The organism is Limnobacter sp. (genome assembly GCF_043511195.1).
Taxonomy (GTDB): domain Bacteria; phylum Pseudomonadota; class Gammaproteobacteria; order Burkholderiales; family Burkholderiaceae_B; genus Limnobacter.
The window spans coordinates 1,376,516-1,432,864 of record NZ_CP121330.1; the positions used below are offsets into that span (position 1 = coordinate 1,376,516).

Genomic DNA, 56,349 nt, shown 5'->3' on the forward strand with positions numbered 1-56,349 from the left:
TGTACAAAAAACCGCATTGACCAGCGACCAACCCCACACTGGCAGTGGTTGTTCAATGATGATGCTCAGCGGTTGCTGAACATTGATTTGTATCAGTATGGCCGCAGCCGACACCAAAGTGGCCATGGCTGTAACCCGAATGGTGCCCAGGCGTTTTAGCAGCCTTTCACCCACAATCAAATAACTGGCGTAACAAATGGCCGAAACAAACACCAGCACCACGCCAAGCGCCGTGTTGTCGCCCACCAGCACCGTTTCGTGACCGTACACCACGGCCAACCCCACATAGCTGAGCGCCATGCACATGAGTTGCCAGGGCTGCGGCCATTGCTGTTTCACAATGCAGGCGATCAGCAACACGATGGATGGGTAGGTGAACAAAATAAGCCGCTCGAGCCCGGCGGTAATGTATTGCAAGCCCATGAAATCGAACAGGCTGGCCAGGTAGTATCCCAACAAGCCTGCAAGGGTAATCAAACCATAGTCTTTGCCTGTCATTTTCACTGCGTTTTTTTCGCGCAGTATCGTGAAAACGAGTGCGCCCAAAAACAGGGGTAGTGACAACAGCATGCGCATGGCCAGCAGTGTGGATGCGTCAACCGGGTAGGCATAAGCCAGTTTGACGACGATTGCCTTGCCAGAAAAAAAGATGGCGCCCAAAAGCGCCAAACCCACGCCCCAAGCCGTGGGTGATCGTTCCAATAAAGCGCGCGTTCGGCTCAAAGCTAACGCGTGCGTTTACAAACGTTTAATCAGGCTGGAGGTGTCCCAACGCTGACCGCCCATGCCCTGGACTTCAGCATAGAACTGGTCCACCAAGGCTGTCACTGGAAGTTGCGAGCCATTGCGTCGCGCTTCCTCCAACACCAGGCTTAAGTCTTTGCGCATCCAGTCCACTGCGAAACCAAAATCAAATTTGCCCTCCACCATGGTTTTTCCACGGTTGTCCATTTGCCAGCTTTGTGCTGCGCCTTTTCCGATTACTTCCAGTGCTTTATTTACATCGAGCCCGGCGTTCATGCCGAATTTCAAGGCCTCGGACAAACCTTGCAGCAAACCGGCGATACACACTTGGTTCACCATTTTGGTGAGCTGCCCACTGCCTGATTCGCCCATTAAAGTGACTGCTTTGGCAAATGCAGCAATTACGTCTTTGGACTGTTCGAAGTCGCCGTGAGTTCCGCCACACATGACAGTAAGTTGACCATTTTCAGCGCCAGCCTGGCCACCAGACACCGGGGCATCGATAAATCCAAAGCCGGCATCTTTGGCTTGGTCGAATAATTCACGGGCAATTTTAGCGCTGGCGGTGGTGTGGTCGATGAACACGGAACCTGGCTTCATGCCGTGGAAGGCACCGTTGATGCCGGTGCAAATTTGGCGCAAGTCATCGTCGTTGCCCACGCAGGCGAATACGAAATCCTGGTTGGCTGCGGCTTTTTCGGGTGTGGTCGCCATTTTTCCGCCGTGCTGTGCCACCCATTTCTCGGCTTTGGCCGAGCTTCGGTTGTACACAGTGACTTCATGACCTGCCTTGGCCAAATGACCTGCCATGGGGTATCCCATTACACCCAAACCCAGAAAAGCTACTTTGAAACCCATATTACCCACCTGAAAAGTTTTAATTCTTGATTGAACTGTATCGGAATAGAACCGGTATTGCGCTTCGGATCATCCCTAGGTTTTGCGATTTGATACGATCGGGACTTATTGCATTTTTGCGTGGTTAAACAATGAAAATCTGGGTCGACGCCGATGCTTGCCCTGTTGCGGTGAAGGAAATTATTTTTCGTGCAGCAGATCGAGCTGGGATTGAAACCACCTTGGTGGCCAATCAGTACATTCGCACGCCACCCTCGAAATTCATCAAAATGCTGCAAGTGCCACGAGGGTTCGATGAGGCCGATGACGAGATTGTGCGCCGCGTAGAGGCTGGCAATTTGGTGATCACCAGTGACATACCGCTGGCGGCCCAACTGGTGGACAAAGGTGCGCAGGTGTTAAGCCCGCGTGGTGAAATGTTTACTGCCGAGAACATCAAGGCTTTGCACACCATGCGCGATTTCATGGACACCATGCGCGCAAGCGGGGTGGACACCGGCGGCCCGCCAGCCTACAGCCAAGCAGACCGGAAAACATTCGCGAGTCAGTTTGACCGAATCATCGCGAAGTTTCCCAAAAACATTTAGCCTTTTTCAACGGTCACTTCACTGATCACAATCACCGGGCTTGCATTGGTGTAGTTGGGAATGTCGCCCATGATTTCCTTCGAATGTGGGCCGAATGCGGCCTGGAATGCTTCCACCGAATCAACCAACAAATGGCCCATGGCCACAAAGGCAGGTGCGTCGCCCGCGCCGCCTGCCAACCCTTTGTCCACGGTGTAGTGGTGCAGGGCCTTGCCCATTTTGCTTTTTACCAAGGGCATGTGTGTGGTTTTGTAATACTCGTGGTCAAAGCTGACGCCTTGCGCATTGGGGTACATCACACTGACTTTAATCATTTTAATTTGTCTCCTCGACTGCCTCTATTTGATCCAGACCTGCTTGGCGTTAACAAACTCGCGGATGCCGTGTGGCCCAAGCTCGCGTCCATAGCCCGATTGCTTAATGCCACCACTGGGCAAACGGGGGTCGGTTTTTACAATGCCATTCACTGCAACTTGCCCGGCCTGTAATTCATTGACTGCGCGCATGGCTTTGCTGGTGCTGGCAGTCCATATACTAGATCCCAAACCATAGTTTGTGTTGTTGGCAATCGCCAAGGCTTCGTCTAAATTTTCAACTGCCATTACTGCCATCACCGGGCCGAAGGTTTCTTCTTCAAACGCACACATGCCCGGTTTCACCCCGGCCAGCAAGGTGGGCGGGTAGTGGTAGCCGGGCGCATCGGGCATTTCTCCGCCCAACAAGCACTTCGCGCCTTCCCCGATCGTTTGCTGAACTTGCCGGTGCAGGTTGTCGCGCAGGTCTTTTCGGGCAATCGGTCCAATGTCGGTTGTTGCATCCAGCGGGTTACCCATTTTCAGTTTTGCAAGGCGCACTTTCAGCAAAGTGGTAAATTCTTCATACACCTTGGCTTCAATCAAAATACGTTTGGCCGCAATACAACTTGGCCCCGCATTGATAATGCGCGACAACACCACAATATCGGCTGCACGCTCAAGGTCGGCATCGGCCAGCACAATACACGGGTCCGACCCACCCAATTCAAGCACCGCTGGTTTGAGTTCCGATGCCGCAGTGGCTGCCACTTTTCTGCCCGCTGCGCTGGAACCGGTAAAGCTGACAGCCATAATTCGGGAATCCCGAATGGCCTGCTCCACATGCTCGGTTCTAACCGGCAAATTCACAACCACACCAGCTGGTGCGCCCGCCTCTTTGAAAATGTCGGCAAGCGCCTGGGCTGTGGCAGGTACATTGGGGTCGTGTTTCATCACGCAGGTGTTGCCCGCCATCAAGGCTGGGGCCAGGTAGCGAAAGGCCAGCCAGGCAGGTGCATTCCACGGCAATATGCCCAACAAGGTGCCCAAGGGCTGGTATTTCACATAGCTTTCAGATGCATCGGATGCGATCCATTCATCGGCCAAATGCTTGCCGGCGTGTTCGGCGTAGTATTCGCAACAGGTGGCGGCCTTCTCTACTTCTGGCCCACCCTCTTTAATCGGCTTGCCCATTTCCAGCGCCATTAATTCGGCCAGCTTGCTTTTGTGTTTGCGCAGTTGCGCGGCCACTGCGTGGAGTACCTTTCCACGCTCAGCATGCGACTTCGCCGACCATGCCGGGAAAGCGGCTGCGGCCAGGCTGATTTGCGCTGTGATTTGTTCGCTTTGCAAGGCGGCGTGTTCGGCGATTTTTTCGCCTGTGAACGGGTTGGTTGAAGTAAGCATGGCAGTGGTCATACAGCTTGGTCCTCCTGCGTGTTGGTGTCAGTGGCGGCTTTTTTCTTGGTGGGTGTTGAGTTCACTGCACTCAGTGTGTGCAGGTTTTTCTCAGGCTTTACGGTGAAATCCCGATCCAGCGAGAAGAAGGATTCACAGCCGTTTTGGGTGATGATGATGCTGTCGGAAATGCCGCAGGTTTTGTCCCCATCGACACCCCACATCCACGGAATGATGTGGAAGGTCATGCCTTCTTCCAGAATGGATGATTCGCCTTGTTTCAGGCTCATGATGTAGCCTTCATCCCAACTGGGCGGGAAAGCAATGCCGATTGAATAACCTGAGCGGGTAATCAGCCGTGCCCCCACATCGTTGTGGGTGATGATGTTGCGAATCATGTTGTCGGCATCAGAAACTGTCATGCCAGGTTGCACAAATTCATGCACCGCATTCAACGCTTCTTTCATGGTTTCTTGGGCCTTGAACATCGAATCGCTGAGCTCGCCCAGCACCACAGTGCGCATCATGGCGGTGTGGTAGCGTCGATAGCAGCCACCTACCTCAAGAAACACATGCTCGCCGGGTTTCACCACGCGGCCTTCCCAGGTGGCGTGGCCTATCATGGTGCGTGGCCCGCTGGTGACATAGGGCATCACAGAGGGGGGTTCGCCCCCGGCTTTGAACATGGCTGAAGAAATGGCTGCACCAATGTCGTTTTCGGTCACACCCGCAGCGCACGCTTCAAGTCCAGCCTTCATGCCAGCTTCAGTGGCATGTGCGGCTTTGCGCATCAGCTCAATTTCAACGGGTGACTTGCGCAGGCGGCCTTGCTCCACAATTCCGAAACAGTCCAGCAGCTTGCCCTTGTTCAAACGGGTGTGTACGAAATCTTGTTGATACGCCGGGAAAAAGTAGCTGTTGCGCTCGTAGCCAATTCGTTTGTCAATCAGTTTGAATTCGCGCAGTGCATCCAGCAGCATTTGAATCGCATCACCGGTGTCCGGGTAGGGTCGTGATTGTTCCACCCAGGTGCGCGCAAACACATTCGATTCTTCCAGCGCACGCGTGATCATGAAGGGTTCATCTTCAAGCGGCACCACCAGTGCCTGAAAAAACGAGTACCCGGTGGTTTGGTAATCCGTCAGGTACATGATGTTTTCCGGGTCGCTGATGACCACCGCATCCAGCCTGCGCTGCGCAATTCGTGTGCGCAATTCCGAGATGCGGCGCTCGTATTCCTCGAAAGGAAAGGTCATGTCATCGCGTTTTCTCATGCAGCCTCCATGGCGCGGTTCACCGCTTTGATCAGGGTGTTCAGGCCTTCTTCAAGATCTGCATCCGGAATGGTCAAGGGCGGAATCAGTTTGATCACCCGCCCGCCGGTGCCGCAGCTGGCAATCATGAGCCCATCTTCAAAACACTGGTTCACAATGGCTTTGGACACTTCTGTACTGCCCACATTCAAGCCCAGAATCATGCCTTTGCCTGTCAACTCAAGCGCAGGGTGGCGGTCTACCAGGCCTTTCATGGCAGCGTGCATCACCTTGGCTTTGCGTTTTACCTCGTTCATCAACGCATTGTTCTCGAAGTAAGTCAGCGCTTCCCGCCCGGCGACGAATGACAGGTTTTGCCCCCGGAATGTGCCTGTGTGTTCGCCCGGTGCCCAGTGTTTGTCAATTTCTGGTTTCACCAGGTTCAGCGCCATGGGTGTGCCCCAGCCGCCAACGCCTTTGGCCAGGCACACAATGTCGGGATCAAGACCCAATTCATCAAAGCTGAAGTAATTGCCGGTGCGGCCACAGCCCACCTGAATGTCGTCAAGTATCAGCAATGCACCCACTTCTTTGGCAAGGGCCTGCAATTGCTGCAACCACTTGGCGCTGGCCACTTTCACACCGCCTTCTGCCTGAATGGTTTCAATCAAGAATGCAGCAGGTGGCGCCACACCGCTGGAGGTGTCGGCATACAGCGCGCGCATGCGCTCAATGCTTTCGTCGCCACAGCCCAAGGTGCAGCCTTTGCACAAAGTTTCACAACCAAAGGCCTGGTGGGTAACGTGTTGAAGTGGCACACCAGCAGCGCCGCGAAAGTAGGCGTTGGCGGTGCAGGCCAGCGAACCCAGTGTCATGCCGTGAAAGCCATGCGAAAACGACACAATTTGTTGGCGGCCAGTAACACGGCGTGCAATTTTCAAAGCCGCCTCAACAGAGTTGGTGCCGGTGGGGCCCATGAACTGCATTTTGTGCGGCATGTTGCGCGGTTTGAGCACCACGTCTTCAAACTTCTCTATGAATGCGCGTTTGGCCACCGTGGCCATGTCCAGGCTGTGGGTTACGCCATTGGATTGAATGTACTCAACCACGGCCTTTTGCATGCGCTCATTGTTGTGACCAAAATTCAGCACACCGGCACCTGCAAAAAAGTCGATGTATTCCTTGCCGCTTTCATCGGTCTGGCGGGCATTCAATGCCTTGTCAAACACCACGGGGTAGGTGCGGCTGTAGCCGCGTACATCGCTTTCTCGTCTCTCGAAAGTTTGCATGGTCATTTACATCACTCCTTCTTGTTGTGTTGATTGGGGTGCGCCTACCAACCGCGCATACAGACGGGTGACTGGCTCAATCAGATCATCATTAAAATCGTAGAACGGGCTGTGGCAGGGGTGGGCACGTTGCTCAGGCACGCCAGCCCCGATCAATGCAAACGCGCCCGGTATTTCTTGCAGGTAGTAGCTGAAATCCTCAGAGGCCATGATCGGTATGGGAATCTGCGTGTCGAGCGAATCGTCGCCATTTTGTTTGCACCACGTTTCCCGCAAATAGCTGGCCTGTTTGGCATGGTTCACAGTCGCGTTGTATCTCGGTTGTATCGCTACTTCGGCGCTTACGCCATGGGCACGCGCAGTGTGCTCGACCACCTCGACAATCAAGGCATTGATCGCGTCACGCGTGGCATTGTCGGGCACGCGAATGCTGCCACCCAGCACAGCCTGCTGCGGAATCACCGTGAATCCACTGGGTGCGTCGAATGAAGTGACGCTGAGCACGGCTGCCTGCTGGGGTGCAAGCCTGCGTGCAACCACCTGTTGCAGTGCCTGCACCATGGCGCTGCCTGCAAGCACAGGGTCTCGGCACAATTCCGGTTGGCTGGCGTGTCCGCCCTGGCCGGTGACAGTTATTTCGAATGTGCCATTTCCACACATCACGATGCCGTCTGGGCACACCATTTTTCCGTACGGGATGGCTGGCCAGTTGTGCCAGCCGTAAATTTCGTCAATGCCTTCCAGTGCGCCATCTTCAATCATGCGCAAGGCACCGTGACCACCTTCCTCGGCGGGTTGAAATATCAGGGTGACAGGCCCTGGCAGCGCGTATTCAACGCTTTTCAGATACCGGGCGGCGGCTACTAGCACCGCGGTGTGCCCGTCATGCCCACAGGCATGCATGCAGCCCATTTGTCGGAAAGCCCAGGTTTTACCGGTTTGCTCATGGATGGGTAGCGCGTCAATGTCGCCGCGCAAGGCAATGTGTGGGCGGCTCGAAGAACTGGCGCCAATATTAAGGCGCGCCAGTGTCCCGGTACCCGCGCAGGGCGTCCATTCAATGTTCATGTCGCTTAGCGCTGTGCGAATTTTCTGCGCAGTGCGTGTTTCCTGCCAGCTCAACTCAGGCTCGCTGTGTAGCTCTCGCCTGAAATCGATGGCCTGGCGAATCGTGTTTTGCCAGAACGCGGACATTGCCCTCCCTGTGCTATTGGGTAGCTCTTTACCGTAACATAAGTAGGGACTTTGCTTAAACCGTTGAAGTTCCGGGATTACCCTTTATAAAGTGAATTAAATTGCTTTGACCAAGCTGAGTCTAGGTCAAGGCCTTGATACCTTTGGATATCTATAAAATGGAATTGTGGGCACACCGCGGTAGCGGAAAAGGTGAACTTGAAAACACCTTGAAAGGTTTTGATATTGCACGAAATGCAGGATTCAAAGCTGTTGAATTTGACGTGATGTTGACCGCCGACGGGGCCCCCATGATTCACCACGACTGGGTAATGGGTCGATGCGCGCGGTCTGTTGACCCGGCCATGGCCGCCACCGATTCACTGACCCGTTTCAACAGCCTTCGGGCCCGCGACCTTCGGCATTACGCCGTGCAAGGCGAACCCATACCCAGCCTTGCGCAAACCATCGAGTTTTGTTTAACCCACGGCATGCGCGCCAATGTGGAATTGAAAGCCACCCACCCCGCCAATGCAATTGCCTTGGGCAAGGCAGTGCGGGCGGCCATTGAGGCCTTGCCGCTTGAGCAACAACAGCACGTTGCCCGGCACTGGGTGTTCTCCAGTTTTTACCACGCCAGCCTGCTGCCTTTGCAGGGGTTCGACATTGCCTTGCTGTACGAACAGCTGCCCGACAATTGGGCGCTGCATGCCGATGCGCTGGGTGCAACTGCCATTCACCTGCACTGGAGCGGGGCTGACCCAACGGCCTTGCGCCGCATACACACCACCGGGCGGGTGGTTCGGGTTTACACCGTGAACGATCCGGAACAGGCGAAAACGCTGCAAGCCTTGGGTATCAAAGGGCTTTTTACCGATCGAATGACCTTATAATCGAGGGTTAAACCAAAAACCGCACGCCGCTTTATTCAGGAAGGTAGCTCCAACATGAAAGTCGCTGATATCCGCGAAAAGTTTCTTGATTTCTTTGCCAGCAAAGGTCACGCCAAAGTGCCTTCCAGCAGCCTGGTGCCGGGCAACGACCCCACCCTGTTGTTTACCAACAGCGGCATGGTGCAGTTCAAAGACGTATTCACTGGCAAAGACAAGCGCCCCTACACCCGTGCCACGTCCAGCCAGCGCTGTGTGCGCGCAGGCGGTAAGCACAATGACCTGGAGAACGTGGGGTATACCGCGCGTCATCACACTTTCTTTGAAATGCTGGGTAACTTTAGTTTTGGCGATTACTTCAAGGAAGACGCCATTCAGTACGCCTGGGAATTGCTGACCACGGTGTACAAGCTGCCTGCCGAGCGTTTGTACGTGACCGTGTACCAAGAAGACGACGAGGCCTACAACATTTGGAACAAGCAAGTGGGTGTGCCCGCCGAGCGAATTATCCGCATTGGTGACAACAAGGGCGCGCGCTATGCATCGGATAACTTCTGGCAAATGGCTGACACCGGCCCTTGCGGCCCCTGTACTGAAATTTTTTATGACCACGGCCCCGAAGTGTGGGGTGGCCCACCCGGAAGCCCTGAAGAAGACGGTGACCGCTACATCGAAGTGTGGAACCTGGTGTTCATGCAGTTCGATCGCAGCGCCGACGGCGTGCTGCACCCGCTACCCAAGCCCTGTGTAGACACAGGCATGGGCCTGGAACGCATTGCGGCCGTGTTGCAGCATGTGCACAGCAACTATGAAATTGACCTGTTCCAAACCCTGATCAAAGCGGCTGCGCGAGAAGTGACAGCACAAGGCCATGCAGTGGAGTTGACCAACAATTCCCTGCGTGTAATCGCTGACCACATTCGTGCCTGTTCATTCCTGGTGGTCGACGGTGTGATTCCCGGCAACGAAGGCCGTGGCTATGTGTTGCGCCGAATCATTCGCCGCGCCATTCGCCACGGTTACAAGCTGGGTTGCCGCAAGCCATTCTTCAATGCAATGGTGCCCGATCTGGTTTCTGAAATGGGCGAAGCCTATCCCGAACTGGCCAAGGCTGCTGCGCAGGTTCAAAGCATTTTGAAGGCCGAAGAAGAGCGCTTCTTCGAGACCATTGAAAACGGCATGGCGATTTTGGATTCTGCGTTGGGCGCCTTGCAAAAGGGCGGCATGCTAGACGGTGAAACTGCATTCAAACTGCACGACACCTACGGCTTTCCGCTGGACCTTACCGCCGATGTGTGTCGCGAGCGTGAAATGAGCGTGGACGAAGCTGCGTTTGATACGGCAATGAACAAGCAAAAACAGCAGGCCCGTGCCGCTGGCAAGTTCAAGATGGACGCCGATTTGGCCTACAGCGGTGTGTCCACCGAATTCAAAGGTTATGAGCAGCTTGAAGTGGCCAATGCCCGTATCACCGCAATTTATGTGAATGGCACTTCGGTGAGCAGCATTGCCGCTGGTCAGCAAGGCATCATCGTGCTGGACCAAACACCTTTCTATGCAGAAAGCGGTGGCCAGGTGGGCGATCAGGGCGAAATTTCCAGTGGTTCAGCCTGCCTGAATTTGTTCCGCGTTGCGGACACCCAAAAAATTCAAGCCAGCGTGTTTGGCCACCACGGTGAATTGGTGACCGGCGAACTGAAAGTGGGCGACGCCGTGGGCGCGCAGGTTGATCACTACCAGCGCAACCGCACCATTCGCAACCACAGCGCCACACACCTTATGCACAAAGCCTTGCGCGAGGTATTGGGTGAACACGTTAGCCAGAAAGGCTCGCTGGTGGACGCCGACAAAACCCGCTTTGACTTTGCGCACCACAGCGCCATGACCCCCGAGCAAATTGCGCAGGTAGAGCGCATTGTGAACGAAGAAATTCTGGCCAATGCCCAAACGCAGGCCCGCGTCATGGACATTGAAAGCGCAAAAAGCGCGGGTGCCATGATGTTGTTTGGCGAGAAGTACGGCGACACCGTGCGTGTGCTCGACATTGGTTCCTCGCGCGAATTGTGCGGCGGAACCCACGTGCAGCGCACGGGTGACATTGGCCTGTTTAAAATTACCAGCGAAAGCGGCGTGGCAGCGGGCATTCGCCGCGTGGAAGCCACCACCGGTTTGGGTGCCATGGAATTTGCCCAGAAAGCACAGGCTCAGGTGGATGCCATTGCGCAAAGCCTGCGCGTGCCTGCAACTGAAGCCACCGCAAAAATTGGCCAGATCATGGACCAGGTGAAAAACCTGGAAAAAGAACTGGACCGTTTGAAAAGCAAGCTGGCAGCCAGCCAGGGCGACGACCTGGCCGGGCAGGCCGTGGATGTAGACGGCGTGAAAGTGCTGGCTGCCAAGCTGGAAGGCGCAGATGTCAAACAGCTGCGTGAAGCGGCCGACAAACTGCGCGACAAACTGGGCAATGCTGCATTGGTGCTGGCCACTGTGCTGGACGGTAAGGTCAGCTTGATCGCCTCGGTCAGCAAAGACGCCACCGCGAAAGTGAAGGCGGGTGACTTGGTCAACTTTGTGGCCCAGCAGGTGGGCGGCAAAGGCGGTGGGCGCCCCGACATGGCACAAGCAGGTGGAACACAGCCTGAGCACCTCGATTCCGCGCTGGCCAGCGTTGTTGAATGGGTGAAGGGCAAATAAGAGGCAAATAAGAAGCGAATCAATGAGCAAAGCCATTTATCAGTACTGCCCCATGTGCGCCACCAAGCTGCACGAATTGCAGCATTCCGGCCAATCGAGAATGGCCTGTGGTGCGTGTGGTTTTGTGCAGTGGGGCAACCCGGTGCCTGTGGTGGCCGCTTTGGTGGAATACGAAGACAAAGTGCTGTTGGCCCGCAATGTGGCCTGGCCCACGCATTTTTACGCGCTGATTACCGGCTTTTTGGAACGCGATGAAACACCAGAGCAAGGTGCCATTCGTGAATTGAAGGAGGAAACCAATCTGGACGCCGTGGAAAGCAGCTTGATTGGCGTTTACCCTTTTCCCATGAAAAATGAAGTGATCATTTGTTATCACATCAAGGCGGTGGGGCAAATCAATTTGTCGGAAGAACTGGCCGATTACAAACTGGTCGAGCCTGCCGAGCTGCGCCCTTGGCGCATGGGCACAGGGCTGGCCATGGCAGATTGGTTAAGTGCACGTCAGCTGCCTGTCAACTGGATTGAATTAAAATAAGCGTAGTAAACCAAGGAGTGAAGAGACATGAATTTTGACCGTGAAGTGGATGCAAGCGGCTTGAACTGCCCCCTGCCCATCTTGAGAACCAAAAAAGCCCTGGCAGAAATGCAAAGCGGGCAAGTGCTCAAAGTGACTTCCACCGACCCAGGTTCTGTGCGCGATTTCGCGATGTTCGCCAAGCAAACCGGCAATGAGCTGGTGGAGCAGGCCGACCAGTCAGGCTCATTCATCTTTTACATGAAACGTCGTTAAATTGGTTGGTACCTCGTGAGCGTCCTTCTCGGCAAGCCCGAGGTGCCCAAGCATTGGCTACTGGATGCCAATGTTATTTTCTCCGAATGGACGCGCTGGCTTTTGGTGGCCCTGGCTGAACATCACAACGCGACGCTGTATTGGACCCCCCACATCGAAAGTGAGTGTTACCGAAACCTGGTGCGCCTGGGTCGCTTACACCCGCAAGATGCTGCCATTGAGCGGGCAGAATTGCCGGCTCGCTTGAACGCGACATTGTTGCCGCAGGCGCATGAACCGTACTTGGCAGATGTTCGGCAGGTGGACGAAAAAGACCGGCATGTGGCCGCTTCAGCCCTGGCCCTGCGCCACAAAGTTCAGCAACCGGTGGGCCTTCTGACCTGGAACTTGAGAGACTTCCCGAGAAAGCCCTTGTTAAAGCTGGGTTTGGTTCGCCTTTGTCCAGATGAATTGTGCATTGAACTCGTAAAAACCAAGGCAGAAACTCAAGCAATCCTGCTGCATGCCCTGGAGTTGATGCAAAACAGGTTTGCACTTCGTCCACCTCAAAACCCGACAAACTATCAAACAAAAGCCATGCCATTGCCGCAAAACGACAATGAATGGTTTGCTTTCCTTGCCCGAAACCGCATGCACAAAACTGCCAGGCGCCTTTCCCGTCCACATTGACTACCCCGTTCTGGTTAGTTAGATTAAGCCACGGGCGTCATATGATTGTCTGACACATATCCTTGGAATTGTATGCTGCGACTAATTTACACGTCTGTTCAGGTGCCTGGTTTTGACCGTCAGGCCTTTGAGCACTTGTGTGATCAAGCCGCCCGAAACAACAGGCGACTGGGTATTGAAGGCCTGCTGCTGTGCAACGGGGTGGAATTTATGCAGTGCCTGGAAGGTCCACGGGAGTCGGTGGCGGCAGTCTATACAAAAATAGTGAAAGACCCCAGACATTCCGACATTCGCTTACTGGTTTCCGAGGTTACGAACGAGTTGATGTTTGAAAAATGGTCCATGGTGGGCCTGGGCACCAAGCCACAATCCGAGTTGAGCGGAGAGTCTATCGCGTATACACTGCTTGATCATCGCCTGTACCGGCCTTGGCGTTCTTTGGGTTTGGGTGCGGCCGATTTGATTTATGAATACGCCAAAGTCAAAGCCGAGCTCGAGAAAGCAGGTGAAATGGGTCTGCTGGGCAAAGTATTTGATGTGTATTAACCCAGAAGCAAACAGGTCGCAGTATGACAATTCGTTCTTTTCTTCACACAATTCCCCTCGCGTTAATGTTCCCCCTTGCAGTTCAGGCCCAAGGCTTGGTTAAAGTGACCCCTTTGGGCGGTCAAGAGGGCGAATTTTGCCGGTTTGACCGCGCCATGATTTTCGAGGACCCCAATGGCACCCGAATTTTGTACGATGCGGGCCGCACCGTTGCCGGTGCCGAAGACCCGCGTTTGGGCAAAATTGATGTGGTGTTGGTCAGCCACATGCACGGTGACCACTTGGGCGATCGGCACAACCCGGCGCCCAACGCCGGCAGTTGCGACAAGCCCGACATTTCAGTCAGTGCCGTGCCCAATTCCAACAGTGTGAACATCGCAGTAAAAACAGGTGCAAAAATTGTGACCGGCAGTGAAATGCCATCCTTCTTTGCCGCGAAGCTGAAACAGGCCGGTGGTGACGAGAAGAACTCGGTGCTGGTTCGTTTCGGTGCCATGCAAACCATCAATGGTGTCGGCATTACCACGGTACCTGCTGCACACAGCAATGGCATTGCCGGCGATTTTGTCGGGCAACGTTTGGGTGAGTTGCTGAAAGAAACCGGCATTACCGCCTACGCAGGGCCACCCACAGGTTATGTGGTGAAATTCAGCAACGGTTTGTCGGTGTACCTGAGCGGCGATACCGGCATTACAGGTGAGCAAAAAGAAGTGGTGGGCGAGTACTACAAACCCCAGTTGGCGGTGGTGAACATTGGCGACACCTTTACCACTGGCCCGCGTGAAGCGGCCTATGTGGTGAACAAACTGGTAGAACCCAAGGCCGTGATTGCTTCACATGCCAACGAAGTGGCCACTGAAAACGGCAAGGTAATTGCAGGTACCAAAACCGAGCAATTCATGAAAGCCAGCAAGGTGCCAGTGCATGTGCCTTTGAGTGGAAAAACCATGAGCTTTGACGGCAAAGGAAAGTGCACGGCGGGTTGCTAATCCTACCGTGGTGATGAATAAAAAAAGAGCACCGATTGGTGCTCTTTTTTTAGCTCAAGAACTTAATCAACTTCGCTTATTTATTTCAACTTACCAAGCTGACTTTCCAGCTTTTCAAGCAAGGCACTGAACTCGGCCAAGCGCGCTTTTTCCTGATCAACCACAGCCGCTGGCGCGCGGTCTACAAAGCTGGCATTGCCCAGTTTGCCGTTGCACTTCGCTATTTCAATTCGAATTTTTTCCGCTTCTTTGCCAATCCGAATTTTCTCCGCTTCCACATCAATTTCAATGTGCAGCATCAGCTTCAGTTCACCCACAATTTGCACGGGTGCCATGGAATCAGCAGGCAGTGAATCAACAACATCCACTTTGCTGAGTTTGGCCAAAGCGGCCAGCACCGGGCCTGTTTTTTCCAGGAAGGCGCGTTGCTCGGCATTGCCCTCGCAACTGGCAATCAGCGGGGCTTTTTCAGCCGGGCTTAAACCCATTTCACCGCGCAGGGCACGAATGGCGTCTACGGTGGTTTTTAGCTGGGCCACATAGGCCTCGGCCTTGTCGTCAATACGACTGGGTACGCTGACCGGGTAATCCTGGGTCATCAGGTTGGCGGCTTGCCCTTCTTCGCGACGGCCTGCCACCACACTCACTGTTTGCCACAATTCTTCGGTGATGAACGGAATAATGGGGTGGGCCAAACGCAAAATGGTTTCCAGCACGCGAACCAGCGTGCGGCGCGTGGCCCGCTGCTGTGCAGGTGTGCCGTTGGCAATTTGCACCTTCGCAATTTCCAGGTACCAGTCGCAGTACTCGTCCCACACAAACTGGTAAATGCTTTGCGCAATCAGGTCGAAACGGTAGGTCTCAAACCCTTGTGCCACATCGGCTTCCACGCGTTGCAGGGTGCTGGTGATCCAGCGGTCGGCCTGGGAAAAATCAAGGTAACCACCGGGTGTACAGGCGTCTGCATCGTGATCGCTCAAACCACAATCCTGGCCCTCGGTGTTCATCAGTACAAAGCGCGTTGCATTCCACAACTTGTTGCAGAAGTTGCGGTAACCGTCGCAGCGCTTCTGGTCAAAGTTGATGTTGCGACCCAGTGTGGCCAGGCTGGCGAAGGTAAATCGCAATGCATCTGCACCGTAAGCAGGAATACCCTCGGGGAATTCCTTGCGGGTTTTCTTTTCAATCTTCGGTGCGTCTTGTGGCTTGCTCAAGCCCGTGGTGCGCTTCACCAACAGGGTGTCCAAATCGCAGCCATCAATCAAATCGACTGGGTCAAGCGTGTTGCCCACCGACTTGCTCATCTTCTTGCCTTCGGCATCGCGCACCAAACCATGCACATACACGGTGTGGAAGGGAACCTGGCCAGTGAAGTGCGTGGTCATCATGATCATTCTGGCCACCCAGAAGAAAATGATGTCGAAGCCGGTGACCAACACGGATGAAGGCAGGAAGTGCTTCAGCTCGGGTGTTTCGTCGGGCCAGCCCAAAGTGGAAAAGGGCACCAGTGCGGATGAAAACCAAGTGTCCAGCACGTCGTCGTCGCGCTTCAGTGCGCCCGTGTAGCCTGCTGCTGCGGCCTTGCTGCGGGCATCTTCTTCAGTGCGTGCAACGAATACCTGGCCATTGTCGCCATACCATGCCGGAATTTGGTGGCCCCACCACAACTGGCGGGAAATACACCAGTCTTGAATATTGTTCAGCCACTGGTTGTAGGTGTTCACCCACTGCTCGGGTACAAATTTCACCTGACCCTGTTCTACGACATCGATGGCTTTCTGGGTAATGCTTTTGCCCGTGGCATCACCTTCAGCGGCTTTGGTCATGGCCACAAACCACTGGTCGGTCAGCATGGGCTCAATGACCACGCCAGTGCGGTCGCCCTTGGGCACCATCAGCTTGTGGGGTTTGATTTCACCCAGCAGGCCTTGTTCTTCCAGGTCGGCCACAATTTGTTTGCGGGCCACAAAACGGTCCATGCCTACGTACTTCGCCGGCGCGTTGTCGTTGATGGTAGCATCAAGAGTAAGAATATTGATCAGTTCAAGCTTGTGGCGCTGGCCCACCGCATAGTCGTTGAAGTCGTGCGCGGGGGTTACCTTCACCACGCCAGTGCCAAAGCTGCTGTCCACGTAGTCATCCGCAATAATGGTCAGCTCACGGTCGCACAGCGGAAGCTTTACTTTTTTACCAATCAGGTGCTGGTAGCGTTCATCCTCGGGGTGCACCATCACGGCCGAATCGCCCAGCATGGTTTCCGGTCGGGTGGTGGCAACTGTAAGGTGAGTCAGCCCTTTCACTGGGTCCGCTTCGACCAGCGGGTACTTCAGTTCCCACAGGTGACCTTCGGTTTCAATGCTTTCCACTTCAAGGTCAGAAACAGCGGTTTTCAGCACTGGGTCCCAATTCACCAGGCGCTTGCCACGGTAAATCAGACCTTGTTCAAACAGGCGCACAAACACCTCAGTGACCGACTTGGACAAAGCCGGGTCCATGGTGAAGTACTCGCGCTGCCAATCAACGCTGGCACCCATGCGGCGCATTTGTTCGGTAATTTTGCTGCCGCTTTCGTTTTTCCATTCCCAAATTTTTTCAACAAACTTTTCGCGGCCCAAATCATGGCGCGTGATGTTTTTCGCCGCCAATTGGCGCTCAACCACAATTTGCGTGGCAATGCCTGCGTGGTCAGTACCGGGTTGCCACAGGGTGTTGTGGCCGCGCATGCGGTAGTAGCGGGTCAGGCCATCCATGATGGTTTGGTTGAATGCATGGCCCATGTGCAGGGTGCCCGTCACATTCGGTGGCGGCAGTTGAATGCAAAAGTCGGGTTTGCCTTCCACTGTGCTGGCCTTGGCGTGGCCTTGGCGCTCCCATTCGGGGCCCCAGTGGGATTCAATGGCATTCGGGTCGAAACTTTTGGCAAGGGTCATGGCAGTGGTACTTGAAAATGGACAACGTCAACAATGGCTTAGCGCGACATTATAGCGTTTGCAGGTGCACTCCCGGCTTTGAGTTGTTTGGACTGGGGCAGGAAAGACCCTTTATTCCTCAAATTCACGATGCAGTGATTGTTGCAAAATGCAAACTAATCCGACTGGGTGGCAGCAATGCGTCCGCCCTGATCGAGTGAGGCATTTTCAAGAAAGCAGGGTTAAGTTGTCATTCAATGACAGTTCAAAGAGGGGTTTCTCATGTTGAGTTCCATCAGTGCAAAGTTCAGTGCCAGTTTGGTCACGGTGATCTTGCTCGGCGTGGTGGTAGGTGGTTTGGGTGTGTTGAATAGCAAACGCATCATGGACGCGAATGCCAAAAACGAATTCACGCACGAAGTGATCGAAAGTGTGTTGGGTGTGCGTGAAAACCTGGTGAATATCGAAACCGGTGAGCGTGGTTTTCTGCTGCGTGGGGATGAATCCTATCTCGTTCCCTACAACGAAGGCAAAGATCAGGTACGAAAGCATTTGGATAAGGCTTCTGAATTAACAGCCCACAATCCAGTGGTAACCGAGGAGTTGCGCCTGTTTAACGCACACTACCGCACCTGGCTGAATTCCGTGGTTGATCCCTTGATTGACGCCAAGCGTTTGGTCATCGAGGGCAATATGGCCCCGGAAGATTTCAATGCCATGGTGGATGCAACACCGGGTAAACCGCTGATGGACAAAATGCGTGAAGTGTTGGCGAAAGTGGAGGCTGAAGAATTCAAACTGCTGAAGCAGCGCCAGGAGGTCAGCCAAGGCGTGTACCAGCAGTCAATTGTGATCACCGTCGCCATCACCCTGTTCGCCTTGCTCACAGGTTTGGTTTTGAACTTCATGATCTCGCGCATGTTCAAGCGCAAGCTTGGCACCGCCACAATCCACATCAATGCCTTGGCCGAGGGCAAGCTGAACAGCAACATCAAGGTAGAGGGCAAAGACGAGGTCGAAGGACTGTTGCTTGCACTGGGCAAGGCGCAAACCAACCTGCGCGGTTTGATTGAGGGTATTCGTGGTTCCACTGCATCACTGAATGAAAGTGCAAGTGCAGTGCGTACTTCATCCGATGAAATGAATAACGCAGCCTCTGAGCAGGCCGATGCCACATCGTCGATGGCTGCTGCCGTGGAGCAATTGACCGTGTCGATCAGTCAAATCACCGAGAACTCCAACGACGCCTCTCACACCGCCCTGCAAGCCAAGCAGTCTGCAGACCAGGGCAGTGTAACGCTTGGCTTGGTGGTAGACGGCATTCGAAATATTGCAAGTTCAGTGCAGGGCAGTGCGGCCACAGTGCGTTCGCTTGAGCAACAGTCCAATGAAATTTCGGAAATCATTTCAACCATTACCGACATTGCGGACCGCACCAACCTGTTGGCCTTGAATGCCGCCATTGAGGCGGCCCGGGCGGGCGAAAGTGGTCGTGGTTTTGCAGTGGTGGCCGATGAAGTTCGCAAGCTGGCTGAGCAAACCAAGGGCTCTTCCGAGCGCATTTCAACCATGGTGTTTCAAATCCAGAGTATTACCCAGCAGGCATCCAAATCCATGGAAGACTCGGTGGGCATGGTGAAGCAGGGTATTGAACAGGCAGATTCCGTGTCGGGAACCATTGACCAGATCAAGGCCAATGCCGACCGCGTGAACGAGGCGATTCAAGCCATTACTGTGTCAATGAAAGAACAAAGCAATGTGAGTGTTGAAATTAGCCGCAACGTGGAGCGTGTGGCGCAAATGACCGAGGAAAACACCGCGGCCATTGCACAGAACAAACACGTGGCCGGTCAGATTACCGATTTGGCGGGCAGCTTGACCCAATCTGTGCAGGTGTTTAAAACCTGATTATTTTTTCAGCGCGTCCAGCACGATTTTTTCAAACTCTTGCATCAACTGGGGTTTGATTCGAAGCAGGGCGCGCTCAAACAACTCGGGTAGCTGTGCCCGCAAAATTTCAATTTGCGGGTCACTTAGATTTCCACCCAGGCGGCTGCCGGTGGATTGTTCAATCTCCCGCAAACCCGATTCAATCACCTCGGTCAGCAGTGGTGGGCCACCATCAAAATGTTCACTCATGTTGTAGTCCTTAACCGTTTGCGCGGTCGAAGGTGTTCAGCGGGTAACCGCGTTCTTTGTAAAACTTGTAACGCTGCCGTGCCAGGGCTTTGTTGTCTTCATCGGTGCCCACAATTTCGACCAGGCGTTCAAACCGGGCAAAAAAGGGTGGCCATTGCTCATCAAGATTGATCAGCAGGTCGTAATGGGCAATGTCGTCTGCCTTGTCAGTGAGCACAATGGGCGTGTCTGCCACACCGGGGTGACCCGAAACAACATGGGGCAGAAAGTCTTCCTCGGAAAACGTCCACAGCAGTTTGTCCAGGTTTTCAAGCACCTCGGGGCGGGTGCTGTAACACACAATTTTCAGGCCGCTGCCGTACGCCTTCCGGATCAACCGGCAGGTGTACAGCAGGTGGTCTGAAACATTCAAGTGAAAGTCGATTCGTGTCAATTCAAAACCCTCAGGCCTTCGCACGCTTCATGACAAACTCGGCCAACATGGGCACAGGGCGACCACTCGCACCTTTGGCCTTGCCGGAATGCCAGGCTGTGCCAGCAATGTCCAGGTGGGCCCAGCTGTAAGCCTTTGTGTACTTTTGCAGGAAGCAGGCGGCTGTGACGCTGCCAGCGGGCGGGCCGCCAATGTTGGCCATGTCGGCAAAGTTGCTTTTCAACTGTTCGTGGTATTCCTCGTCCAGTGGCATGCGCCATGCAGTGTCCAGCGCGTTTTGGCCCGCATTGAACAGTTCATTGGCCAGGTCATCATCGGGGCTGAACAAACCGGTGTTCACATGGCCCAGTGCAACAATGCAAGCGCCGGTCAGTGTGGCCACATCGACCACCGCGGCCGGGTTGAAGCGCTCTACATAGGTCAGGGCATCGCACAGAATCAGGCGGCCTTCAGCATCGGTGTTCAAAATTTCAATGGTTTGTCCGCTCATGGACACCACCACGTCGCCCGGTTTGCTGGCATTGCCAGCCGGCATGTTTTCAGCAGTGGGTACCACCACAATCAGGTTCAGGGCCAGCTTCATTTCGGCTGCTGCCTTCATGGTGCCCAGCACGCTGGCCGCGCCACACATGTCGTATTTCATTTCGTCCATGCCTTCACCAGGCTTCAATGAAATACCACCCGTGTCGAAAGTAATGCCTTTGCCAACCAATACCACCGGGGCTTCTTTGGAGTCTTTTGCACCGTTGTACTTCAGCACAATCAGCTTGGGGGGTTCGCTGGATGCCTTACCCACAGACAACAAACTGAACATGCCCAGTGCTTCCATTTTTTTGTGGTCCAGCACTTCCACACCCAGTTTGTATTGTTTGGCCAAGGCTTTTGCAGTTTCGGCCAGGTAATTGGGGGTGCAAATATTGCCAGGCAAATTACCCAGGTCTTTGGTCAACTGCATGCCGTTGCCAATGGCATGGCCAATGGCAGCACCTTTTTCTACTGCTGCCAGAGTCGATTTTGTGCAGGCCAACTCAAACGCGGGCGGGGCAGCGGCATCATCGTCCTGCTTTTTGCAGGCTGAAAAACTGTAAAAGCTTTCAGTGATGGTGCGCGCACACAGGGCTGCGGTCTCTTTGTCGGTACTTTTCTTGGGTACTTCCTGATTCAGTGCAAAAAATACTTTGGCAGGTTTCAGGCCTTTGACCGCATCACAGGCCAAGCCAGTGGCTTTGCGCAATGATTTGATGCTTAATTTGTCGGCTTCATCCAGCCCGACCAGCACATACACCGGGGCGCCTGCCTTGGCGGTATTGAACACCACGCGGCAGCTGCCTGAATTGCCCAGGTTTTTGTCAGCCTTGCACGCGTTGGCCACCAAGCCTTCGGTGTCAATGTCGGCTCGTTTGGCGGCGGCGCTTAATTCGCCATTCTTGTACACAGCTACCGCGGCCACATCGCAGCCTTTTGCAGGTACGGGGCCGCCCGCAGTCACTTTGGCCACCGCACCGGTGCCGGCCTTGAAGCTGAACATCGGCGGCGGCGTGGGTGCTGCTTTTTTGGCTGCGCGGGGGGAGCTGGGCTTCTTGGCTTTGGGTGTGGCGGGTGTTGCTGTCATGGTGTTCCTTCTTGCGATTAATGCTCGACCATTCAAAACGAATGCATGCGACAATCTACCATTATTAACAAGCTGGGTTAGCGAGTCAAAGCGCAGCCCACCTGCATTGCATGCTGTTTCGATCCACTTTTCGAAAAGACTTCGCACAAACAGCGGGTGCCACCTTTGTGGCCCTGTTTACCATCATTGTGACCACGGTGCTGGTTCGAACCCTGGGCCAGGCTGCAGGGGGCAAAGTCGACAACGCCGAAGTCTTTACACTCATTTTGTTGGGCGGGCTTCAATACCTGCCCGCCGCCTTGGTGATCACCGTGTTCATTGCCGTCATGGGTGTGGTGTCTCGCGCCTTCAAGGAACAGGAAATGACAGCCTGGTTTGCCTCGGGCGTCTCTCTTTTTTCGCTGGTGCGGCCCGTGTTGCGCTTTGCAGTGCCTCTTACCGTGCTGGCCATGGTGTGTTCGGTGTGGCTTACCCCTTGGGCCAAGGCTGAACTGGATGCTGCCAAAGACCGTTTTGCCAAACGCAGCGATGTGAGCAAAGTCAGTGCCGGGCAGTTCAGGGAGTCAGGCGAGGGCAATCGCGTGTTTTTCGTGGAGCGTCAATCCGAGGTCACCAAGCAGGTTGAAAACGTGTTCGTGGTGGACTCCAAAGGCGACACCCGCACCGTGGTTTCGGCAGCCCGTGGCAGCGTGGAAGTGGACGTGAATGGTCAGCCTTATCTGGTGCTCAGTGGTGGACGCCGAGCCACGCTGGACAGCACCGGTGAACGTTTTGCCAGCACTGAGTTCGAGACGTATGGTTTGGCTATCGACAACACACTGGGGGCTGCCCCCAGTTTTCAATTGCAACACCGCCGCGTCGACTTGCTGATTGCCGATTTTTCACCGGCCGCGCAAGGCGAGTTGTTGTGGCGAGTCAGCTTGCCATTGTCTGCGCTGGCGCTCGGCTTGCTGGCCATTCCATTGGCATTTGTCAATCCACGGGGTGGCAATTCACTGAATCAGCTCTTTGCCTTGCTGATTTACCTCACCTACAGCAATATCGTGTCGGTCACTCAAAGCATGGTCTCCAAGGAAACGCTCGATTTCTGGGTGGCTTTGGTGCTGCCACACGCCATTGTCTTACTCCTGTTTTATCTTCTGATGATGAAGCGCAACCGCCCCGCAGGCGCCCCATTGTTTCAATGGCGCAGGCCGGTTCGTTCTCTTGATTTGCAAGACGTGGTGGCCGGGCAGGAGATCAAACGATGAAAAAGCCCTTCACCGTCCCCCATTCCTTGCTGGTTTACTTTCGAAGCGAACTCTACAAAGCGATCACTTTTGTGATGGTTGCCTTTGTTGGTTTGTTCGCCTTTTTTGATTTGATTGCCGAGGTGGATCGTTTGAGTTTGCCCGGCACCAGTTGGTTTTATTATTTCGTCGCGGTGTTGCTGGGTTTGCCTGCCCGGGTGTATGAAATTGCGCCCATTGCCGCGCTGATCGGCTCGATTTACGCCCTGGTGCAGCTGGCCGCCAGCAGTGAATTGACAGCCATGCGCGCTGCAGGTTTAAGCACCACCAGCATGCTGAAAATGTTGGTTCGCATTGCAGCCGGTGTGGTGGTGATCACCGTGCTGTTCGGCGAGGCGGTGGCGCCATTGGCCGAGCGGGCGGCGGTGCCCATGCGGGCCAAGGCTTTGGGTTATGAAGTGGATCGCGATTTTCGAAGCGGGTACTGGTTGCGCGACACCTACAGCGCGCCCAATGCAGAGGCACGCGTGCGTTTTGTGAACTTCGACTCGTTCAACAAAGACGGCGAATTGCTTAAACTGGAATATTACGAACTGGACCCGGAGTCCCGAATTCGGGCCTGGGTACGCGCTGAAAGTGCCATGTTCGATCCCAAGTCGGGTGATTGGGAGCTGCGCAATGTGCTGTTTCAGCGGTATTTCGATGAGGCGGTGAGCAATCCGAATGCCGCCAAAGCGGGCTTGACCATTCAGGCCAGCGAATTTGAATCTCTTGAAACAATGCGCTGGACCTCGAATTTGTCGCCTGAATTATTAACAGGTTTGTTTGTTCGCCCCGACCGCATGAGTGCATGGCAGCTGTACAACTACTCCAATTTTTTAAGCAGCAACTTGCAGGCCACCGACAACATTGATTTGGCCTTTGCCAAAAAAATCATGTACCCATTTGCCATTTTGATCATGATGATGATCTCGCTGCCGTTTGCTTATTTGCATTTCAGGTCGGGCAGTGTGAGTGTGAAAGTGTTCGCAGGCATCATGATAGGTGTAGGTTTCCATTTGGTGAATAACCTGTTTTCCCACCTCAGCATGGTGGCCAGCTTCCCGCCGTTCGTCAGTGCGGCTTTGCCCAGTTTGCTGGGCTTTGTGGTGGGCATGGGCGCATTGTGGTGGGTGTCGCAACCTGCGCCTTGGCGCACTTTGAATGTATTGAGGAATCGATGAGCAGTACCGGGAAAAAAGCAGTTGTGTTGTTTGGTCATGGCGCGCGCGACCCACAGTGGGCCGAGCCCATGAAACGCTTGCAAAGCATGTTGACTACCCAACTGCCCAATGTGCAAGTTGAACTGGCATTTCTCGAATTGATGGCACCCAGCCTGCCCGACACGGTGGACTGCATGGCGCAGGGCGGTGTGGAGCATATTCAGGTGGTACCCATTTTCTTTGGAAAGGGCGGGCACTTGAAAAACGATTTCCCGGTGATCATGGCAGAAATGAAAGCCAAACACCCGGGTTTGAACATTGAGGCCACAACAGCTGTGGGTCAGTGGGATGCAGTGTGGCAAGCAATTGCCAATGAAATTGTTCAGCAGGTTTAATCAATAAAACAAACAGGAGACTTTCCATGAAAAAATGGTTGCTGTTGGCTGCGCTGTGTTTTTCAGTTCCCGCTTACGCTCAATCCACCGAGGCAGCTTGTCAGGCCAAAGCGGTTAGCAAAGAAGGCAAGCCATTGAATGGTGCCGCAAAAAATTCGTTCATGAAAAAATGCATGGCTGACAACAAAGCCAGTTGTGCGGAACGCGCAGTGGGCAAAGACGGCAAAAAGCTGGCCGGCGCTGCCAAAAATTCGTTCATGAAGAAGTGCGAGGCTGCAGCGGGTTAAAACGGCTCAGTCAAGCGGCTTTGATCGACCCAGCCAGAGCAATATCGGCTGGGTTTTTATTGGCCTGTTGAAGCGCTGCACATGCTTTGGCCAAGGCTTGGCCAATCAAGATAAGGCAAGGCCCATCGGTGAGCTGTTCAGCGGAAAACGAAGGCAACTTGCCCAAGTTCAGTGGCGTGAATTTTTCAGCAGGAAGCGAAACACTTTCGCATAAAATCACGGGAGTGTTGGGGTTGCGGCCCTTGTCGAGCAAGGCTGCAGCCCATGGGCCAGCCTGACGCAAGCCCATGTACACGGCCACCGTGTCGTTTTCAGTGCCGGTGAACAATTCCGTGCTGGGCACTTCATTGGCGCCCACAGAAGGGGTGGTCAGTGTCAGGCTGCGAGCAACGCCACGCAGTGTCAGCGAAGCTTGCAAGCTGCTGGCAGCAGCCAAAGCCGCAGTGACTCCTGGCACCACTTCCACTGTATGCCCTGCAGCTTTCAAAGCTGTAATTTCTTCATCGGCGCGGCCAAACACCATGGGGTCACCGCCCTTCAGGCGAACAACCAATGTGTATTTTTCAGCCGCTTCCACAAGTTGTTTGTTGATGAAGTGCTGGGCTGTGGATTTCTTGCCGCAGCGTTTTCCAACCGCGACAAGATTTGCATCGGGACGGGACTCGGCAAGAAGAGAGGGACTGACCAGCGCATCGTAAAACACGCAGTCTGCCTGCATCAACAGCTTCAGGCCACGAACGGTGATTAAATCCTCCGCTCCAGGTCCTGCTCCAATCAATACAACGCGTCCCATCTTTAAAAGTCCCTATTTAAGAACAAGCAACCAACAACCGGGTGAAGGGTCGTTGCTTAGTTCTTTGCAACGATCATGCCAGCAGCCACAGTTTGGTTCGTGGCGCTGTCAATCAAGATAAAACTGCCTGTTGCACGGCATTCGGTGTACAAATCCGCCACGATGGGCTGCGCCAGCACCAATTCAATCTGCGCGATGTCATTCATTTGCACCGTTTTGGTGCTTTCGCCATGCAGCAGGGTGTGAATATCAAGCACCAAATTCACCGCCTTGATCTTGGCTTGGGTTTGGCGTGTGGTTTGCTTGATCCAGTACTTGCGCGCAGGGTTCAATGGTTCATTGTCCAACCAGCAAATGTCGGCCGTCAATGATTTCACCGGGGTGTGGTTCACTGTGTCGCCACTGCTGACAATTTGATCGCCGCGGGAAACATCCACATCGCGGTCCAGCACCAGTGTTACACACTGGCCCAGGTGCGCTTCGGGCAAATCATCGTTCAACAGCACGATGCGCGATACCACGGCGCTTTGGCCTGAAGGGTGTACCACCACGGTGTCGCCCACTTTCACGCTGCCGCCTTCAACGCGACCCATGTAGCCGCGGAAATCCTCGGCTTTGTGACCATCGTGGCGTGCCACCAATTGCACCGGGAAACGGAAACCCACTTTGTGGGCGGCTTCTGCGCGGTCGGCACGGCTTGGAATGTTTTCCAGAATGGGCAGCAAGGGCTGGCCAGTGTACCAAGGGGTTTTTGGACTGACGGTAACCACATTGTCGCCTGTAAGGGCTGAAATGGGCAGCACCAGTGCTTCGGCAACGCCCACGGTAACAGCCAGTTCACGCACGGCTTTTTCGGTGGCAATGAATTTTGCCTGGTCGAAATCAACCAGGTCCATTTTGTTCACGGCGAACAGAATCGCTGGAATGCCCAGTTTGCCGGCAATTGCACTGTGGCGTTTGGTTTGCGCCAGCAGTGTGGCTTTCAGGCCTTCTGCACCTTCTTCAAAGGCAACGCGGGTAATGTCGACCAGCACAATGGCCACGTCGGCAGTGGATGCGCCAGTGACCATGTTGCGCGTGTACTGTTCGTGACCTGGTGTGTCGGCCACAATAAACTTGCGTGCAGGTGTGGCGAAATAGCGGTAAGCCACGTCGATGGTAATGCCTTGCTCGCGCTCCGCTTCCAGACCGTCGGTCAGCAGGGAAAAGTCGATTGCATCACCTGCGGTGCGCTTGTTTTTTGCCTTGGAAATGGCGGCCAGCTGGTCAGCAAAAATGCCTTTGCTGTCAAACAACAGGCGACCAATCAAGGTTGATTTTCCGTCGTCGACAGAGCCAGCGGTGATGAAGCGCAGCACACCGTGGTCTTGGGTGCTCAGTTTCAGGGCTTCGTTAATTGCGTTCATGGTATTCATCTCGATTTAGAAATAGCCTTCTTTCTTGCGGCGCTCCATGGAGGCCTCGGAAGTTTGATCGTCCATGCGGGTTGCGCCGCGCTCTGTGATGTCAGTGACCGCAGTCTCGGTGATGATTTCAGCCGGTGTTGCCGCGGTGCTTGCCACTGGGCAGGTGCAGGTAATATCGCCCACCGTGCGGAAGCGCACCGTGCGGGTTGTGACTGTTTCGCCCGCCTTGGGCTGTGTCATGTCAGTAATGGGAACCAGCAGGCCGTTGCGCTCGATCACCTCACGTTCGTGGGCGTAGTAAATATTGGGCAGTTCCAGCTTTTCGCGCTCAATGTATTGCCACACATCGAGTTCAGTCCAGTTGGAAATCGGGAACACGCGCATGTGCTCGCCGGGGTGCACACGTGTGTTGTACAGGTCCCAAAGCTCGGGGCGCTGGTTTTTCGGATCCCATTGGCCAAAGCCATCGCGGAAGGAAAAAATACGTTCTTTCGCGCGGGCTTTTTCTTCATCCCGACGGGCGCCACCCATTAGTGCATCGAAACCGAATTCTTCCTGGGTTTCAAGCAAGGTGACACTTTGAAACGAGTTGCGTGAAGCCTCGGGGTGGGGCAGTCGAATGGTGCCCTTTTTGATTGATCCTTCCAGGGAACGCACAATCAGTTCTTCGCCCAATTGCTTGGCTTTCCAGTCGCGAAATTCAATCACTTCCGGGAAGTTGTGCTCAGTGTCAATGTGCACCAAGGGAAATGGAAACTTGCCTGGGCGAAATGCTTTTTCCGCAAGGCGCAGCATCACGATGGAATCTTTGCCACCCGAGAACAGCATGGCTGGGCGTGCGCATTCGGCGGCCACTTCGCGCATGATGTAGATGGCTTCTGCTTCGAGCCAATCCAGGTGGGACATGGTGTGTACTTGCGTGCTCATGATTTCTCTCGTTGTATTAATTCAGCTTATTTTTTCAAATTGGCATTGTGCAAACCGCATTCTTTGCTGGTGGGGTCTTCCCACCACCAGCGGCCTGCGCGAATGTCTTCACCAATCGTGATTGCGCGGGTACATGGCTCGCAGCCAATTGAAGGAAAACCTTCAAAGTGCAGTTTGTTCACGGGCACATCGTACTGACGAACATAGGTCCACACATCCGCCTCGCTCCAGTCGGCCAGGGGGTTGAATTTCTCAATGCCACGGTCAACATCGAATTCGCGTGTGGGCAATTCAGCACGTGTGGCTGCCTGGGCCTGACGTTGCCCGGTGATCCATGCCTTGGCGCCTTTCAGCGCACGAGCCAGGGGTTCTACCTTGCGAATTCCGCAGCATTCTTTGCGCAGCGCGGTGCTTTCATAAAATGCATCGCGGCCTTTGGTGTTCACATAGGTTTCGACCGCGGCGGCCTGTGGTTCAAACCACGCTACGGTTTGCCCGTATTTGGCTTGCAGGGCAGGGGCCACGTCCAGCGTTTGTTGGTGCAAACGGCCAGTATTCAGGCTGAACACACGAATGTTCAGTTTCAGGCGGGCAATTACATCGAACAACACATTGTCTTCAGCAGCCAAACTGCTGGCCAGCGCGATTGAATCGAATTCGCTTGCGGCTTGGGTCAACAATGTTTCCAGCGCTTGAACTTTCGCAGCAATGTCAGTGGCGGGTTGGTGCGGGCCACGAAACACGGCGATCGCCTGCTCTTGCACAGCGTTGTTTTCCGTTGCTGCTTCAACACTGTGGAAGCGCGACTGTGCCGAAGTATTCACTGCATTCATGCTTATGCTCCTGCGGCGGCAGCCCTGCGGTTGAACACGGGCAACGAGCCATCGGCACTGGTTTGGTAAGGAATGGTGAAATCAGCAAATGCATTCAATGCGTCTTCAAGCGACTTGCCTTCCTTGATGTCGAATTGCGTGAAACCGCAACGTGCCAGGTAGAAGAATTGATCGCGCCACACGTCACCGAATGCACGAATTTCGCCTGTGAAGCCGTAGCGCGTGCGCAGCAACACCGCGCCTGAATAGCCTTGGCCGTACTTGAACACCGGGAAATTGAACGCAATCAACTTGAGTACGTTCACATCGCCTTGCAACTGCTCGGGGTTGTCGTCCGGGTTCAGGTACACACCCAAATCACCGGCTTGTGCGCGTGCAGAAAGTTCCGCTTTGTTGGCTTCCCAAACAGACAGGTGCACCAGCACTTTGCCGTCAGAAGGAACAGCCACGGGTGCTTCATCAGTACCTTGTTCAATCACCACAAATTCATCGGCAACAATTTCAGCTTCGCCGTTCAGTGGTTTAACAATAATGTTTGCCATTTTATGCAGCCTCCTTGTTGGCATACACGTGCTCTTTGAATGGGTCTGCGCCAATGCGGTCGAGCGTGTCGATGAACAGTTCGTCTTCATGACGCTCACGCACATACACTTCCAGCAACTTCACCACCACGCCAGGTACGTCTTTCTCATAGAAGGACTTTCCAATCACCTTGCCGATGGATGCATTGTTGCCCTGGCGGCCACCCAAGGTAACCTGGTACCACTCTTCGCCGTTTTTATCGACACCCAAAATGCCAATGTTGCCAATGTGGTGGTGACCACATGAATTGATACAACCCGAAATGTTCAGGCTAAGGTCGCCCAGGTCAAACTGGTAATCCAGATTGTCCACAGCTTCCTGAATGCCCAAAGCAATTGGAATGGATTTGGCATTGGCCAGTGAACAGAAATCGCCGCCGGGGCAGGCGATGATGTCGCTCACCAAACCAATGTTGGGCATGGCCAGGTTGCGTTCCTTCAAGGTGCTCCACAGTTCGAACAGGTCTTGCTCGGCCACGTCGGACAATACAAAGTTTTGCTCGTGAGTCACACGCAGTTCACCGAAAGAATATTGCTCAGCCAAATCGGCGATCAGGTGCATTTCATCGGTGTTGGCATCGCCTGGGGCAATACCGGGGCGCTTCAGCGAAATGCTGATGGCCACGTAACCAGGCTGGCGATGTTCGCGTGCATTGCGGATTAGCCAGCGATCAAAGCCCACATGCTTGGCGCGCAAGCCACGATTTTGCTCGGCAATGGTTGCCACTTGTTCGGCACTGAACTGCTCGTAAGCAGGTGCAGTGAAGAAAGAGGAAACACGGTCGAATTCTTTCTGGGGAATAACGGACACACCGCCTTTGATGTGTTGCCACTCTTCTTCAACCTGCTTGGCAAATTCTTCCGGACCAATGGCACGCACCAGAATTTTGATGCGGGCTTTGTACAGGTTGTCGCGGCGACCATAGCGGTTGTACACGCGCATTACTGCTTCAATGTAGGTCAGCAGTTCTTGCCAGGGCAGATCATTTTTAATCACGGAACCAATGACGGGTGTGCGGCCCAACCCGCCACCCGCCAATACTTGCGCAACCACTTCACCGGCAGTATTGCGGGTCAGGTTCACGCCAATGTCGTGTACTTGCACTGCAGCGCGGTCTTCTGCTGCACCGTTTACGGCAATTTTGAACTTGCGCGGCAGGTGCGCAAATTCCGGGTGGAAGGTGCTCCACTGGCGAATCAGTTCGCAGAATGGGCGAGGGTCTACATATTCGTCTTTCGCAATGCCAGCGAACGGGTCGCTGGTGGTGTTGCGAATACAGTTGCCGCTGGTCTGAATGGCGTGCATTTCAACTTCGGCCAATTCAGCCAGAATGTCAGGAATGCTCTCCAGTGCGGGCCAGTTGTACTGAATGTTCTGACGCGTGGTGAAGTGCGCATAGTTGCGGTCGTACTTGGCCGAAATGTCTGCAAGCCGGTGCAATTGTTTTGCACCCAGCAGGCCGTAGGGAATGGCCACGCGCAGCATGGGCGCATGGCGCTGAATGTACAGGCCATTTTGCAGGCGCAATGGTCGGAACTCTTCGTCCGTCAATTCGCCCTTGAGAAAGCGCTCGGTTTGATTGCGAAACTGAGCCACGCGTTCGCGTACAAGGGCGTGGTCATAGTCGTCGTATTTGTACATTTACATCACCAGTTTTGCGGCCACGGCGGTGAGGGTCGTGGCCAATACCCCCCGCAAGAACCTTTCAGGCACTGCGCGACTTAAATAACTACCCACTGTAATGCCAGGGATCGAACCCAGCAGCAGTGCGCCCAACAAACCAAAATCAACTGTGCCTAGGCTAAAGTGACCAAACGCTGCAACAGTGGTGAGCGGCACTGCATAGGCAATGTCGGTACCTGCGATTTCAGAGGCTTTCAGGTGTGGATACAACATGATTAACACCATGGCGCCGATCGCACCTGCGCCAATAGACGACACAGTGACCAACATACCGATGATTGCAAATGCGACCACGGTAGCGATGGTACGCGTTTTGTCTTCCAATTGCGCTTGCGGGTGGTTTTGTAGCCAATGAACAATCTTGGTTTTGAAAATAAGAACGCCCACAGTCAACATGACGCAGATGGAAATGGACCAGCGGATGAATACATCAATGGGGCTGCCTTTGCCAGCATTCTGAATGTCGAGGCCATGGAGTACGGCAATCGTAATCAACGAAGCGGGCACGCTACCCAAACACGCCAAGCCAACAATTTTCCAGTTCACGGTGTTGCGCATGCGGTGAACCAACGTACCTGCGCCCTTGGTAATGGCTGCAAATGCCAAGTCGGTGCCCACTGCGGTCGTGGCAGGCACACCAAACATCACCGTGAGCAGGGGGGTCATGAGCGACCCACCACCCACGCCAGTGAGGCCGACCAAAAGGCCGACCGCAAGGCCAGAAGCGACGTAGACTAAATCGATGTCAAAAGGCACGTGAAAGCTCGATGAAAATGGTTTTTTGGGACTTGCAGTGTAGGCGCTTCGCCTTATAATTCAAACGACAATATTTCCATTTATATATTCCCTTGTGGAATAAAGGATTTTTATGAACTTGCACCAACTCCGGTTTGTTCGGGAAGCGGTTCGCCACGACTTCAGCCTGACTGAGGCGGCCAAGGCTTTGTTTACCTCTCAGCCTGGTGTTTCGAAGGCAATTATCGAGTTCGAGGATGAGTTGGGCTTTCAGATTTTCAAGCGCCATGGCAAGCGAATCAAAGGCTTAACCCCGCCGGGTGAATTGGTTTATCAAGCTTGCGAGCGGGTGTTGGCCGAGTTGGAGAACATCAAACGCGTGGGCGAAGAATTTGCAGCGCGGGAAAGCGGGCAACTAACCGTGGCGGTCACCCACACACAAGCCAGATATGTGTTGCCGCAGGCAGTGGCGGTTTTTCGCAAAAAATTTCCGAAGGTGAGGCTGATTTTGCTACAGGGAACGCCCGAGCAACTGGCCCAATGGGTGCGCAATGATCAAGCGGATTTGGCAGTGGCCACCGAGGCCTTGGCCGACGAACCCGACTTGGTGACTTTTCCCTGTTATGACTGGGGTCACATTGCGGTTGCGCCCACTGATTCGCCTTTGTTAACGCCGTTTGTTAAAGGCGGGCGACAAATTGCTTTGGCCGATTTCGATCAAATGCCGGTGATTACCTACGAAACGCACTTTGCTGGCCGCAAGAAAATTGATGCGGCCTTTCAAAAGGCGGGTGTTAGCATCGATTTGGTGTTGGAAGCCATTGATGCCGATGTGATTAAAACCTATGTGGGTTTGGGCTTGGGCGTGGGCATTATTGCCGAGGTGGCTTTTGATGCGTTGAAAGACAAAGGTTTGATGGCCGTACCGGTTGACCACCTGTTCGGCCGCAACACCACGCGCATTGCTTTGCGGCAGGGCGTGTTCATGCGCACGTTGATGTACGAATTCATTGCGGTGTTTGCGCCCATGTTGACCCCGAAGCTGATTGACCGCGTGTTGGGCGGTGGGCAGGCCTACGACATTTGATCCGGCGTGGTTCGGCTATGCGGTATGGTTGATTTGCTCGGGGCGCAGTGCCTGTTGCGACGGAAAATCTGTTGACCCCAAGCTGAACCTCGCTTTGCCTGAAACCGCCCCCGATCAAATCCGCACACCGCACAGCTAAGCACACATCGCGTACAGCACGCAACTCGCCGCTGCATTTTACAAGCTGCACATGCAGCGCTGTTCGGGGCGAATTCAGGCCAGCCCGCCCAACGGCCTCGCAGCGCGGGGCGATTCCGCAAGGAATCGATGCAAAGGCGCTATTGCGCTTTGCATGACCCAAGCCAGAGGGTTAGTTGGGAGAACTCGGGCTGCGCCAAGCCCGAACAGTGCGGCTGTGCAGCTTGCGTCAGTGCCAAGACCCGAACAGTGCGGCTGTGCAGCTTGGCCATCAGCCCCGCATGTGTTTGCGTACTACCTCGAAAACCCGCGACGTGTCCTGGCTCTTCGGTCCCTCGGCCACCAGTTCATCCAGCAGCTCCGCGGTTTTAAACAACAGCTGCAAATGCAAACCTTGCTGCTTCGCAGCATCCGCCACCATGCGCACGTCTTTCGCATGCAGGTGCGCTTCAATTGAAACCGGGTCAGTGAAGCCATTTACCATGTGCGGCCCAGCCCAGTCCAATACCCGGCTTGCGGGCAAGCCCGCTTGCAGCAATTCAAGCACCACGCTTAATTCAGCGCCTTGTTCCAGTGCGTAATTCATGGCTTCAGCAATGCCCACCAACTGAATACACAGCACCATTTGATTGGCGGCTTTAATCGCTTGCCCAGCGCCCGAGGGCCCCACATGGCGAATGGTTTTGCCCAAGTGTTTCAGCATGGGCTCGATCTGTTGGAACGCAGCCAAATCACCACCTGCCATCATGCTCAGTGTTGCAGCGCGTGCGCCAGCAGCTCCGCCAGACACTGGGCAGTCGATGTAGTCGATTTGTTTTACCTTGAGCGTGCGCGCAATTTCCGCAACAGCGGCAGCGTCAATCGTGCTGAAATCCACAACAATGGTGCCCGGTTGAGCGCATTGGGCAATACCGCCCTCACGAAACAGCAGCGATTGAACATCGGCGGTGTTGGTCACGTTCAATGCGATCAAACGGGTGTTCGCGCACAATGCGTCAATGCTGGGTTGCGGTTTGACAGGAAGGTCGGCAAGCGCCTGAAAAGTGGATGCATTTCGCGCCCACGCAAGCACGTTGTAACCTGCGTTGCAAAGGTGGCCCGCCATGGCGGAACCCATGTTGCCAAGGCCAATAAAGCCGATGGCGTTTTGTGTCGGTGATGATGAATTCATCACCGGATTATAGTCAGCTTCAGTGGGTCTGAATGCTCGGGTTTTCAGCAATGTGCAGGTCACTCAAGCGACAGTATTGAAGCTCGCCCGTTTGCAGTTGAACCAGCACAGGGTGGCTTGTCGAGATCCAGCGGCCGAACTCGGCAATGTTGTAGGCAATGACTGTGGCCGGTGCCATGTTCAACAACACTTCTGCCCCTACCTTGAACAACTTTGCTGTTTGGCGAAGCGTGCGTTTGCGCATCAGGGTTTGACCATCGGGGTAACGCGGGCCGAGTGAATTGGCGGCGTTGGAGTAGGCGATCGTGAGGGGCATGTTTGCCTCCAGGCTGGTGTGTACAGTCTATTTATACGGCACCAGCCTGAAAAGCAGTTTACCGAACATGGGGGGATAACCCGTTCAGTTTTTATTTAGTGTGATGGCAGCAACAACTGGTTTTGAATCAGCATGAACAGCTCGCTGTTGGGGTCGGCAATGCTGTCGCAAATACTGAAATGGTCTGCATTCACCTGCAAGGGTGGATTCAGGCCCCAGTGCGATGCCAAATAAGCACTTTGCTCTTTGAACGCATCGGATTCCTTGGTGCCAAATGCCAGGTGCACCGGAATGGTGGGCTTGGGCATCAGTGCCGGGCTTACCATGCGGGTACGTTTCTGGTTCAGTTTCAGGTCTTTCTGAATGAAAGGCGTGTGCACCAGTGGGCTGAGGTCGTAAATGCCTGAAATGGCAATGACAGACTTCACCACATCTTGTGGCAGGTCAGAGGCCCACAGTGGCCAAAAGGCCAACGCACTCATCACGCCCAAATGACCGCCCGCGGAATGACCGCACACCACAATTTGATTGGCATCGAAACCGAAACGGTCTGCCTGGCGGTAAAGCCATTCAATACCACGCAGGGTTTGGCGCACGCTGTCTTCAATGGTGACGCGTGGAATAAGACCGTAATTGAGCAAGGCTACCGAGTAGCCACGTGCCACATAGGGTTTGGCCAGAAAAGTGAAGTCGTATTTGTCCAGTGAACGCCAGTAGCCGCCGTGAATAAAAATCAACAGAGGCTTGCCGGGTTTGCCCGGAATGACGTCCACGGTTTCTGCTTCCGATTCGCCGAAATACTGATTCCAGAACCCGTCCAGATCAAAACGCGCGTAGCGGGACTGTTCAGCCCAGCGAGCAAAGGTTTTGGGGTGATCGGGCAGGTAAGAGCGGACGTTGTATTGGCTCTCGAGCCAAGCCACGTCGGGCTGGTTCTCGCCACTTTGGGCTTTTGTGTCGGCCATATGGCAGTGCAAAAATGATTATTTGGGTTGTTGGACTGAATAAATTCGTGACACAACATACCGTAAAGGGACCCAAAAGTCCAATTTTCATGCCAATTTCGCAGTTGTTTAAACACAAAGGCAATAATTTTGTGCTTACAATGAAAAGTTCAGCGTTTCAATTGTTGGCTTGCCCAGTATGCAAGCGCAGCAAAGGCCAGCACTGTGACAGCCATGGGCAGTGCGGTGCCATCATAGACCACAGAAACTGCCCAACTGGCCAATCCCCCCAAACCAAATTGCGCACAACCATACAGGGCCGAGGCCGCTCCTGCATTTTTCGGGTGCCTGCCAAGCAACTGTGCGGTGGTGTTTGGGGCAACAAACCCCAGCGAACCCACACACAACAGAAAGCCTGCCACCATCAGACCCAGGTTCCAACTGGCCTGGCCTGCATTCCAGGCACTGGCTAGCACCAGGGTTGCGCCCAATAAACCCAGTAGCGAGCCGGTTTTAATCAGGGGTGTGGTGCCGGTTCGTTTCACCATTCGGGTTGAGGCGTAGCCAAAAGCAACCAATGTCAGAATGTTGGAGCCAAACAGGAGCGCATAAGTTTTCTCGTTCAAGCCAAAAAATTCGATGTACACAAAGGGCGTGCCTGTGATGTACGCAAACATGGCCGCGAAGTGCGCACCACCGGCCACAATAAGCAATCTTGCATCCGGGTATTTCCAGACTGTCCAGTAACCCCGGAAGGCATGGCTTAGCGAGGTTTGCGTTCGGACTTTGCTTAATGTTTCTGGCAGCAGGGCATAGGCAGCCAAGGTACATGCGGCGCCAAACAGGGCAAGCGCAAGAAATTCATATCGCCATGAGCCCAGCTCCAGAATGTAGGCACCCAACAGTGGCGCAACCATGGGTGCCAGCGAGGTCACCATGGCGATCATGGCCATGACACGCGCTGAATCGGTTTCGCCGAACAAATCACGAATAACTGCACGTGAAATGACCGCTGCGGCGCCACCACCAAAGGCCTGAACCAGGCGGAACACCAGCAGCTGTTCAATGCTTTGGGCCCACATGCAGGCCACGCTGGCCAACACAAACACCGTGGTGCCCGCAAAAATCATCCGCCTGCGACCAAACCGGTCGGAAAGTGGTCCGTAAAACAGCATGCCCAGGGCAAACCCAGCCAGAAATACGGTGACTGTTTGTTGAACTCGCCCAGCGGGGGCTTGAAGCTCTTCGCCAATTGCAGCAAGGCTGGGCAAATACAGGTCAATCGCCAAAGGGGCGAACGCCGCCAGCGCAGCCAGCAAAAAGAACATGGGGCGGTTGATCACTGTGGGCTTCCAAAATTGGGCGATTCGGCATTGTACGCGTTGTGCGGTACTTCATTGAGCAAACTAATTTGACAGACAGCACGCACCTAATTAAGGTCATGAGAGTGCGATAAGTAGTAGTGCACTTGCCGTTCGAATTCAGTTGCTTTCTTGGGGTGCAGCATGGAATTTACGTCGCTAGATCTTGCCCGAATCCAGTTCGCGGCCAACATTACCTTTCATATTTTGTTTCCCACAATCACCATCGGCCTTGGCTGGGTGATGTTTTATCTGCGTTGGCAGCACGTGCGCACGGGCAAGACCGAGTGGGAACAGGCCCATTACTTCTGGACCAAGATATTTGCACTGACTTTTGCCATGGGTGTGGTGTCGGGCATCACCATGAGTTTTCAGTTTGGCACCAACTGGCCTGGATTCATGGAGAAGACAGGGAATATTTCGGGTCCCTTGCTGGGCTATGAGGTGCTCACCGCCTTTTTTCTGGAAGCCACATTTTTAGGTGTGATGCTGTTTGGCAAGCAAAGGGTGTCGCCCAAAGTTCACCTGCTGGCCACGTTTCTGGTGGCCTTTGGCACCACGCTGTCGGCTTTCTGGATTCTCGTACTGAACAGCTGGATGCAGACCCCGCAGGGGTTCGAGATCATTGATGGTCAAATGCATGCGACCAATTGGCTGGAAATTATCTGGAATCCGTCCTTCCCGTACCGATTCACCCACATGTTGTTGGCCAGTGGGCTGACTGTTTTCTTTGTGATTGCAGGTGGCAGTGCGCTTCAAATTTTGCGCAAACGTGAAAAGCCATTCACCCGGCACATGTTGAAACTGGGTGTTTATGGTGCTGCCGCACTGATTCCGATTCAGATTTTTGTGGGTGATTTGCATGGTTTGAATACCCTGAAGCATCAACCGGCGAAGGTGGCTGCCATGGAAGGTGTTTGGGAAACCGAGAAGGGTGCACCGCTGCTGTTGTTTGCCATTCCCGATAGCGAGAAACGCACCAATCACTTTGAAATTGGCATTCCCAAAATGGCCAGTTTTATTTTGACGCACGACTTCAACGGCGAAATCAAAGGGCTGAATGATTTCCTCAATACCCATCCGCCGGTCGGTCCTGTGTTCTTTTCATTCCGGGTCATGGTGGGCATGGGCATGTTGATGCTGCTGGTCTCTTGGGCCTCGGTGTGGGCCTTCCGGAAAACAGGTCCGGTACTCGAGAATAAAACGCACCGGCTTATTCTTACTGCTCTGATGTTCATGATGTTCTCGGGTTGGGTGGCCACCGTGGCGGGTTGGTGGGTGACTGAAATTGGTCGCCAACCTTATGTGGTGTATGGGGTGCTGGGCACGGCCGATGTGGTGGCCCAACATCCGCCCCAGTTGCTGGCATTCACAGTGTTGCTGTACATGGCCATGTACATTGGTCTGATCATCTCGTATGTGTGGGTGTTGCGTTACATGTTGCTGGGTGGCATTGGTTCATCAAAAAAAGTGAATTGGGGCGGGGTGCCGCCTGCCACCAAGCCAGCCGATCAACTTCGTCGTGAACAATGAAAAAGAGGAACTGAGCCATGACTTTCAATGAGTTCTTGCCGCTGCTGTTCATGGGCGTGATGGGTTTGTCACTGTTGATTTACGTTGTGCTTGATGGCTACGACCTGGGGGTGGGTCTGCTGCTGCCACATGCCACCGACGCTGAAAAAGACACCATGATCAACTCAATTGGTCCGTTTTGGGATGCCAATGAAACCTGGCTGGTTCTGGGCGTAGGCGTATTGCTGGTGGCGTTTCCAAAGGCGCACGGTGTGGTGTTGACCGCCTTGTATTTGCCAGTGACATTCATGCTGTTGGGCTTGGTGTTGCGCGGTGTGGCCTTTGACTTCCGCGTGAAGGTGGAGGTTGCCTACAAGCCTTTGTGGAATCGTATTTTTTTCATCGGCTCACTGGTCACTTCGGTGTCGCAGGGCTGGATGCTGGGCAGTTATATCACTGGTTTCTCGAACCACTGGTCGCAGTTGGTATTCAATTTGGGCGTGGCGATTACCTTGCCTTTTGCCTACACCCTGTTGGCCAGCGGCTGGCTGATCATGAAAACCGAAGGAGATTTGATTGAAAAATCTCGCCGGTGGGGGCGAATCAGTTTTTGGCCCATGTTGGCTTCAATCGCTTTTATTTCGGCCATGACCCCTTTGGTGGTGCCTGAAATTTTTGACAAGTGGTTCAGCTTCCCCAATATTATGGCCCTGGCGCCCATTCCAATCGCATCGGTGTTGTGCCTGTGGGGCATTCACCATGTGTTGAGCAGCCAGCGCCTGATGGACGCGGGTTATGGCTGGATGGTGTTTGCTCTCACCGCAGCCGTGATGACATTGGCTTTCATGGGCCTGGCTTACAGCCAGTATCCCTATGTGGTGTTGAATCAGTTGACCGTGTGGGAGGCCGCTTCGTCGCCCGAGGCATTGAAGATTATTCTGGTGGGTGTGGTGATCACTTTGCCAACCATCCTCGGGTACACTGCGTTTTCTTACAAAGTGTTCTGGGGCAAGGCCAAAGAACTGTCGTATCAGTAACAACACATCGAAGGAATTTGTTGAAATGAGCATCAGGCAACTGAGCAATGAAGTCGCAGTGTGCGGTCAAATTAGTCCCGATGACTTGGAGGCGATTGCACAACTGGGCTTTAAAACCATTGTGAACAATCGGCCCGATCACGAAGTGGGTGCGCAACTTGCCCACGCTGTGATTGAAGCCAAGGCAAAAAGTCTGGGTTTGGCAATTCATTACTTGCCGATGGAAGTAGGTCAGCCGCCGTCGGAAATATTGCTTGAAGATTTCAAGCGTATTCTGGATGCAGCAGAAAAGCCGGTGCTGGCGTATTGCCGCAGTGGTAACCGGTCTGGTCAAATTTATATGGGTGCCTGTGCACTGAAGTAATTCAGTGATCCTTGCGGTTGTCGGGGGTGTGCGCGGGCATGGCCATGGCCGGCTCGCGGATCATGCGCACGGTGTCGATGTCGGCCGCGCGGTAAGCCTGTTTACGAATTTCATCCACATCGTGTGCTGACACCTCGGGACCACCCGGCGTGGCCGCTGCATCGCTGACCTGGTATTGAAACCGCAACCACAACTCGCCCAGTTCTGGTTCTTCAATTGAAATTGTAAGCGTGCTGTCGCCACAGAATTGATTCGCTACAATGCGGGTTTCGGTGCGGTCTTCTTCGATCAGATCAATGGTGTCTTCGATTTGGAAAGGGCCATAATTCAGTACGCGCGCCAGCGTGGTGACATTGCCTTCCTGTTTGGTTTGAATCACTTGCGCATCTTCAAGACCCAAGACAAAGCGGGTTGGTTTCCAGGCCCGTGCAACCAAACCGAACCAGAGTTGTTGCCGCGTTAACCAGTCAATACCGGGCAAGCTCGGGTCGTTGATCTGCACCAAATGTTCAAATTTCATGAAGGGGGTCCTGTGATACACCGACAAGGTACTACAAAACGTTACTCCGATTCCACAAGCTTTAACGGGGTGGTTTATTTGGTTGAGGTGCCTTCTACCGAGGAGGGCGACATTCAGGCCCAAACCCGGGATCTGCTTAGCAGCCTTGAGCGGACGATGGTTGCCGCGCGAACCGACAAAAGTCACCTGTTGCTGGTGCAAGTGTTCCTGACCAATATGGACCGCGATTATGATGGGTTCAATGCAGTGTGGGACGCTTGGTTGCCCGAAGGGACTGCGCCTTCACGCGCTTGTGTTGAGGTGAAAGGCCTTGCCAAACCCGGCTGGAAGGTAGAGCTGGTGGTTACGGCCGCAGTCAGGAACGATTTACTGGCTTAACAGGCGAAGGCGTTGCTGAAGCACACGAAGGTTTTTCTTCAGGTGCTCCAGGGCGTCTGCAGTAGGTCGCTGGTGTAGCATCAGCTGGTTTTCCATTTGCTGAATAAAGTCGGCGAAACTCAGTTCTCCAACAAGCTTGCAATGGCCTTTCAGGGTATGCAGCGCGCGCTTGGCCTCGGACAAATTGCCGGCCAGAATCTCATTTTCAATATCGTCGGCAAGTTGGGGAATTTCAGCCGCAATCATATTGATGGTGGTTTTCAGCAGTTCTTTGTCATGGTCAAAGTTTTGCATGGGAATTGGCGACACACGAAATTTCAGGCGTACAAGCACGGCCTCAATGTCGCTGCGTTTGAATGGCTTTGAAATGTACTCGCGCATGCCGGCGGACATGCATGCTTCACGGGTGTCTGCAATTGCATCCGCTGTCAGGCCAACAATCGGCAAGTTTTTATGTTGGGGTTTGGCCAAAATGGCTTGGCATGCTTGCAGCCCGCCCATGTTGGGCATGTGCATGTCCATGAATATCAGGTCGAATGGTTCTTCGTCCACGGCTTGCACCGCGGCAAGGCCATCATCAGCAAACCGGTATGAAATTCCGAGTTGGGTCAGCACATGCGAAATGAATGTCTGGTTGACCATATTGTCTTCAGCCACCAGAACACGAAGACCGGTAGATACATGACCAAATTCATTTGTCGTGTCGTGTGGGATGTCGTTGTGCATGTTGACAGCCAGAGTTTCAGTTCCAGTGATTGTATTTATTTCAACAATCGGTAACTCGAGTGTAAAGCTGAATTCACTTCCAATGCCTTCTTCGGACCAAAGATGAATACGACTATCCATCAATTCCAGCAAACGCTGGGTAATGGTCAATCCAAGACCAGTACCACCATACTTGCGTGCGGTGCCGGGCTCCGCTTGTGAAAACGCCTTGAAGATCTCGCTACGGGCCGATTCCGAGATTCCCAAGCCGGTGTCGCGTATCGCGAAATCGATTTTACATGTGGCGGGTTTTGTTTTGCTTGGCGTAGTCTTTGCGCTGAGGGTGATGCTGACCCGGCCTGCCATCGTAAACTTCAGTGCATTGCTTAACAAATTGTTCAGCACTTGCATAATGCGTGGGCAGTCACCATTGAGCAGGTCAGGAATGGCCGGATCAATATCCAACACGATTTCAACGCCCGGTTTTGCATAGGCGCTAGAGACCATTTTGACGATGGCTTGCACATGGGCGCGTAACTCGAAAGGTTGCGGATCCATGTCCAGCCGGTTCGCATCAATTTTCGAGAAATCGAGAATGTCGTTGACAACGCGCAGCAAATGCTCAGCGCTGAGTTGAATCAACTCCAGATTCCGGCGTGGTTTTTCAGCCAGTGCGCTATTGCCCAGCGTGATTTCGGTCAGTCCCAGAATCCCGTTCAGCGGTGTTCTGATTTCGTGGCTCATGTTGGCCACAAACTGGGATTTCAAATCATTCGATTTGTCCGCCTTCAGTTTTGCTGCCTCCAGAGCCTGGTTCTTTTTGTCGAGCGTGACAGAGGCCCAGTTCAGGGTCGCATGCAGCATGGCCAACTCGCGAGAGGTCGGGGATGTGGCATGTTCGATGCCCTGTCCTTTAACCATGCGCTGTGCAAAATCGGTGAGCGAATGCAGTTCAACAATGGTTTTGCGTATGAACAACCACAAAGCCAATGTTGCAGGAAATATAAGTATGACCGCCAGCAATACATTGCGCTCGATCAGTTCGGATTCTCGTATTTGCAGGGGAGACAAATCAAACTCGAGCACCACATACCCAATCACCCGTCCAGATTCTATGGGTTCAATAACGGTTAAATACCGGTCACTTTTAAATAATTGGGTTTGCAGGCCCTTGTTGGGTATGTGAAGTTTCTCGTTTGTGTACAAGGCGGTCAGCTTGTGCGTGCTGTTGTCTCGCAAAACCTGCGCCAATACTTGCCCGTTCGCTGCAACCACCGTGGCGGAATACAGGTCCTGGAATCCGTCCGCCTTCAATAAAAGTGTTTCAATGATTGCAAAGTCTTTTTCAAGCAAATGACTGTTGCTGGACACTGTAATATTAAATGCCAGGGCAGTGGCTTGCTGCTTGAACACGTCTTGCAGTTCGTCATGCTGGGTCCGTGTATTGAACCAGGTAAAAGCCAGCGCCAGAATCAACACCAAACCAATGCCAAGCACCAAAAGTTTGGTGCCCAGGCTTGGATGGGTTATGGATTGAAAAGACTGTTTCAATTGGAAAGAAATGCCTCTAGGCCCAGTTTTTCAAGTGGTTTGTAATCTTTCGCATAATCGGCGCGCACGGGATTGGGCATTTGAATGTTGGCACCCACCTGTTTGTTGGCTTTGATGTAGGCCAAAACACCGGCAGCAATGGCCTCTTGAGTTGCAGCTGGCACGCGTGGGTGTGCGGCAATCGGATGAGGTGGTACCGGTGGGGTTTCGTAGATCACTTTGACTCTACTTTGTAGTTCGGCGGATTCCGATGCCAGCGTTGCATTCACCATGCCACCGGCCAGGCCTTCTCCGCGAACCACACCACGGATCACGTTGGGGTGGGTTTTCACGTATTTGGTCACAAAGTCCAACCCCTTTTCGCGTTTCAACAATGCGCGCATGTACAGCGACGCACCAAATGCGTTGGGCGAGGGAAACAGCAGTGTTTTGCCGTTCAGGTCATTTAATGATTGAACTTCATCGGTTGATGAACCCGTCTCAGCGACAAGAATGCCGGTCAAGGGCTTACTGTCACGAATCAGTGGTGTGTAGCCTTGTGCTTTTTTAGCCATCACCATGTGATAAGGGTTGCAGTAGATGAGGTCGGCCCGCCCAGCTTGGAACTGCGCTTCGAACTCGTTAATGTCTTTGCTGAAAACAAGCTCGATGGGTGGAAGTCCCTCTTTTTTCAGACCTTCCAGTAATTGGCTCCAGGTGGAATGAATTTCCGTGACCGGGAATTGCGGAACAACCAAAAGTTGCAGTGTTGAATTCTTGTCTGCCGCGTGAGCCGGCAGCCCAAAAGCCAGCGTAAACAATGTGACAATACAGGGCAATATTGCGCGGGCAGTTTTGGCAGTCAAGGCAAGCATGATGTGTAAATGTTAAATTATTTGCAAGTTACATTTTAATATTTGTTGGTTGAATCAAATCATGAAAACAAGCATTGATTTACCCCGTATTTCAAAGGTGCTGAATGGCGAATGGCGTGTTGCTTGAGCCCCAATCCCCTGTGGGTGTGTTTGATTCAGGGGTAGGCGGTTTGTCTGTATTACAGGCCATGTTGAGCCATTTGCCAGGCGAATGTTTTGAGTTTGTTGCCGATGAGCGTTACTTGCCCTACGGTGACAAGCCGCAACATGAAATTACCGATCGGGTGCTCACCCTGTCTAACTGGATTCGCAATCAGGGGTGCAAAGCCATGGTGATGGCATGCAATACCGCGACAGCTGCGGGTGCCAACCAAGCCAGGGCTGCCCACGCCAACTGGCCAATTGTTGGAATTGAACCGGCTGTAAAACCCGCCAGTATGATGACCAAAACCGGGGTGGTTGGAATATTGGCTACCACCAACACGGTGGCCAGTGAGCGGTTTAAAACGCTGGTTGAACGGTTCGACCCTTTGGCCAAAGTGATTGCGCATCCATGTCCGGGTTTGGTTGAGCTGATCGAGCAGTCGCCCATGCCCGAGAATTCCATTGAGGCCTTGTTAAAGCCTGTGCTTGCTGAGTTAACTCGAAAGCAGGCTGACGTGATCGTGCTGGGCTGTACTCATTATCCCTTCGTGGCGCACTTGATTTCCAAATTGGCTGGGCCGGGCGTGGCTGTGATAGAGACAGGCTTACCCGTGGCCAAGCAACTCAAGGCGAGGCTGGAGTCCGAAAACCTGCTGAATATGCGTCAGGAAAGTATCCCTGCAATTGAGCGTGTAAAATTTTACACAACAGGTCAGCCTGACGCATTCAAGAAAAAGCTGGTGAACTTGTTGGGTAGTGAATGGCGCGAGGCCAAGGTACATCAACTACTGGTTTAATGGTTGGCCTGACTGGCCAGCATTTGCGCCACCTGCACAAATTGCGCGGGTGCAATTTCTTCGGCGCGTGCCGTTAGTGCAATACCCGCCGTTGCAGCCATGTGATCTGGCACCACATTGGCCCAGGTATTGCGCAACATTTTTCGACGCTGCGAAAATGCTGTGCTGACCACACGGCTAAAAATTTCACCGGGAATTTGTGCACGCACATGGATTGGTTTTGGCACCATCCGAACAATTGCTGACATGACACGCGGCGGTGGGTCGAAGCACTCGGGCGGAACGTCAAACAAGTGGTCCATGTCGTAGTAGGCCTGCAACATCACTGACAGCCTGCCATAGTCGCTGGTTTTCGGTGTGGCCACCATGCGGTCAATGACTTCTTTTTGCAGCATGAAATGCTGATCGATGACTCGATCTGCGACCTCGAGCAAGGCAAACAAGATAGGCGAGGAAATGTTGTATGGCAGATTGCCCACCACGCGAAATGGGGCAGGGAGTTGTCCGAAATCAAACTTCAACACATCCACTTCATGAACCGTGAGTTTGTCTTTCCAGGCCCCTGTGCGAAGCTTCTCAGCCAAATCCCGGTCTATTTCGATCACTTGCAGGTGATTGACCGCCTTAAGTAGCCAAAATGTCAGCGCACCCAAACCAGGGCCAATTTCAACCAGGGTATCGTCTTGGCGTGGTCGCATTTCGCCAATGAGGTTCGACAACACGCTTTGATCGGTTAAAAAGTGTTGGCCAAATCGTTTTTTTGCTTGGTGTTTCATTGCGCTTTCCCGCGGCAAAGGTCCATGTGGTGCGCGCATTCTATCGCTTCATTCAGGCTGCCGGCGTCCATGTTGCGGGTACCGGCCAAGTCAAGTGCAGTGCCATGGTCAACCGAGGTGCGAATAATGGGTAAACCCAACGAAACATTCACCCCCTGACCAAAACTGGCATGTTTAAGCACGGGCAAACCTTGGTCGTGGAACATGGCCAGCACAGCGTCGCTGTTTTGAAGGTATTTGGGTTGAAACAAGGTGTCAGCAGGGAAAGGTCCTTGAACATCGTGGCCCATTGTCTGCATCGCCTGAATGACTGGTGAAATGGTCTCGATTTCCTCTTGGCCCAAGTCGCCCGATTCGCCGGCATGTGGATTCAGGCCGGTCACCAGAATTCGCGGTTTTGCCAAATTCCAGTACAGGCCCAAATCTTTCAGCATGATTTCAAGCGTGTTGGTCAATGATTCACGGGTAATCGCCGCAGGTACTTTGGCCAGCGGAATGTGGGTGGTGGCCAAAGCAACTTTCATTTGCCCACCCATCAACATCATCACCACCTCTGCCTGGCCACAGCGCTCGGCAAGGTATTCTGTGTGACCCATAAAACCGGGCCAGAAGGGACTAATTGCTGATTTTTGAATGGGGGCGGTGACCATGGCCGCAGCGGTGCCGTTCTGGCAAGCGTCACAGGCCATATTGAGAAGACCCAGCACATAGGGTGCATTGGCCGGGTTGGGCTTACCGGTGGTGCAGGGCGCTGAAAGGGGGTAGTCCAGCAGATAGTAGCCGTGCGGTTCAGTATCGCTGGCGGCAATGTCCCTCAGTGTATTTATTCGTTGCCATTTGGGTTCAATGCCGGCGTTGCTGGCTCTTGTTGTAAGCAGGTCAGCATCGCCAAGAATTACCAGTGGCCGGTTTAGCCGCTTGGCCTGACTTGTTTCTGCCAGCAAGGCACACAGTTCAGGCCCGATCCCGGCGGGCTCGCCGTTGGTAACAAGGATCGGGAGATTAAAGGCCTCGTTCATGCCTTTTGCATCAAAGGCGAACTTCGATGTAAGTCGAGTCTCGCAATTGGCGCAGCCATTCCTGATAACTTTCCTCCGACTTGCTGGCTCGAATGGCCTGGCGCGCTGCCTGTCGCTGGCGTTCTTCAGAGGCCGCCTGTTGGCGTCGCTCCACCACCTGAATGATGTGGAAGCCAAAACGACTCTGGAACACGGGGCTAACACCACCAATACTGAGCTGGTTCATTTCCCGCTCAAATTCCGGCACGGTGTCGCCTGGGTACAACCAGCCCAAATCACCACCCTTGGCAGCGGAACCATCTTGTGAATAACGCTTGGCCAAGGTTTCAAATGTTGCGGCTCCGCCTTGCAATTGCTCCAACGCAAAGCTCAGTCTGCGTTTGGCCTCTGCCTCAGTAATGTCGGGGCCAGGGCGAATCAGAATGTGTCGTGCACGTGTTTGTGTCACAGGCGTGCTGTCCAGGGCGGCACCACTTTCACGCCGTTCAAGCATTTTTAAAACATGAAAGCCGTTGGGGCTGCGGATGGTTTGCACCGCATTTGGCTGCCCTTTGGACAGGAATTCAGTAAACAGCGTGGGTACGGCATCAAAACCAGACCAACCCATTTGCCCGGTGCCGTCAATTGCAAGCTCGGGGTTGGCTTGCACAATGGATTCCACGGTTTTTCCGTCTTTCAGTGCTTTCTCAACGGCTTCAACTTTGGCTCGGGCCTGGGTTAGCGTTGCGCCACTGGCGTCGCTGGGGGCTTTGACCAGCAGTTGTACCCAATTGACTTCAGGTTGATTGCCCACCACGCCACCTTTCGATCGGGCGGCCAGATAGTTTTGAATCTCTGCATCGGAGATCTGAATTCTGGCTTCCACTTCGCGTTCGCGCAGGCGGCTCAATGTAATCTCGCTGCGCACCTCTTCGCGGAAGCGGGCTGGTGAAACACCTTCTTCTTGAAGACGTGCCAGAAAGTCCTCAAGCGACAAACCATTTTGCTCGGCCACGCGGGCCATGGCTGCTTCAATTTGGGCTTCTTCAATTCGAATGCCGACTTCTTCTGCTTTCTGTAGCTGGGCCCTGTCCATCACCATGCGATCAAGCACCTGCTTGCGCAATTCGATGCGGTCTGGCAAAGGTGCGCCACGGCGGCTCATCTGCCTTTCAATTAAAGCCACTTGTCGGTTCAATTCGCTGCGGGTAATGATGTCGGTGTTCACCACTGCGACAATGCCGTCGATCGCTGCTGCGCCCGAACCATTGCTCGCGCCCAATTCCGAGCTGAGCTTTCCTGAGGGTAGGTTGGTTGTGGGCGTTTTCAGGCCTTGCGCTTGCGCATGGGTCAGGGCCGCCAAGGCGGAAATCGCGAATAACCAGTGTTGAATGTGCTTCATATTCATAGCTTATTGGGTGCTTGGTGGGTGCTCATTGGGTAATTTGTGAGGAAGAGAAAGGCGTGTACCCAGGTACCTTTCTAGACAACAGGTCGGCGGGGTTGGACCCCAGGCGACCCAATCCATTGAGCTCAAGTTGAACAAAGAGCGAGGTCGTTTCAAGCAAAGGTGCCGTGGCAAATCGTTGCGCAATAACGCGCACCGCCCAGCAACCTTCACCGTATTCCAGGCCGGCAACACCCTCGATCAGGCGGTTGTCCAACATGGAATAGTTTAAACGACCCACGCCGCTCCAGCGGTCAGAGATAGGCCATTGACCAGAAATGTCGAATTGATCAATTTGGGCGCGAGTGTATCGATACCCAAAATTGAGCTGTTTGCCCAGGGAGGGTGCATAGCTGACCGTGATGTTGCCGCGTTCATGACGACCACTTTCCGCATTGAGCTGTGTGGTGGCATCCAGAAATACGGACTGGCTGATTCGGCCACGGGCGTTGGCAAAAAAGTCGGAATCGCTGGTGGTCGGGGCTTCAAAGCCCTGCAGGATCACGCGGGGCGTGCTCAGGTTTAATCGCTGCCCGCCTGTTACGCTGAATAACTCTTCGCTGGTGGCTTCGTCGTAAAAACGACTGGTTACAGCCAGCGTCAGCTGGTTGGCATCCCCAACGCGATCGAGACCGGAATACCTGTTCTCGGCAAAAATCCGGGTCAGGCTTTGATCGGTCACCGAGGTGTCGAAAATTGGTTGATCAGACTGGTCTTTAAATGGCGTGTACAGGTAAAAAATTCGGGGTTCCAGTGTTTGGTTTACGTTGCGACCAAAAAAGCTTGTTTTGCGGTCGAAGTAAACGGTGCTGTCCAGCGACACAGTTGGAATGACACTGCCCGGTGCTGCAGGCGATCCGGGAGTTTGTCCTTGTAAATCGTAATTGGTGGTCTGAACTGAAACAGCGGGCGTAAACGAGAACTCAGATCGCTGAATCGGCATGAACACCCGGGCTCGGGTAACGCCCCGAGAGCCTTCAACCCGCGCGGGTGCTGAAGATGGGCGCGCAAAGTCGGTGTATTGCCCACTGATCGACACGAATGCATTGGCCTCGCCAATGCGGGTTGGGCTTAGCTCAAGCGTGGCCTCGGGCAGGCGGTCGTAGGGTTCGGCGATGACATCGTTGAACAATTGCAGTGTTTGGTGTGCCACTGTGCGTACATTGGCATTCCAGTTTTTCTGGCGGTACGAGAGGTAGCCTTCTTGCACCAACACACGTTGCGAGGCCACAGCCTGGGTGCGGGAAAAGTCTACGAAGTAGTTGTCGTCCGACACCTCATTGAAATTGACCCCTGCATAGAAGGGGCCCTTCTCGTATCTGTGCAGCAAGGACAAAGCCGTGCGGTCTGTGCCGGTTTTCTCGTCGTCGGGCAAATAATCGTATTTCAGCTCGCCCTCGTTGTTGGGCGTCAAGTAGCGTGTTTGCGTACCCAGCTGGTAGCCTCGGCCCGAGATGACTTTCGGGTACAGGGTCATGTCCTTGTCTGGCGCAATATTCAGGTAATACGGCACTGTTACTTCAAGCCCGCTATTGGACACTGTGCCAAACGAGGGTGGAAGAAAACCGCTTTTTCGACGATCAGTCGTTGGGAACGAGAAGTATGGGGCACCTAAAATGGGCACGCCCTGAAACACTACTTTTGCGCCGCGCGCACGGCCCACTTCAGAGGCTTGGTCAATTTCAAGCGAGTCTGCGGTAATGTACCAGTCACCTTGATCAGCCGCACCCGGGTTCGGTACGTCGCACACGGTGTAATTGGGATTCTCAAGAGTCAGGGTGGAAATGCCGTCATACTGCATTTTGTCAGCACGGCCCTTGCCGTTGATTTCCTTCAGCTCGAAGGTGGGCTGTGTCATTTGGCTTTCGCCTGTGCCCAGTTTCACAGAGCCCTCGGGGGCCTTGAGAATCATTCCTTCCTGTTCAATGATCAAGTTGCCTTTGGCGGTGGCACGGTCAGTGATCGGGGAATAATTGATTGAATCGCTGAACAGTTTGAGCTTGTTGCGTCGAACTTCAACGTTGCCTTCAAGAAAGGTTTCTTCGGCACTGTTGCCGTAAAGCCGGTCGGCGGAAATGTAAGTGGCTTCGTCCTCGGGTATCGGATTACGCACCCCCAATAGGCCACCGTCAATTTTTAGGCGTGTGGGGGCTTCGGCTTTTTGTGGCTCCGCACTGGTGGTTTGCGCAAGCGCGGGTGCACCCAGACAGAACAATGCAATGGCAATGGCTGTGGGGCGGGTGGGCACTGAGTGCACTTGCAGTAATTTTTTGCTTTTCTTCAAGCTGGGTATGTACTCAAATAGGTGACGGATCGATCAAGCGCCATAGGATCCTACTATTATAGGCAACTAACTACAAATTAAAGAGATTGGACGGTTTGATGAGCGCCTTGCGTCAAGAAATGTTGAAAAAATGGCTGACAGGCCTGGATGGTTTCGAATTTGACCTTGAAACCTTGCAGGCGGCGTCCAGCGACGCCAGTTTTCGCCGCTACTTTCGGGTAAGCGAGGCGAATAACGCGCGAACCTTGATTGTGATGGACGCACCTCCCGACAAAGAGGATGTTCGCCCGTTTGTTCATGTGGCCGGGCTGTTGCGCAGCGGAGGTTCAAACGCACCTGAAGTACTGGCGCAAAATCCGGAAGACGGTTTTTTACTGCTTCAAGACTTTGGCAACACCACCATGCTGCAAGGCTTGGTGGCCCGGGCCGGGCAGCACGACACCTTTTACATGCAAGCCATTGGCGATTTGGTTCATTTGCAGGCGAACACGGCCACCACTGGCTTGCCAGCCTACGGTGCTGACAAATTGTTGCAGGAAATGAATTTGTTTGATGATTGGTATGTGGGCAAGCACTACAGCGCCGAATTGACCGATCAGGAGCGCAACTGGCTGGACAGCATCAAGGGCATGCTGATTCAAAGTGCACTGGCCGAACCGCAAGTTTTCGTGCACCGGGACTACCACAGTCGCAACTTGATGTTGACCAGTGAAGCTGGCGCGGCACCCAAGTTTGGCATTCTTGATTTTCAGGACGCAGTAAAAGGCCCGCTAAGCTACGACCTCGTCAGTATTTTGCGCGATGCCTACATTGAATGGCCTGAGGAACAAACCCTGGACTGGACCGTGCGTTACTGGGAGGCAGCACGCAAGGCAGGTTTGCCCATTTGCGAAGATCCCGGCGAGTTTTACCGTCAATTCGATTTCATGGGCTTGCAGCGCCATTTGAAAATTCTGGGCATTTTTGCACGTCTGAATTATCGCGACGGCAAGGCCCAATACCTCAATGACCTGCCCATGGTGTTGCGCTACGTGCGCTTGGTGGCTGGGCGTTACATTGCCTTCAAGCCGCTGTTGCTGTTGCTGGACCGCCTGGAGAACAAGGCTGTGAAAGTGGGGTACACGTTTTAAATGAAGGCCATGATTTTGGCGGCAGGGCGCGGTGAGCGCATGCGCCCCCTGACCGACCACTGTCCCAAACCCCTGTTGCCTGCGGGTGGTAAACCCCTGCTGCAGTGGCACCTCGAGGCCCTGGCGGCGGTGGGGATCACCGAGATCGTGATCAATCACGCGCATTTGGGCCAACAGATCGAAGCGCACTTCAACGATGGCTCAAGCCTTGGGTTAAAGCTGCGGTATTCACCGGAAAGCACTGCGCTTGAAACTGCCGGGGGTATTCGCAAGGCTTTGCCGGCGGTGGGTGACAAGCCGTTTTTGGTGATGAATGGCGACGTGGCCTGTGAATGGCCTGTCGCCACGGCTTTGCAAATTGCAAAAGAATGGCAGCCAGAACAGTTGGCCCACCTGGTGATGGTGCCCAATCCACCCCACAACCTGACAGGTGATTTCGCCTTGCAGGGCAGGGCTGTGAAGCAAGCCGAGCCTGGCGAGGCTGCATTCACTTTTTCAGGCATTGGTGTGTATCACCCGGACTTGTTCAAGCCAGTCCAAGAGGGCGAGGTTGCAAAACTTGCTCCCCTGTTGCGCCAAGCCATGGCAGCAGGCAAAGTACAAGGTGAGTTATTCAGCGGCTTCTGGATGGACATTGGTACTCCTGAACGGCTTGAGGAACTCAACCAACGATTGAATTCAGTAAGGAAGCATTAGCATGAGCAGGTACCCCACCCACAATCCCCTGATTTACGCCAAGCGCCGCGAGCAATTGGCTCGCCGATTGAAGAAGATGGGCGGAGGCGTGGCCTTGGTGCAATCGGGTATGGAAGTGATGCGCAACCGCGATGCCGATTATGCGTTTCGCTCGGACAGTTATTTTTACTATCTCACCGGCTTTCCCGAGCCCGAGGCCTGTTTGGCCCTGGTGGTAACGCCCACTGGCGATTCCCGTGCAGTGCTGTTTTGCCGTGATAAAAACGAAGAGCGAGAGATTTGGGAAGGTTTTCGTTTTGGCCCGAAGGCCGCGCAGTCTGCCTTCGGCATGCACGAGGCCCACAGCATTGAAGACCTTGAAGAGCACCTGATCGAGACGCTGGCCAACCAGCCCGCCGTGTTTTTGCGTTTGGGTGAAGACGAAAGCCTGGAAGCCGCGGTGGCTGATGTGCTGAAAACCTTGCGAGGCAAAGCACGCATGGGGATTTCAGCGCCGCATGCTGTGCTTGATCTCAGCCATTCGCTCGATGAAATGCGTTTGATCAAAGACAAAACTGAAATCGACATCATGCGCCGCGCTGCGCATATTTCCGCGCATGCCCACATTGCCGCCATGCAGGTGTGCCAGCCGGGCAAGTTTGAATTTGAGGTGGAAGCCGAGTTGCTTTACGAATTCCGTAAAAACGGTTCTGAAGCACCGGCCTATGGCTCAATTGTCGCCTCGGGCGCAAACGCATGCGTACTGCATTACCGGGCCAACGACGCCAAAATGCGTGATGGCGATTTGTTGTTGATCGATGCAGGTTGCGAGCTCGATTGTTATGCATCCGACATCACCCGCACCTTTCCGGTCAACGGGCAGTTCAACAAGGCCCAGTAAGCCGTGTATGAAGTGGTGCTGAATGCACAGTACGCCGCCATTGAAGCCACCAAGCCCGGTGCCCGTTTTAACGATCCGCACGATGCAGCGGTGAAAGTGTTGGCCCAAGGTTTAATCGATTTGAAACTGCTGAAAATGGGTATCAATGAGGCGCTTGAAAGCGGCGCTTACAAGCGTTTTTACATGCACCGCACCAGCCATTGGCTGGGTATGGATGTGCATGACTGTGGCAGTTACCGAGACCCTTCGGCCAAGCCTGAAGATGGCGTGGCTCCACACACCAGCCGGAAACTGGAAGCGGGCATGGTGCTCACCATTGAGCCGGGTCTGTACATTCGCCCAGGCAAGGGTGTGCCCAAACAGTTTGAAAATATCGGCATTCGCATTGAAGACGATGCCTTGGTGACCCAGAAAGGATGCGATGTCTACACGGCAGACGCCCCGAAGACCGTTGCGGAAATTCATGCCACCATGAAATCGCACAAGAAAAGCGGCAACAAGGCGGCCTAAGCAAACAATGAGAAAAAAATGACTTCGCACACCGATTTTGATGTGGCCATTGTAGGCGCAGGCCCGGTTGGGCTGGCCTTTGCAGGTTGGCTGGCCAACACCTGGGGTGAACATGCCAACCGGATCGCAATTTTTGATGCCAAGCCTTTGGAGGCCTCCGCACAAGATCCCCGAATTCTCGCCTTGTCAGACGCAACCCGCCTGCGCTTGGCAAGCCTGGGTTTTCCGGCCGATGCCACGCCTATTCATCACATTCACGTCTCTGAACAATCTCGCTTTGGTCAGGTTCGCATGAAGGCCGATGAACTTGGCCTGCGGGCACTGGGGTGGACAGTGCGTTATGGCGAACTGGTGAATTGTTTGTCTGCATCGCTTGAACGGCGCGGCGTGAAAATTTTCCGGCCTGCCAATGTGAAGTACGCGCACCGCAGCGCAGTCGATTCACTTGAAGTGCTTGAGCTTGAAGATGGCACCGAGTACACCGTTAATTTGCGCGTGGATGCTGAAGGTGGTTTGTATGGTGAATCAGGCGAGCGCGATCAGGTGGTGGATTACGACCAGTGGGCATTGGTCAGCGAGGTCTCTCTTACTGTAGAGCCCGGTTTGCTGGATGGCCTGAATACGCTGGCCTTTGAGCGTTTTACTTCCGAAGGACCATTGGCCTTGTTGCCGATCTCGACGAACCAGCACAAGTATTCGCTGGTGTGGTGTGCACCTTTGGCTCAAGTTCAAAAGCGCCTGGCCTGCAGCGACACCGAGTTTGCTGCTGAGCTTCGACAACAGTTTGGCAGGCGTGTCTCTATTGAGCACATCGGACCCAGAAAAAGCTTTCCTTTGGGTATGAACTGGCGCGACAAATTGGTCCAAGGCCGACGCGTCGCGATTGGCAATGCCGCTCAAATTTTGCACCCGGTCGCAGGGCAGGGCTTGAACCTTGGTTTGCGTGATGCCGTGCAACTTTGCCGCTGCATTGATCCCTCAACTGTTGCACAAGAACATCGATTGAGTGCGGCGCTCGACGAATTTGAGAAGTCGAGGATGGCTGATCGGCAGGTGGTGGTTAAAATGACAGACTGGATGGTGAAAGGTTTTTCCAATCACAATCCCTTGCTGGGCGCAGGCCGACAAATGGCCTTGAACGTGATGGAATTCACGCCGCCCCTTCGAAAGCAGTTTGCTGAATTAATGCTGTTCGGCCTGGCTGTCTAATCTGGAGCGTTTTACCCATGTGGTCTGCCGAGTTGTTGCGTGCCCGCTTTGCCATGTCCGATTTGCCTTGGCAGCCGGAGCCGCTTGAAGAACGGTTTTTTAAAGATCGTGAACCTGCCGATGCAGCGGTACTGGTGCCCCTGGTGCAGCGGGAAGACGATCTGTATGTGTTGCTGACAATGCGCACAGCGCATTTGAATGACCACGCCGGGCAAATCAGTTTTCCGGGTGGTCGCTGCGAGCCAGAAGACGGCACGACCATTGAAACAGCGCTGCGTGAAACAGTCGAGGAAACAGGCCTGGCCCGGAGCTTCATTGAAGTGCTTGGAATTATGCCTGTGTATCAAACAGCCACCAATTTCATGGTGACTCCCGTTGTGGCGCTGGTTCAACCTGGCTTTACCCTGGCACCCGATGAGTTCGAGGTGGAAGAGGTTTTTGAAGTGCCACTTTCATTTTTAATGAATGTTGAAAACCACCAGCAACGCAGCTTGCAAACACCGGTGGGTGAACGCACTTTTTACGCCATGCCGTACAACTCACCAGTGAATGGAAAAAACTATTTCATTTGGGGCGCCACGGCCGCCATGCTGCGCAACCTGTACCATTTTCTGCACGCGAAGGCTTAACACTTTGTCTTATCTGGCCCTGCTCATTGCTGTGGTGTGTGAAACCTTCCTGCCCGATGGTTTGTTCACCCGTGCACGCGACTGGGTTGATCGTTTCAATCAAGAACTCGAGATTAACCTTGAAGCCTTGGGTGCTCCAGGCTATGCGCATTTGCAGTGGTTGGTGCCCATGCTTCTTTGGGTGCTGGGCGTGTACTTTTTGTACCAGGTGCTCTGGACAATTTCCCCGCTCGCGGCGGGCACCCTGAGCGTATTTTTGTTGCTGTACGGTTTGCGTTTTCGGCATTTTGCCGTTGTGTTTACCAATGCACAACTGTTTTTGAATCAGGGCGATTTTTTCCGTGCCCGTGAATTGCTGTTGACCTGGATGAAAGAATACGATGGCACTGAGCCGGTTATTCATCGTCCGGGTGAGCTGGTGTTTCACGCCATTTACCACGGCACCGAGCGCGCCTTGCGTCAGTATTTCAGTCTGTTTTTCTGGTTTTTGGTATTGCCTGGTCCCATGGGTTTGGTGGTGTATTCAATGGCGCACTGGAGTGTGATTCGAGAGCGCGATGTTTGGTTGGCTCAGGCCTTTGCTCACGAGCGACCCACCATGCAAGAAGCCTGGGAGAGCAATAAATTCAAGGCTTTGATTAGTCCCAGGTTTGTTTTATTTGCCATGGAATGGCTTCCCGCGCGCTTGTTGGCCTTAACCGTGGGTTTGGTGGCTCAGCTTGACGATGCTGCACTGGCTTGGCGAGCTGCGAAAAACCACAGTCGTTTTTCAAATAGGGCACCGCTGACCGCAGTGTTTTTTACGGCGGTGGGATTGGTGGGTGGGCATGCATTCGACCCCGCTTCAAAAGCAGCGTCAGAAGGGCAGGTGCTGAGTGAGGAAGCCCAGGTTCAGTCACTGCAGCAGTTTCGTCAGCTGATATTCAAGTGCGCCGTGGTGTGGTTAATGGTGACCTTGGCGTTTGCAGTTCTTGGCTGGTTGCCCAGCAGCGTGCTGTAAGGTTTCAATAATTGTGACTGGCTTCTTCCAGTTCCGCTTTCAGCATTTGGTATAGCTCATACCGTGCGGGGCTTAAAGTGCCGTCTTCCAGCCCGTTTTTCACGGCACAATCGGGTTCGCGTTTGTGTTGGCAATTCGCAAAGCGGCATTTGTTGCCTTCCTCACGAATATCGCTGAACGCATTCAACAAGTCCGACTCGCTCAGGTGGTGCAATCCAAATGCCTGAAATCCTGGCGAATCAATCAACTCCAGGGCCTGTTCACCGAAATGCATTTGGGTGTGGGTGGTGGTGTGCTTGCCTGCATTCAAGGCCATTGAAATTTCGTTGGTTGCAGCCAATGCGTTCGGTATCAACAAGTTGATCAATGTTGATTTACCCATGCCCGACTGCCCCAAAATCAGCGTGCGTTTTCCTTTCAGTAAGGGCTGCAATAGCGCCTCAGTTTCGGCAGGCCGTTCGGTGACGCTGATGTAGTGGGTTGGTACTTCACCCAAAGTGATTTCAAACAACTCCTGGTCAACTGCATTCAGCGTTTCAGTGTCGCCTTCCAGAATGTCCACTTTGTTGAACA

At 53.8% G+C, this 56,349-nt stretch carries 54 protein-coding genes and 1 pseudogene (2 of these 55 only partly in view); 25 read left to right on the forward strand and 30 right to left on the reverse strand.

What is annotated here, in order from left to right; genetic code table 11:
• Together P0D43_RS06590 and P0D43_RS06595 are read right to left on the reverse strand one after the other, a co-directional pair.
• Positions 1-702, reverse strand: the 5' portion of a protein-coding gene (locus P0D43_RS06590) for a DMT family transporter (protein WP_159572787.1). 219 nt of this gene lie to the left of the window's left edge; 702 of the gene's 921 nt are visible here — the first part of the coding sequence; the start codon lies at positions 700-702; its stop codon lies off the left edge, out of view.
• 36 nt (positions 703-738) lie between these two features.
• Complete coding sequence (locus P0D43_RS06595) at positions 739-1,602, reverse strand: NAD(P)-dependent oxidoreductase (protein ID WP_159572789.1); 864 nt, start codon at positions 1,600-1,602, stop codon at positions 739-741.
• Positions 1,603-1,733: 131 nt separating this feature from the next.
• On the opposite strand from P0D43_RS06595, the gene P0D43_RS06600 reads away from it, so the two are divergent.
• Positions 1,734-2,189 (forward strand): YaiI/YqxD family protein, encoded by a 456-nt coding sequence (locus P0D43_RS06600; protein WP_159572791.1) that lies wholly within the window; start codon positions 1,734-1,736, stop codon positions 2,187-2,189.
• On the opposite strand, the gene P0D43_RS06605 is transcribed toward P0D43_RS06600, so the two are convergent.
• Genes P0D43_RS06605 through doeB2 form a run of 5 tightly spaced genes read right to left on the reverse strand, consistent with a single transcriptional unit; the run spans position 2,186 to position 7,616 of the window.
• Entirely contained in the window at positions 2,186-2,503 is a 318-nt protein-coding gene (locus tag P0D43_RS06605; RefSeq protein WP_159572793.1) for an EthD family reductase, read from the reverse strand. The two genes, P0D43_RS06600 and P0D43_RS06605, sit on opposite strands and share 4 nt — an antisense overlap.
• Positions 2,504-2,527: 24 nt before the next feature.
• The gene (locus tag P0D43_RS06610) at positions 2,528-3,901 is read right to left on the reverse strand and encodes an NAD-dependent succinate-semialdehyde dehydrogenase (RefSeq protein WP_394673568.1); all 1,374 of its coding nucleotides are present in this window, start codon (positions 3,899-3,901) and stop codon (positions 2,528-2,530) included.
• Positions 3,898-5,154, reverse strand: a complete 1,257-nt coding sequence (gene doeA, locus P0D43_RS06615; protein ID WP_394673569.1) for an ectoine hydrolase — start codon at positions 5,152-5,154, stop codon at positions 3,898-3,900. Before doeA ends, P0D43_RS06610 begins: the two co-directional genes overlap by 4 nt.
• Complete coding sequence (locus P0D43_RS06620) at positions 5,151-6,428, reverse strand: aspartate aminotransferase family protein (protein WP_394673570.1); 1,278 nt, start codon at positions 6,426-6,428, stop codon at positions 5,151-5,153. Before P0D43_RS06620 ends, doeA begins: the two co-directional genes overlap by 4 nt.
• Positions 6,429-7,616, reverse strand: coding sequence for a N(2)-acetyl-L-2,4-diaminobutanoate deacetylase DoeB2 (gene doeB2 / locus P0D43_RS06625; protein WP_394673571.1), 1,188 nt, complete (start codon positions 7,614-7,616; stop codon positions 6,429-6,431).
• Between the two features lie 158 nt (positions 7,617-7,774).
• Here doeB2 and P0D43_RS06630 point away from each other — a divergent pair, with 158 nt between their 5' ends.
• The 7 genes from P0D43_RS06630 (at position 7,775) to P0D43_RS06660 (ending at position 14,173) form a co-directional block, all read left to right on the forward strand.
• Positions 7,775-8,488: a glycerophosphodiester phosphodiesterase family protein gene (locus P0D43_RS06630; RefSeq protein WP_341236338.1), complete on the forward strand. Its 714-nt coding sequence runs from the start codon at positions 7,775-7,777 to the stop codon at positions 8,486-8,488.
• 54 nt (positions 8,489-8,542) lie between these two features.
• Positions 8,543-11,179, forward strand: coding sequence for an alanine--tRNA ligase (gene alaS / locus P0D43_RS06635; protein ID WP_394673572.1), 2,637 nt, complete (start codon positions 8,543-8,545; stop codon positions 11,177-11,179).
• 22 nt (positions 11,180-11,201) lie between these two features.
• On the forward strand, positions 11,202-11,714 hold the full coding sequence (locus tag P0D43_RS06640) for an NUDIX domain-containing protein (RefSeq protein WP_341236336.1): 513 nt from the start codon (positions 11,202-11,204) through the stop codon (positions 11,712-11,714).
• A 27-nt stretch (positions 11,715-11,741) separates the two neighbouring features.
• Positions 11,742-11,969, forward strand: coding sequence for a sulfurtransferase TusA family protein (locus tag P0D43_RS06645; protein WP_138518800.1), 228 nt, complete (start codon positions 11,742-11,744; stop codon positions 11,967-11,969).
• A 15-nt stretch (positions 11,970-11,984) separates the two neighbouring features.
• Positions 11,985-12,638, forward strand: a complete 654-nt coding sequence (locus tag P0D43_RS06650; RefSeq protein WP_394673573.1) for a PIN domain-containing protein — start codon at positions 11,985-11,987, stop codon at positions 12,636-12,638.
• A gap of 72 nt (positions 12,639-12,710) precedes the next feature.
• A complete protein-coding gene (locus P0D43_RS06655) occupies positions 12,711-13,184 on the forward strand; it encodes a BLUF domain-containing protein (RefSeq protein WP_341236334.1) in 474 nt (157 codons plus the stop codon).
• 104 nt (positions 13,185-13,288) lie between these two features.
• Entirely contained in the window at positions 13,289-14,173 is an 885-nt protein-coding gene (locus tag P0D43_RS06660; protein ID WP_341236343.1) for an MBL fold metallo-hydrolase, read from the forward strand.
• Between the two features lie 80 nt (positions 14,174-14,253).
• On the opposite strand, the gene P0D43_RS06665 is transcribed toward P0D43_RS06660, so the two are convergent.
• On the reverse strand, positions 14,254-17,103 hold the full coding sequence (locus tag P0D43_RS06665) for a valine--tRNA ligase (RefSeq protein WP_341236333.1): 2,850 nt from the start codon (positions 17,101-17,103) through the stop codon (positions 14,254-14,256).
• A 261-nt stretch (positions 17,104-17,364) separates the two neighbouring features.
• Here P0D43_RS06665 and P0D43_RS06670 point away from each other — a divergent pair, with 261 nt between their 5' ends.
• Positions 17,365-18,990 (forward strand): methyl-accepting chemotaxis protein, encoded by a 1,626-nt coding sequence (locus tag P0D43_RS06670; protein ID WP_394673574.1) that lies wholly within the window; start codon positions 17,365-17,367, stop codon positions 18,988-18,990.
• Here the strand turns inward: P0D43_RS06670 and P0D43_RS06675 are convergent, their stop codons facing one another.
• From P0D43_RS06675 to P0D43_RS06685, 3 genes are read right to left on the reverse strand one after another with little or no spacing between them, the layout of a single operon-like run.
• Positions 18,991-19,221: a hypothetical protein gene (locus P0D43_RS06675; protein WP_159572815.1), complete on the reverse strand. Its 231-nt coding sequence runs from the start codon at positions 19,219-19,221 to the stop codon at positions 18,991-18,993.
• Positions 19,222-19,231: 10 nt separating this feature from the next.
• A complete protein-coding gene (locus tag P0D43_RS06680) occupies positions 19,232-19,654 on the reverse strand; it encodes a DNA polymerase III subunit chi (RefSeq protein ID WP_008252027.1) in 423 nt (140 codons plus the stop codon).
• Positions 19,655-19,664: 10 nt separating this feature from the next.
• Positions 19,665-21,266, reverse strand: coding sequence for a leucyl aminopeptidase (locus P0D43_RS06685; RefSeq protein WP_394673575.1), 1,602 nt, complete (start codon positions 21,264-21,266; stop codon positions 19,665-19,667).
• 110 nt (positions 21,267-21,376) lie between these two features.
• Between P0D43_RS06685 and lptF the strand changes: the two genes are divergently transcribed.
• From lptF to P0D43_RS06705, 4 genes are read left to right on the forward strand one after another with little or no spacing between them, the layout of a single operon-like run.
• Positions 21,377-22,516, forward strand: coding sequence for an LPS export ABC transporter permease LptF (gene lptF, locus P0D43_RS06690; protein ID WP_159572819.1), 1,140 nt, complete (start codon positions 21,377-21,379; stop codon positions 22,514-22,516).
• Positions 22,513-23,718: an LPS export ABC transporter permease LptG gene (gene lptG, locus P0D43_RS06695; RefSeq protein ID WP_394673576.1), complete on the forward strand. Its 1,206-nt coding sequence runs from the start codon at positions 22,513-22,515 to the stop codon at positions 23,716-23,718. Before lptF ends, lptG begins: the two co-directional genes overlap by 4 nt.
• A complete protein-coding gene (locus P0D43_RS06700) occupies positions 23,715-24,092 on the forward strand; it encodes a sirohydrochlorin chelatase (RefSeq protein WP_159572823.1) in 378 nt (125 codons plus the stop codon). Before lptG ends, P0D43_RS06700 begins: the two co-directional genes overlap by 4 nt.
• Before the next feature lie 26 nt (positions 24,093-24,118).
• The gene (locus P0D43_RS06705; protein ID WP_159572825.1) at positions 24,119-24,379 is read left to right on the forward strand and encodes a hypothetical protein; all 261 of its coding nucleotides are present in this window, start codon (positions 24,119-24,121) and stop codon (positions 24,377-24,379) included.
• 10 nt (positions 24,380-24,389) lie between these two features.
• On the opposite strand, the gene cobA is transcribed toward P0D43_RS06705, so the two are convergent.
• The 7 genes from cobA to P0D43_RS06740 are packed head-to-tail and all read right to left on the reverse strand — an operon-like array spanning position 24,390 to position 31,359.
• The gene (gene cobA / locus P0D43_RS06710) at positions 24,390-25,172 is read right to left on the reverse strand and encodes a uroporphyrinogen-III C-methyltransferase (RefSeq protein WP_159572827.1); all 783 of its coding nucleotides are present in this window, start codon (positions 25,170-25,172) and stop codon (positions 24,390-24,392) included.
• Positions 25,173-25,228: 56 nt separating this feature from the next.
• Positions 25,229-26,578, reverse strand: a complete 1,350-nt coding sequence (locus tag P0D43_RS06715) for a sulfate adenylyltransferase subunit 1 (RefSeq protein ID WP_159572829.1) — start codon at positions 26,576-26,578, stop codon at positions 25,229-25,231.
• 15 nt (positions 26,579-26,593) lie between these two features.
• A complete protein-coding gene (gene cysD / locus P0D43_RS06720) occupies positions 26,594-27,505 on the reverse strand; it encodes a sulfate adenylyltransferase subunit CysD (RefSeq protein ID WP_341236327.1) in 912 nt (303 codons plus the stop codon).
• 26 nt (positions 27,506-27,531) lie between these two features.
• Entirely contained in the window at positions 27,532-28,338 is an 807-nt protein-coding gene (locus P0D43_RS06725; protein WP_341236326.1) for a phosphoadenylyl-sulfate reductase, read from the reverse strand.
• 2 nt (positions 28,339-28,340) lie between these two features.
• On the reverse strand, positions 28,341-28,880 hold the full coding sequence (locus tag P0D43_RS06730) for a DUF934 domain-containing protein (protein WP_341236325.1): 540 nt from the start codon (positions 28,878-28,880) through the stop codon (positions 28,341-28,343).
• A 1-nt stretch (position 28,881) separates the two neighbouring features.
• Entirely contained in the window at positions 28,882-30,561 is a 1,680-nt protein-coding gene (locus P0D43_RS06735; RefSeq protein ID WP_394673577.1) for a nitrite/sulfite reductase, read from the reverse strand.
• Entirely contained in the window at positions 30,562-31,359 is a 798-nt protein-coding gene (locus P0D43_RS06740; RefSeq protein ID WP_159572837.1) for a sulfite exporter TauE/SafE family protein, read from the reverse strand.
• Between the two features lie 112 nt (positions 31,360-31,471).
• Here P0D43_RS06740 and P0D43_RS06745 point away from each other — a divergent pair, with 112 nt between their 5' ends.
• Entirely contained in the window at positions 31,472-32,425 is a 954-nt protein-coding gene (locus tag P0D43_RS06745; RefSeq protein WP_159572839.1) for a CysB family HTH-type transcriptional regulator, read from the forward strand.
• A 409-nt stretch (positions 32,426-32,834) separates the two neighbouring features.
• On the opposite strand, the gene P0D43_RS06750 is transcribed toward P0D43_RS06745, so the two are convergent.
• From P0D43_RS06750 to P0D43_RS06765, 4 genes are all read right to left on the reverse strand, one after another.
• Complete coding sequence (locus P0D43_RS06750; RefSeq protein ID WP_394673578.1) at positions 32,835-33,734, reverse strand: NAD(P)-dependent oxidoreductase; 900 nt, start codon at positions 33,732-33,734, stop codon at positions 32,835-32,837.
• Between the two features lie 19 nt (positions 33,735-33,753).
• Positions 33,754-34,050 carry a hypothetical protein gene (locus P0D43_RS06755; protein WP_341236323.1) on the reverse strand — a complete coding sequence of 99 codons (297 nt, stop codon included), beginning with the start codon at positions 34,048-34,050 and terminating at the stop codon, positions 33,754-33,756.
• 95 nt (positions 34,051-34,145) lie between these two features.
• A complete protein-coding gene (locus P0D43_RS06760; RefSeq protein ID WP_138518778.1) occupies positions 34,146-35,015 on the reverse strand; it encodes an alpha/beta hydrolase in 870 nt (289 codons plus the stop codon).
• 149 nt (positions 35,016-35,164) lie between these two features.
• Positions 35,165-36,337: a multidrug effflux MFS transporter gene (locus P0D43_RS06765; protein ID WP_159572845.1), complete on the reverse strand. Its 1,173-nt coding sequence runs from the start codon at positions 36,335-36,337 to the stop codon at positions 35,165-35,167.
• A gap of 162 nt (positions 36,338-36,499) precedes the next feature.
• Between P0D43_RS06765 and P0D43_RS06770 the strand changes: the two genes are divergently transcribed.
• Genes P0D43_RS06770 through P0D43_RS06780 form a run of 3 tightly spaced genes read left to right on the forward strand, consistent with a single transcriptional unit; the run spans position 36,500 to position 39,268 of the window.
• On the forward strand, positions 36,500-37,888 hold the full coding sequence (locus P0D43_RS06770) for a cytochrome ubiquinol oxidase subunit I (protein ID WP_341236322.1): 1,389 nt from the start codon (positions 36,500-36,502) through the stop codon (positions 37,886-37,888).
• 17 nt (positions 37,889-37,905) lie between these two features.
• Entirely contained in the window at positions 37,906-38,904 is a 999-nt protein-coding gene (locus tag P0D43_RS06775; protein ID WP_394673579.1) for a cytochrome d ubiquinol oxidase subunit II, read from the forward strand.
• A 25-nt stretch (positions 38,905-38,929) separates the two neighbouring features.
• On the forward strand, positions 38,930-39,268 hold the full coding sequence (locus tag P0D43_RS06780) for a TIGR01244 family sulfur transferase (RefSeq protein WP_341236320.1): 339 nt from the start codon (positions 38,930-38,932) through the stop codon (positions 39,266-39,268).
• Between the two features lies 1 nt (position 39,269).
• On the opposite strand, the gene P0D43_RS06785 is transcribed toward P0D43_RS06780, so the two are convergent.
• Entirely contained in the window at positions 39,270-39,788 is a 519-nt protein-coding gene (locus P0D43_RS06785) for an SRPBCC family protein (protein WP_394673580.1), read from the reverse strand.
• Positions 39,789-39,800: 12 nt separating this feature from the next.
• Here P0D43_RS06785 and P0D43_RS06790 point away from each other — a divergent pair, with 12 nt between their 5' ends.
• Positions 39,801-40,166 carry a RidA family protein gene (locus tag P0D43_RS06790; RefSeq protein ID WP_236550922.1) on the forward strand — a complete coding sequence of 122 codons (366 nt, stop codon included), beginning with the start codon at positions 39,801-39,803 and terminating at the stop codon, positions 40,164-40,166.
• Here P0D43_RS06790 and P0D43_RS06795 read toward each other — a convergent pair.
• Positions 40,155-42,422 (reverse strand): response regulator, encoded by a 2,268-nt coding sequence (locus P0D43_RS06795; protein WP_394673581.1) that lies wholly within the window; start codon positions 42,420-42,422, stop codon positions 40,155-40,157. The genes P0D43_RS06790 and P0D43_RS06795 overlap by 12 nt on opposite strands.
• A complete protein-coding gene (locus P0D43_RS06800) occupies positions 42,419-43,276 on the reverse strand; it encodes a phosphate/phosphite/phosphonate ABC transporter substrate-binding protein (RefSeq protein WP_394673582.1) in 858 nt (285 codons plus the stop codon). The genes P0D43_RS06795 and P0D43_RS06800 overlap by 4 nt, the downstream gene beginning before the upstream one ends.
• 104 nt (positions 43,277-43,380) lie before the next feature.
• Here P0D43_RS06800 and murI point away from each other — a divergent pair, with 104 nt between their 5' ends.
• The gene (murI, locus tag P0D43_RS06805; RefSeq protein WP_394673583.1) at positions 43,381-44,217 is read left to right on the forward strand and encodes a glutamate racemase; all 837 of its coding nucleotides are present in this window, start codon (positions 43,381-43,383) and stop codon (positions 44,215-44,217) included.
• On the opposite strand, the gene rsmA is transcribed toward murI, so the two are convergent.
• The 4 genes from rsmA to P0D43_RS06825 are packed head-to-tail and all read right to left on the reverse strand — an operon-like array spanning position 44,214 to position 49,722.
• Entirely contained in the window at positions 44,214-44,993 is a 780-nt protein-coding gene (gene rsmA / locus P0D43_RS06810; RefSeq protein WP_394673584.1) for a 16S rRNA (adenine(1518)-N(6)/adenine(1519)-N(6))-dimethyltransferase RsmA, read from the reverse strand. The genes murI and rsmA overlap by 4 nt on opposite strands.
• Positions 44,990-46,012, reverse strand: coding sequence for a 4-hydroxythreonine-4-phosphate dehydrogenase PdxA (gene pdxA / locus P0D43_RS06815; RefSeq protein ID WP_394673585.1), 1,023 nt, complete (start codon positions 46,010-46,012; stop codon positions 44,990-44,992). Before pdxA ends, rsmA begins: the two co-directional genes overlap by 4 nt.
• A 10-nt stretch (positions 46,013-46,022) precedes the next feature.
• Complete coding sequence (locus tag P0D43_RS06820; RefSeq protein ID WP_394673586.1) at positions 46,023-47,393, reverse strand: peptidylprolyl isomerase; 1,371 nt, start codon at positions 47,391-47,393, stop codon at positions 46,023-46,025.
• Between the two features lie 31 nt (positions 47,394-47,424).
• Positions 47,425-49,722, reverse strand: a complete 2,298-nt coding sequence (locus P0D43_RS06825) for an LPS-assembly protein LptD (RefSeq protein WP_159572865.1) — start codon at positions 49,720-49,722, stop codon at positions 47,425-47,427.
• Between the two features lie 98 nt (positions 49,723-49,820).
• On the opposite strand from P0D43_RS06825, the gene P0D43_RS06830 reads away from it, so the two are divergent.
• The 6 genes and pseudogenes from P0D43_RS06830 (at position 49,821) to P0D43_RS06855 (ending at position 55,776) form a co-directional block, all read left to right on the forward strand.
• Positions 49,821-50,852, forward strand: coding sequence for an aminoglycoside phosphotransferase family protein (locus P0D43_RS06830; RefSeq protein WP_394673587.1), 1,032 nt, complete (start codon positions 49,821-49,823; stop codon positions 50,850-50,852).
• Positions 50,853-51,548: an N-acetylmuramate alpha-1-phosphate uridylyltransferase MurU gene (murU, locus tag P0D43_RS06835; protein ID WP_394673588.1), complete on the forward strand. Its 696-nt coding sequence runs from the start codon at positions 50,853-50,855 to the stop codon at positions 51,546-51,548.
• Between the two features lies 1 nt (position 51,549).
• A pseudogene (locus P0D43_RS06840) lies at positions 51,550-52,938 on the forward strand (aminopeptidase P N-terminal domain-containing protein).
• Positions 52,939-52,956: 18 nt separating this feature from the next.
• The gene (locus P0D43_RS06845; RefSeq protein ID WP_159572870.1) at positions 52,957-54,147 is read left to right on the forward strand and encodes an FAD-dependent monooxygenase; all 1,191 of its coding nucleotides are present in this window, start codon (positions 52,957-52,959) and stop codon (positions 54,145-54,147) included.
• A 17-nt stretch (positions 54,148-54,164) separates the two neighbouring features.
• Entirely contained in the window at positions 54,165-54,776 is a 612-nt protein-coding gene (locus P0D43_RS06850; protein ID WP_394673589.1) for a CoA pyrophosphatase, read from the forward strand.
• 4 nt (positions 54,777-54,780) lie between these two features.
• On the forward strand, positions 54,781-55,776 hold the full coding sequence (locus tag P0D43_RS06855) for a hypothetical protein (protein ID WP_394673590.1): 996 nt from the start codon (positions 54,781-54,783) through the stop codon (positions 55,774-55,776).
• Positions 55,777-55,780: 4 nt separating this feature from the next.
• On the opposite strand, the gene rsgA is transcribed toward P0D43_RS06855, so the two are convergent.
• A protein-coding gene (gene rsgA / locus P0D43_RS06860; protein WP_394673591.1) for a ribosome small subunit-dependent GTPase A crosses the window boundary here: on the reverse strand, positions 55,781-56,349 show its 3' portion. The gene runs 424 nt beyond the window's last position; 569 of the gene's 993 nt are visible here — the last part of the coding sequence; its start codon lies beyond the right edge, outside the window — the gene reads right to left on this strand; its stop codon occupies positions 55,781-55,783.

Excerpts from the sequence above, each read along its gene's own strand:
- P0D43_RS06595 (WP_159572789.1), bottom strand. The coding sequence starts at position 1,602 with ATGGGTTTCAAAGTAGCTTTTCTGGGTTTGGGTGTAATGGGATACCCC.
- P0D43_RS06600 (WP_159572791.1), top strand. The coding sequence starts at position 1,734 with ATGAAAATCTGGGTCGACGCCGATGCTTGCCCTGTTGCGGTGAAGGAA.
- P0D43_RS06605 (WP_159572793.1), bottom strand. The coding sequence starts at position 2,503 with ATGATTAAAGTCAGTGTGATGTACCCCAATGCGCAAGGCGTCAGCTTT.
- P0D43_RS06610 (WP_394673568.1), bottom strand. The coding sequence starts at position 3,901 with ATGACCACTGCCATGCTTACTTCAACCAACCCGTTCACAGGCGAAAAA.
- doeA (WP_394673569.1), bottom strand. The coding sequence starts at position 5,154 with ATGAGAAAACGCGATGACATGACCTTTCCTTTCGAGGAATACGAGCGC.
- P0D43_RS06620 (WP_394673570.1), bottom strand. The coding sequence starts at position 6,428 with ATGACCATGCAAACTTTCGAGAGACGAGAAAGCGATGTACGCGGCTAC.
- doeB2 (WP_394673571.1), bottom strand. The coding sequence starts at position 7,616 with ATGTCCGCGTTCTGGCAAAACACGATTCGCCAGGCCATCGATTTCAGG.
- P0D43_RS06630 (WP_341236338.1), top strand. The coding sequence starts at position 7,775 with ATGGAATTGTGGGCACACCGCGGTAGCGGAAAAGGTGAACTTGAAAAC.
- alaS (WP_394673572.1), top strand. The coding sequence starts at position 8,543 with ATGAAAGTCGCTGATATCCGCGAAAAGTTTCTTGATTTCTTTGCCAGC.
- P0D43_RS06640 (WP_341236336.1), top strand. The coding sequence starts at position 11,202 with ATGAGCAAAGCCATTTATCAGTACTGCCCCATGTGCGCCACCAAGCTG.
- P0D43_RS06645 (WP_138518800.1), top strand. The coding sequence starts at position 11,742 with ATGAATTTTGACCGTGAAGTGGATGCAAGCGGCTTGAACTGCCCCCTG.
- P0D43_RS06655 (WP_341236334.1), top strand. The coding sequence starts at position 12,711 with ATGCTGCGACTAATTTACACGTCTGTTCAGGTGCCTGGTTTTGACCGT.
- P0D43_RS06665 (WP_341236333.1), bottom strand. The coding sequence starts at position 17,103 with ATGACCCTTGCCAAAAGTTTCGACCCGAATGCCATTGAATCCCACTGG.
- P0D43_RS06670 (WP_394673574.1), top strand. The coding sequence starts at position 17,365 with ATGTTGAGTTCCATCAGTGCAAAGTTCAGTGCCAGTTTGGTCACGGTG.
- P0D43_RS06675 (WP_159572815.1), bottom strand. The coding sequence starts at position 19,221 with ATGAGTGAACATTTTGATGGTGGCCCACCACTGCTGACCGAGGTGATT.
- P0D43_RS06685 (WP_394673575.1), bottom strand. The coding sequence starts at position 21,266 with ATGACAGCAACACCCGCCACACCCAAAGCCAAGAAGCCCAGCTCCCCC.
- lptF (WP_159572819.1), top strand. The coding sequence starts at position 21,377 with ATGCTGTTTCGATCCACTTTTCGAAAAGACTTCGCACAAACAGCGGGT.
- lptG (WP_394673576.1), top strand. The coding sequence starts at position 22,513 with ATGAAAAAGCCCTTCACCGTCCCCCATTCCTTGCTGGTTTACTTTCGA.
- P0D43_RS06700 (WP_159572823.1), top strand. The coding sequence starts at position 23,715 with ATGAGCAGTACCGGGAAAAAAGCAGTTGTGTTGTTTGGTCATGGCGCG.
- P0D43_RS06705 (WP_159572825.1), top strand. The coding sequence starts at position 24,119 with ATGAAAAAATGGTTGCTGTTGGCTGCGCTGTGTTTTTCAGTTCCCGCT.
- cobA (WP_159572827.1), bottom strand. The coding sequence starts at position 25,172 with ATGGGACGCGTTGTATTGATTGGAGCAGGACCTGGAGCGGAGGATTTA.
- P0D43_RS06715 (WP_159572829.1), bottom strand. The coding sequence starts at position 26,578 with ATGAACGCAATTAACGAAGCCCTGAAACTGAGCACCCAAGACCACGGT.
- cysD (WP_341236327.1), bottom strand. The coding sequence starts at position 27,505 with ATGAGCACGCAAGTACACACCATGTCCCACCTGGATTGGCTCGAAGCA.
- P0D43_RS06725 (WP_341236326.1), bottom strand. The coding sequence starts at position 28,338 with ATGAATGCAGTGAATACTTCGGCACAGTCGCGCTTCCACAGTGTTGAA.
- P0D43_RS06730 (WP_341236325.1), bottom strand. The coding sequence starts at position 28,880 with ATGGCAAACATTATTGTTAAACCACTGAACGGCGAAGCTGAAATTGTT.
- P0D43_RS06735 (WP_394673577.1), bottom strand. The coding sequence starts at position 30,561 with ATGTACAAATACGACGACTATGACCACGCCCTTGTACGCGAACGCGTG.
- P0D43_RS06745 (WP_159572839.1), top strand. The coding sequence starts at position 31,472 with ATGAACTTGCACCAACTCCGGTTTGTTCGGGAAGCGGTTCGCCACGAC.
- P0D43_RS06750 (WP_394673578.1), bottom strand. The coding sequence starts at position 33,734 with ATGAATTCATCATCACCGACACAAAACGCCATCGGCTTTATTGGCCTT.
- P0D43_RS06755 (WP_341236323.1), bottom strand. The coding sequence starts at position 34,050 with ATGCCCCTCACGATCGCCTACTCCAACGCCGCCAATTCACTCGGCCCG.
- P0D43_RS06760 (WP_138518778.1), bottom strand. The coding sequence starts at position 35,015 with ATGGCCGACACAAAAGCCCAAAGTGGCGAGAACCAGCCCGACGTGGCT.
- P0D43_RS06770 (WP_341236322.1), top strand. The coding sequence starts at position 36,500 with ATGGAATTTACGTCGCTAGATCTTGCCCGAATCCAGTTCGCGGCCAAC.
- P0D43_RS06775 (WP_394673579.1), top strand. The coding sequence starts at position 37,906 with ATGACTTTCAATGAGTTCTTGCCGCTGCTGTTCATGGGCGTGATGGGT.
- P0D43_RS06780 (WP_341236320.1), top strand. The coding sequence starts at position 38,930 with ATGAGCATCAGGCAACTGAGCAATGAAGTCGCAGTGTGCGGTCAAATT.
- P0D43_RS06785 (WP_394673580.1), bottom strand. The coding sequence starts at position 39,788 with ATGAAATTTGAACATTTGGTGCAGATCAACGACCCGAGCTTGCCCGGT.
- P0D43_RS06800 (WP_394673582.1), bottom strand. The coding sequence starts at position 43,276 with ATGCTTGCCTTGACTGCCAAAACTGCCCGCGCAATATTGCCCTGTATT.
- murI (WP_394673583.1), top strand. The coding sequence starts at position 43,381 with ATGGCGAATGGCGTGTTGCTTGAGCCCCAATCCCCTGTGGGTGTGTTT.
- rsmA (WP_394673584.1), bottom strand. The coding sequence starts at position 44,993 with ATGAAACACCAAGCAAAAAAACGATTTGGCCAACACTTTTTAACCGAT.
- pdxA (WP_394673585.1), bottom strand. The coding sequence starts at position 46,012 with ATGAACGAGGCCTTTAATCTCCCGATCCTTGTTACCAACGGCGAGCCC.
- P0D43_RS06820 (WP_394673586.1), bottom strand. The coding sequence starts at position 47,393 with ATGAAGCACATTCAACACTGGTTATTCGCGATTTCCGCCTTGGCGGCC.
- P0D43_RS06830 (WP_394673587.1), top strand. The coding sequence starts at position 49,821 with ATGAGCGCCTTGCGTCAAGAAATGTTGAAAAAATGGCTGACAGGCCTG.
- murU (WP_394673588.1), top strand. The coding sequence starts at position 50,853 with ATGAAGGCCATGATTTTGGCGGCAGGGCGCGGTGAGCGCATGCGCCCC.
- P0D43_RS06845 (WP_159572870.1), top strand. The coding sequence starts at position 52,957 with ATGACTTCGCACACCGATTTTGATGTGGCCATTGTAGGCGCAGGCCCG.
- P0D43_RS06850 (WP_394673589.1), top strand. The coding sequence starts at position 54,165 with ATGTGGTCTGCCGAGTTGTTGCGTGCCCGCTTTGCCATGTCCGATTTG.